Raw genomic sequence first — 57671 nt, forward strand, 5'->3', positions numbered from 1 at the left:
TACTGACGGCGGCACTGATGGTGGTAATAACGGCGTAACAATCACTGCGAGCGATATCATCGACTTCGAAGCGAACACGGTAACGTGGGAAGTGTTCGAAAACGATGACAACCCAGCGGTAGAACTTGTTGCTAACCCAGATACCTCTGGAGCAAATGTCTCGGCTACTGCAGCCAAGCTCATTGCACGCACCAATGGCGCACCATGGGCTGGTGCTATTACTCGCGACGTGGAACCGTTCACTCTTGATGCGACCACCAGCGTTGTTCGTATGATGGTGTACAAAGACAAAATCAGCACCGTACGCTTCAAATTGGAAACGGCGAGTGGTTATGCGCAAGAGCTTCTTGCCAACAACACGCTTGTTAACCAGTGGGAAGAGCTGACGTTTGACTTTTCGTCTGTTGCAGACCTGTATGACGGTCCTGTTACTGGCGTAGTCGTGTTCCCTGATTTCGTTGATGCAGATACTACACGTGATGCAGACGCAGTCATGCACTTCGACAACATCACCTTCAATGCTGCTGGCACTGACGGTGGTACAGATGGCGGCACTGACGGTGGTACCGACGGTGGCACTGACAGCGGTATCGACAGCATCGACTTCGAAACCAATGCAGTAACGTGGGAAGTGTTCGAGAACGATGACAATCCAGCGATTGAACTTGTTGCTAACCCAGACACCTCGGGTGTAAACAGTTCAAGCACCGCAGCTAAAATCATTGCGCGCGCCGCTGGTGCGCCATGGGCAGGTGCTATTACTCGCGACGTTGAGTCGTTCACCCTTGATGCGACCAACAGCGTTGTACGTATGATGGTGTACAAAGACAAAGCTAGCACCGTACGTTTCAAGCTGGAGACGGCCACGGGTTACGCGCAAGAGCTTCTTGCTAACAACACGCTTGTTAACCAGTGGGAAGAGCTGACGTTTGACTTCTCGTCTGTCGCAGACCTTTATGATGGTCCTGTTACTGGCGTAGTTGTGTTCCCTGATTTCGTTGATGCAGATACTTCACGTAATGCAGACACAGTGATGCACTTCGACAACATCTCCTTCAATGCAGTTGGCTCGAATGGTGGCACTGACGGAGGTACCGATGGTGGCACTGACGGCGGCACTGACGGCGGCACCGATGGTGGCACCGATGGTGGCACCGATGGTGGCACTGACGGCGGCACCGATGGTGGCACTGACGGCGGCACCGATGGTGGCACCGATGGTGGTACTGACGGCGGCACCGATGGTGGTACTGACGGCGGCACCACAGGTAACACTCCAATCGTTATCTTTAACGATGCAGCGAACCCTCAGTGGGTAGCGTGGGATTGTTGTGGTGGAACCACGCCACCTGTAATCACTGATAGTGATGCTGAATACGGCGAAGTTACTTCCTTCCAAGTGGTCAGCGCGACAGTAAATGGCTTCAGTTCCCGTGAAGGTGTTGCAACGAACCCACAGCCAATCGATGTGAATGCATGGATGGTAGAAGGTACAATCTCGTTTGATATCAAGCTAGTTGCGGCAGGTGATGCGCCAGCAGATGACTGGAAATTCAAAGTTGAATCAAATGGCGGTCCTGATAATGGTGGTGAGTTCGTAGAGTTGAGCTTAGGTACGCTTCCTGAGTTGAATACTTGGAAGCACTATACGTTTAACCTGAGTGACCTATCCAACAACGGGCTAGACCTCACAGCGATCGATCTTGTCATGGTATTCCCAGCATGGGCTACCGGAGTAGGCTCCGAGTATCTCGTCGACAATGTGATTATTTCTCCTACTGGTGCTGATGGTGGTACTGATGGCGGTGGAACCGGAAGCGGTGAAGCCGGTGATGCAAACACTTTCGTCACATTTAATGGTGAGCAAGATACAATTGGTCTTCAGTTCGTTGGTGATCAATGGGGTAGCGGTGTCGTACTTACTGCAAACAGCGGTGATGCACCTTACTCAGATACCATTACCAGTTCGCCAGCGAGCAACTGGACGGGTGAAGGTCAATCGGCGACCGTTCAATGGGCGACAGCAGTGATGGAGACCACTAACACTGCGGGTGTCAACATTGCTTCATATACTCACTTCTCTTATAAAGTGCAGCAAAGCGACTTTTATGAGACGAAGATTGAGTTCCAAAGCGGTAGCAGTGGAACGATGACGTATTTGGTGAGCAGCCAGAATCCAGCTGGCGACATCAATGGTGATCAAGTTGTGACAGAAGATTTGGGTAACGGTTGGTTGAAAGTCACTGTACCAACGCCTAGTCATTCTGATATGAAAGTGATTGGTATCATCCTTAAAGGTGATGTTGCAGACACTGGTGATATTAAATTCGCAGAGTTTGAGTTTACCACTCAGTAACAATCGTTTTTCATTCTCTATTAAAAGGAGCCCACTTTGGGCTCCTTTTTTATTTCCCATCGAAAGAAATAGTTGGAGCGACCTGAGACTTCTGTATGAAAAAACAAAGGTAAAACAAAGGGGACAGACACCCTAAGAAAATCATAGTGTTGTCAGCTTCAGCTTCAGCTTCAGCTTCAGCGTCTTGCGTTTCTTGGCTCATAAACGCGCTTTGAAGATGAATGGCAAGTGGTTGAGCGATATGCTCACTGCATTGTTCAATTGTTAGCCATTTAAATTTCCAATGACAAAAGCCCGCTCATCTCTTATCAGTATTGACGCCACGCCTTACTATCACTGCGTTTCGCGCTGTGTGCGACGCTCGTTTCTTTGTGGTTACGATGACAAATCCCAGCAAAGCTATGAGCACCGCAGAGAATGGATTGAAAAGCGTCTGTTAGCGCTGTCAAAGGCATTTTGTATCGATATTTGTGCTTACGCGATTATGAGCAATCACTACCACGTCGTGTTACATATCAATACGGAAAAGGTCAAAAGACTGTCACCGCACCAAATCGTTGAGCGGTGGCTGGCGTTTCATCAAGGCCCTGCACTTGTTCAGCGCTTCATGCAAGGAGATAAACTCTCCGATACAGAAACAGAGCGATGCAGCGAAATCATAGAAGTTTGGCGAGAGCGTCTTATCTCAATCAGTTGGTTAATGCGGTTACTCAACCAGCACATTGCCTCAGAGGCCAACCGCGAAGACAAATGTACAGGCCATTTCTGGGAAGGGCGATTTAAAAGCCAAGCGTTGTTGGATGAAAAAGCCTTAGCCGCTGCCATGGCGTACGTGGATTTGAATCCAGTGAGAGCCGCCATGGCGGAAACACCCGAAACCTCAGAGCACACGTCCGTTAAAGCACGCATTGAATCGCTAAAGAAAGCAGAAATTACCGCAGCCCACTTATTCCCATTCGCAGGAAACCCGCGACAAGACATGCCTGATGGCATCCCCTTTCGGTTGATGGATTACCTCGCGCTTTTTGATTGGACAGGCAGACAAATCCGAGATGATAAAAGAGGGAATATAGACAACACGCAACCATCATTACTTGAACGGCTGGGCTTTGACAGTGAAAACTGGTTGAGCACCTGCACATGTATAGAGAGAGGCAGCATGATTAGCACAGAATCGTCTCTTAAAGCGGCATTACCTGACTTGCATCGTAAGCGGCTTTCTGGTCTTCGTCTGCCTGACCGTTAATTTTTCTTCCATTCGTAAACACATCCACTTATCAGGTAACGGCCTGAGACTTCTGTATGACGAAAAACGCCATATTCAATCAGCTGTCGACGGCAATACCAACAATCGTTAAATAATGCTCACTTCTGAGATTCCAACCACCGAATTAGCCAGTGCTTGGGCTCGTATTTTTAACTATTCTTAAGGTGTGTGTCCCTGTATTTTCCTGTATTTCCGTTATTTGTTCTATACCTCGGTGACCACATTCCCATCAGGTTTTATCATTCCAATGGTGTAGGCTTGATCCAACATACTCTTATCTATGATCGCTCCACGAAGGTCAGCACCAGATAGGTAGGTATTTTTGTCCATCAGTACACCTGTTAGATTTGCGCCTTTCAAATTTGCACCAGATAGATTGGCCCCTTTCATGTTGCAGAAAAGAAACGAGCCCTTTTCCAAATTGGATGATGAAAGGTTAGCCTTGGCCAAGGTGACAAATGACATGTCTACTTTTGGCGCATAGACACTAACCAATAACGCTTTGTCTAATCGCGCTTTTGTAAAGTTCGCGCCAGCCAGTGATGATTCCGTAAGGTCTGCCTCACTCAGATTCGATTCACTCAGGTCAGCACCGTCCAATGACATACTCATCAAGCCTACTTCTGCCAAGTCCAGTCTGTTCATTGCGCATTTCTTTTCATTCAGCCGCTCCATCGCAATCTGTCTCGCCCGCGATGTTTTCACGCCGTGCGAGCTGTCAATCGTTTTCCAACATTCAAGAATCCCGGCTTTTTCTGCATCGTTATTTCCGCGAAGCATAGTCAGGATTAACAGCACCAAAGAGCAGGCACTGAGTAACCTCGTCCAGCTCGGAACCCCATAAATGGCGGCAATCTCCAATACAACCACCGACAGTGCCAACCACAAAACCAATAGTTTTGGAACTGGCAGAGAATAAAGCCACGCCAAAGCGCTCGTTTTTACAGGTTTCTTGGTTGTCTTGGTTGTGCTTTGATTTTGCGCTTTCGCTTTTGCCGCACCCTCTTGCATTATCTTAGCGGCGTTGCTGTAGACCTCTGACCAAGCAGCAGCATAGTCATCCGTCCATTCCTCGCCTAGCTCTTCCTCAAACGTCTGAAGTAGGGTTTGACCGACTATCGAATAATGTGACTCCAGCACACCGTAAGACAAGTGTCGCTGCCCCAGTGCCCCTAGCATATTCTGCAGCTTCTCCGGATCATGCAAAGCAGCAACCATTGCCGTCAAAGCAGCAAGTAGTTTGTCGGCCATTTTTGTCATCGAGGTGTTCGCAAAAAGTGGCATCAGGTGTGGCGAATGCTCTGAAATTTTCTGATAGAAAAGCTCTGCGAACCTCTTCCCGTCGGGCAGTTTCGCAAAGCTTTCTTCAACCAATTCAACCGTATCCATATTTAAAATTAACCTTTAAAAAACGACTAAATAATATGCAAGTATAAGCAAGAAAAACACCCTATTCATCCTGAGTACGGCAATACTGCATCGGCCGCCAATAGGTATACATTTCTATACTACTTGCATGCGTTTAATGCCTAACACCGCCTACAAAAGCAGCTGGATTGGGGGCAGGCATCCTAAAAATCATAGTGTTGTCAGTTTCATAGCCTTGTGGTTCTTGGCTCATAAACGCGCTATGAAGATGAAGGGTGAATGGTTGGACGTTATGCTTATTGTATTATTTTTGAGAGCTGGGCTCGTATGTGTGGCATATGACTGGTTGGAGGGTAAAGATCTGATTTAACTTCTGTTAGCCTTTTTGGCATTCGCACTCACAGCGAATGTGGATTGGCGCGTAAAGCATAAAAGCGTCTTATGAGTCGAACCTCTGATTTGAACTAACAAGGGAGTGAACCTGTGAAAACAAGCAAACTTTGTATCATCGTATTGGCCAGCATCGCGTCTTTTGGTGTGGTGGCAAAAAGCGGCGATGGGAACGTGTCTGATGAAGCGATTGCAGAACAGCGTAGTGAGCTGGCAGAAAATACGGCTGGTGAAGGATTCGGTCCTCAGTCTCCAAGAGACATCGATTCGCATGAGGGTCGCAACACGTTGTCGTTTAACCCAGCGCCGGAATACACACAGATGAATCTGTGTAATATCCACTTCCATAAAAATGCGGAGCACAAAGGGGGAGAATTCACGAAGTATGCAGGCAATGGTGACGGTCATGGTTACCAAAGCGGCTTCCAATATGCCGGTAAGCTGAGTGCAGCTGAGCTTGCGCCTGTGAAAGGTGAAATCTGTTCAAGCAAGCATGGCGACGTGAAAGCGGGTGATACGATCGAAGTGCATTATGTTCATACCACTGCACAAGTTGAACCAGGGGCAACCTTGGGTTCATGTTTTAATGACGCAAACAAAAATCCACAACTCCGCGTAGAAACGCAAGTTTACGTGGTGGTAAATGACAATACTGCGTTGGATTTTGAAAAACTGAATGAGCATGAGAAGAAAGACGGCGTGCATCAGGCGATCAACATGCCAAACAACACAGGTAAACCTATTCAATACGCGGGCTCAACGACGGGCCCTGGATATAATGAAGAAGGCTCACCATTCCAAGTGACGTGGAGTGTTCGCCCTAAGGTTGCCAAAGTAAATATTGCGACCGTTGGTGAATGGTGTGAGGGCAACGATTTTGATGAAGATCATGCTCACGGCGTCAGAAACCTTGTGGTGAATAAAGATCTGCTTTCTGAAATCCAGCAATAGCAATAGCAATAGCAATAGCAATGACGAAAGGGCGCATATTTGCGCCCTTTTTGCCTGCCTATCTGCGTACACACTGCTTTATCACTTTATCCCATTCGGGTCGTAGTACGAGTTTGAAATACTGAAGGTACTGGAAAGACACCCTAGTTCAACACATAACAAATCATGATGTGTTAAATAAAGATTCATGGATGTTTCCTGATGGGTTGATGTTTTACATTGTGTTCATAGCAAAAACATACAAGAGAGAGACAGTCTATGAATACACGTTTTGCACCTTCTACCCTTGCGCTCGCATTAATGGTTTCCTTCAGCGCATCAGCGGATTACGCCAGTTTAGAAACGTACAAAGGAAAACCGGCTACCGAACAAACAAAGCAAGCCAATGCAGAACTGGCAAAGCAACTGCCTTGGCAAGATACCTCAGCGTTTGAGCGCACTCAGCGTGGTTTGATTGCAGAATTCGGCAGCCACCAAGCCGGCGAGTTGAAGCAACGATTTGACTACATGGACACCATGAATGTGGATGAATTGCCTGACACAGTGAATCCGTCAATCTGGCGTCAAGGTATGCTCAATTACACCGCAGGTGGTCTGTATGAAGTGACCGATGGCGTGTATCAAATTCGCGGTGCCGACTTGTCCAACATGACTATTTACCGCACCGACAATGGTTATGTGATTCACGATCCATTGTTATCACGAGAAGCGGCGGCCGCTTCATGGGAATTTGCCAAGCTGCATCTGCCGAAAATTAAAGGTGAACACAAAATCACCGGCATGATCTATTCGCACATGCATGCGGATCACTTTGGGGGTTCACGCGGCATTCTCGAATCTGGTGACATGGTAAAAGACGCGCAGATTTACGCGCCGAAAGATTTCATTAAAGAACTTGCGGATGAAAACGTGATTGCAGGCACCGCCATGGGGCGTCGTGCAAACTACCAATACGGCACAACGTTAGACAACAACCCGCAAGGTATTGTCGATAACGCACTGGGCTTGGGGACATCGCGTGGAGAAGTGACCTTGGTTGCGCCGACGCAAGAGATCCAACCGCGTGAAAAAGAAATCACCATTGATGGGCTAACATTCCACGCGATTAACATGCCAGGGGCAGAAGCACCCGCAGAAATCGTGCTTTATGTACCGGAATATCGATCATTGAATACTGCTGAGCTGACTTATGACGGTATGCACAATATCTATACGTTCCGTGGCGCGAAAGTGCGTGATGCACTGGTGTGGACCAAATATCTCACCGAACTCAAGCTACGTTTTGTGGATAGCGGGCTGGTAGACAACATTCATGCTGCGCACTCTGCACCTGTGTGGAACGATACTGACACAAAAGTGAATGAAATCTCAGAATACATGGCACTGCAAAGAGACAACTATGGCTTCATTCACAATCAATCCATGCGTTTAGCTAACCACGGTGTCACTGTTCACGATGTGGGTCGTGAGATTGAAAAAATTGTGCCGCAAACACAAAAAGACACGTGGCATACCAACGGGTATCACGGCTCTTACAGCCATAACGCAAGAGCCGTGGTCAACCTGTATCTTGGTTACCATGACATGAACCCAGTGAATACCAACCCACTGCAGACAACAGAAAAATCGTGTGTTTATGTAGAAGCAGCAGGTGCGGATACGCTGTATAAAGCAGGCAAAGTCCACTTTACCAACGGTCAATACCAAGAAGCATCGCAACTGTTCAATGATTTGGTTCAATGCGACCCAAGCAACATTGATTATCGCTTTGCATTGGCAGACAGCTTTGAACAGCAAGGCTACCAGTCGGAAACCATGGCATGGCGTAACTCGTATTTGCAGGGCGCGGTAGAACTGCGTACTGGTGAGATTCAGCCGTCAGTGAAAATTGCTTCAGCAGACGTGATTGCAAATACACCAACAGGTATGTTCCTTGATTTTGTTGCGGTGAAGCTTAACGCTGAAAAAGCCGAACTCGCTAATTTGGACTTCCGTTTCGCGGTCTCGCACCCTGAGCTAGAAGAACATTACTATGGTGAAGTCTCTAACGCGAACATGGCGAATATCCAAGTAGAGCAGCTACCGCAAACCGATGTTGCACTGTCAGTGAGTAAGAACGACTTCACGCAAGTTGTATTGGGTAAAACAACGCTAAACGCATTGGTGAAAGAAGGTAAGGCGACACTGAAAGGAGACGCTAGCCTAATACAATCATTGGCAGGGACTTTAGACGAGTTTGACGGTATGTTTGAAATTCTACCCATGCCAAACAAATAAACCCCTAACATAGCGTCATAAAAATCCCTCAGCCTCGGCTGGGGGATTTTTCGTTGGCGACGGGATCAGGCTTTTGACTTGTCTTTACGTTGTTGCTGACGGCCAAAAATCTGCAATATCGACCACACACTATTCTGTAACAATGCAATAAATCTCATTAGTGATATTACCGATAATTCCCTGTTGGCTTATCTGTGATCAATGTTACAAAAAGGTAAATGGCAGCTTGTCGCTTCTCCGCATTTTTCTAATATCATGTGAAAAGAAAGCGCTTTCTTTTGGCAATGTTTAAACCTATGGCTGTTTACGGGTTGGCTACACTTTACAAATGAAAGACATGGTTAGGTTTTTGCTGAGTGCGTGGCAAGGCGTTAGCTCGGCAGATCAATAATTTATAAAAACAAAGGACGGAATGATGCAAAACAAGAAACTCCTCGCTTCTATCGTGTGTGGTGCGTTGCTAAGTGCTGGCATTTCTGCGTCTGATATCAAGCAGGGTGGCACGCTTAATGTGCCCATCATCACCACCGGCTTTGTTGAAAACTTTAACCCTTATACGTCTAAAGATGTGTTCCACGGCATCATGTTTGAACCTTTAATGGTGTTCAACAACATGACGGGAGAGACGAACTTCCGTTTGGCAGAATCTGCCACTTATTCTGACGATTTGAAAACCATCACCGTAAAACTTCGTGATGGTTTGAAGTGGTCTGATGGCGAGCCACTTGACGCAAGCGATGTGGTGTTCAGTTTTGTGCTGACAAAAAATTCCCCGGCGTTCGATCTCAAAGGTATTTGGTCGGGTGGCAATTTGCAGTCGGTAGAAGCGAAAGACGGCAACACGGTTGTGTTTACCTTGGCAGAGCCAGATTCCACCTTCATTTGGAACCTGGAAAAATACCACATTGTTCCCCAGCACAAATGGTCTGGGGTTGAAAACCTCACCACCTTTACTAATCCAGATCCTGTGGGCAGCGGCCCAATGACCACAGTAAAGTTCCTTAAATCGCAACAAATGGAGCTTTGCCGCAACCCGAATTACTACCTTGAAGGGCGTCCTTACCTTGATTGTGTGAGCTTTCGTTCATACAACGATAACTCCCAAATTCAGCCTGCGCTGATGAAAGGCGAAATCGATTGGGGTTCAAACTTTATCGCGGATATTGAATCTACCTTTGTCGCGCGTGATAAAGCCAACAACCATTTTTGGTACCCCGCAAACGACGCGATCCATTTGTATTTGAATACAAAAGAAGCGCCTTTTAGCGACCTGCGCGTGCGTCAGGCGTTATCCATGGCGCTTGATCGCGACCTGATTGTCGATATCGCTGCTTACGGTTACCCCACTGCCAACTTTAATGCTGGCGGTATCGGCGAGCTTTATGAAACCAACATCAACAAAGACATCTCAAAAAAATACAGCCATTTGACTGAGTTTAACCAAAAGAAAGCCAAAGCACTGCTTGATGAAGCGGGCTTGAAAGATGTCGATGGCGATGGATACCGAGAAAAAGCGGATGGCTCGCCACTGGCGTTTGATATTGAAGTGGTCAACGGTTGGACTGACTGGATTCAAGTGGTCCAAATGGTGACTGAGTTTTACGATGAAGTCGGGATCAAATCTGCCATCAAAACTGTTGATTGGGCGGTATACGACAAGAACCTCAAAGAGAGCAATTACGACGTCGCGATTAACTGGTCGATGGTTGCCACCAATCCAATTATTGCTTATCAAGAATATTTCTCGTCGTCGCGTGTTGGCAAAGGCTGGCATGCTGGCCACGGTGTGAATGACCCTAACATTGATGCATTGATTGATAGCTTTGGTAAGACGGGTTCTGCCGAAGAACAAAAAGAAATCTTGGACAAGCTGCAAGCCTTTACGGCAGAAAACATGCCGTTTATTCCACTGTTCTCAAACCCTACGTGGTTCCAGTACAGCACCAAGAAAGTGGACGGTTGGCCAACCAAAGAAAACCCATACGTTCAGCCAGTTTGGTATGACGGTGGTAAGCGAGTGATCATTTTGAACAACTTGCATCTTAAATAACCAAACCGCGAGCCCTCGCTAGCATCGGGGGGCTTAGAAAGGAGCAATGCGATGCCATTTTTGCTGCGGCGGTTTATGTTTTATTTTTCCGCCTTTTTGATTGCGATTACGTTCAACTTTATGTTGCCACGTATGATGCCGGGTGATCCGGTAGAAGCCTTGTTTGCTGCGTCGCAAGGGCGGATGGATCCCGCGCAAATGGATGCCGTTCGCGAAATGTATGGCTTCCTTGATGGCAATATCTTTGAGCAATATTTGGCGTATATCAAAAGTGTCTTCACGCTGGATCTTGGTCCATCTGTGTTGATGTTCCCAGTGAGTGTGTCTGACGTGATCGCCAATGCCTTGCCGTGGACTTTGTTCTTGGCTCTTGGTTCGCTGATTGTGTCTTTGATCATAGGTGTGAGCATTGGCACGTATGCCTCTTATCGTCGCACTGGCTTTTTTGGTCAGGTTGTTCCGCCGGTATTGGCGTTTGTCAGTAATTTTCCGTATGTCGTGACCGCGCTGTTTCTGTTCTACATTTTCGGTCTCAAATTGGATTTGCTGCCACTGGCGTATACCTATGACCCGTCGCTGGATCCGGGCTTAAACCTCGCATTTATTAGCAGTGTGCTCGAGCACGCCATTTTACCCGTAGGCTCCATGGTGTTGGTGGGCATTGCCTCATGGGTGTTTAACATGCGTAACGCCATGATCAACGTGCTGGGTGAAGACTACGTGACCATGGCGGAAGCCAAAGGCTTAAGTAGCTATCGCGTGATGAGCCGATACGCAGGCCGAAACGCCATTCTTCCGGTCGCGACCGCCATTGCGATGGCCATTGGTTTCTCGTTTGCCGGTTCGATCATGACGGAAGTGGTGTTTAACTATCAGGGGCTTGGCAACATTTTGCTGAAAGGTATTGTCGCGCGTGATTACCCTCTGATTCAGGCCATTTTGCTTATTCTTGTGTCAGCAGTTTTGACCGCTAACTTTGTCGCCGACTTATTGTATGTCTGGCTTGATCCACGCATTGCGAGTGAGGGTTAAGAGATGGACAAAACGGTCAATACAAGCGTCCAAGGCCAAGGCAGCAACATGAAATCGCCAAACGGTGGAATGAAACGCATCAAACGTGCATTTGGCGCAATCTACGCCTTTTTCTACGGCAACCCGCCTGCGATTTTGGGCACGTTACTACTGACCATCGTGCTGGTGGGCGCAATTTTTGCCAACGTTCTGGCGCCGTATTCACCTGAAAAACGGGTGGCGCGTCCGCATCAGGAACCGAGTGCGCAGTATCTTATGGGCACCACGCGCAGTGGTCGTGATGTATACAGCCAAGTGCTCCACGGCGCACGTAAAACACTCACCGTGTCTTTGTTTGCCGGTTTGATTGCCATGACATTGGCTGTCGCCGTGGGTGTCTCTGCGGGCTACTTTGGCGGCAAGATTGATGAGCGCCTGAATTTTATAACAAACGTTTTCTTGGTGTTTCCACAGCTTCCCTTGCTCATTGTGCTCGCGGCATTTTTGGGGCAAGTGGGATCCGTGGTGATAACACTTTTACTGGGGTTGACCTCCTGGCCATGGGGGGCACGTGTTATTCGTGCGCAGACCATGGCAATTCGCCACAAAGAATTCATCTTATCTGCGGAGGTAATGGGTGAATCTAAGTGGCGGATAATTATGGTCGAGATTTTGCCTAACCTTGTTTCCATTGTGTTTGGCGGCTTCTTGGGTGCTGTTATTTATGCAATGGGCTCCGAGGCAGGGTTAGGTATTTTAGGCCTGGGCGACGCGACCGAAGTGAGCTGGGGTTCCATGCTCTACTGGGCGCAGACGTCCTCAGCGTTATACACCGGCGCGTGGTGGGAAATGATGGTGCCAGCGTTGGCACTGGCCATCACCGGCGGTGGACTCGCGCTAATCAACATGTCGATAGACCAAGTGAGCAATCCAAAGCTCAAAACGGGTCCGCACATGAAGTTGTGGCATAAGCTGAAGAAAATCGCCGATAAGCGGAGAGGGTTGTAATGTCAAAATTATTAGAAATCAATAACCTCTGCGTCGATTATGTGTCACCGAATGGCGTGGCGCGTGCCGTGAACAACGTCAGTATTTCTATTGCAGAAGGTGAAACGCTCGGCATTGCGGGTGAATCCGGTTGCGGTAAAAGTACCTTGGCGTTCGCGATATCGCGTCTTCACAAAGCACCGGCACTGATTTCTGAAGGGGAAATCCTCTACAAGGGTCAGGATGTGCTGAAAATGAACGACAAAGCACTGCGCGCATTTCGTTGGAACGAAGTGTCCGTGGTGTTTCAAAGTGCCATGAATTCACTGAACCCAGTGATCACGATTGGCGAACAGTTAACAGACGTCATGCTGGCGCACAAGAAAGTCACGCCAAAGCAAGCGTATGAAAAAGCCGCCGAGCTTCTGCAAACCGTGGGTATTCATCCAGATCGTTTGACCGCGTTTCCGCATCAACTAAGCGGCGGCATGCGTCAGCGTGTGGTGATTGCGATTGCGTTAGCGCTTGAACCAAAACTGATCATTATGGATGAGCCAACCACGGCTTTAGATGTGGTGGTTGAGCGTGAAATATTGAATGAGCTTTACGATCTGAAATCGAAGTTTGGCTTTTCGATATTGTTTATCAGCCACGATCTTAGCTTGATGGGTGAAATTGCCGATCGCATTGGCGTGATGTACGCGGGCAATATGATTGAGCTAGGTGACGCGCAAACTGTGTTTGGTGCACCGCAGCACCCGTATACACAAGGATTGATCTCCTCGTTTCCGACCATTCATGGACCGAAAGAACGGTTATACGGCATTCCAGGTAATCCCGTTAACCTGCTGCAAATTCCGCAGGGGTGTAATTTTCAGGCACGTTGTAGCAAATGCTTTTCGCCGTGTACCGAACATGAACCGATGCTGAAAACGGTCGCACCTGCGCACCAAGTATCGTGTCATTTGGTTTAGAGAGGCAGAGAAGAATGATGGATAACAACGAAACGATTCTCTCAATCAAAAACCTGATGATGGATTTTCGCATTGGGCATTCAAAGACCCATTTGATGCGCGCCGTTAACGATGTGTCGTTTGATCTTAGAAAAGGCGAAGCTCTCGCCATTGTGGGCGAGTCGGGCTCTGGAAAAAGCACAGGTGCGCGCATTCTTACTCGCATCTACAAAGAAACGGGCGGAAGCATTACGTTCAAAGGCAAGCCGTTGGCAGACTATGTGTCTGAATATGGTGAACTGGAGTATGCCCGTCAGGTACAAATGATTTTCCAAGACCCGTTTAGCTCGCTAAATCCGGTGCACAATATTCACCATCACATTGCGCGTCCGTTGTTAATACACCAGCGTGCAACCAAGCAGAACGTCACCGAGAAAGTGATTGCCTTGCTAGAACTGGTGGGGTTGTCGCCAGCCGTCGAAACGGCACAAAAATTCCCGCATGAGCTTAGCGGAGGTCAACGCCAGCGAGTCGCCATTGCGCGGGCGATTGCGGTTGACCCAGAAGTGATTTTGGCGGATGAACCGATTTCAATGCTTGACGTCTCAGTGCGTCTTGGCATTTTGAATTTGATGGCGGATCTTAAGGACAAACATGGGATCGCCTTCATGTATATCACACACGATATTGCAACAGCGCGCTATTTTGCCGAGAAGACCGCAGTTATGTATGTGGGTCATATGGTGGAATGGGGCGAAAGTGACAGCGTGACTCAGAACCCGCAACATCCGTATTCTAAATTGCTGTTATCAGCAGTGCCAGAAGTCGGAAAAGCAGGACGTCGCGATTTGTCTGTTAAGAAAGGTGATATTCCGCTCTGGAAACCAAGCAGTGTCGGATGTCCGTTTGCGTCGCGTTGCCCAATAGCAACCGATACATGTACGCAATCAATGCCCGAGGCGACACGGGTTCGTCCCGGTCATTATGCAAGGTGTCACCACCTATAAATCGCTTTTACCTAGAGATTTCCCGATGAAGGATAGAAATCCGAGTCGGGATTTTATTTGACTAGAAAAGAAAGCGCTTTCTTTTTTTTAGGAACCAAGAAGTATGGACAAGTGTTTTAAGTTGACAAGTGCCCCAGTTAAAGGGCAATTCGTTGATAATAAAGGCGAACGTTTTTATCGCATTGAGAATGTCGATCACATGCCAGCGTTTTTCATGAGCGTGGTATCGGCTAACGATCACTGGTTATTTGCGTCGTCAACAGGCTGCTTGTCAGCCGGTCGCGGTAATCCAGAAAATGCGATTTTTCCTTACCGTTCAGTCGATTTAATTCATGAAAGTGCGGACAACACCGGCCCTAAGACCTTTATACGTCTAGAAGATGATGGCGGCGATGTGGTCACGTGGGAACCGTTCAACCAACAACATGACGGCAAATTCTCCGTTAGCCGTAACTTATACAAAAACATCACTGGCGATAAAGTGGTGTTTGAAGAAATTAACCAGACATTGCGCCTGACCTTCCAGTACAGCTGGGAAAGTGGCAACAATGTTGGTTTTGTTCGCCGCAGTGAACTCACGGATTTCTCCGGTCAAAACCGCGCGATTGAAATTCTTGATGGCGTGCAAAACCTATTGCCACACAGTGCCCCGATGGCGGCATTGCAAACGCGCAGTGCATTAGTCGATGCCTACAAGTGGAACGAAAAAGAACAAGGTTCCACGCTGGCGCTTTACAGCATGTACGCCAAACTGAGTGACCGTGCGGATCCCGCGGAAGCTCTGCTGACCAACACGGTATTCAGTATTGATAGTGATGAATCAGACATCTTACTGAGTAGCCAACAGTTGCCAGCGTTTAAGCGCGGTGATGTGATTGAAAGTGAAAACCTGACACGTGGTGTGCGCGGCGCTTACTTTATCCATAAGTTGGTGAGCCTAAAAGCAGGCGAATCAAATCAATGGATGATGGTGCTTGATACTGGGAAAGATCACGCAGACATCGTGGCATTGCGTGCGCAACTCGAAGATACATCCGCGTTGAAAGCACGGATTGACAAAGATTGCCTAGAGAATCGCCAAGAGCTAGTGGCATTGATCAGTGCCGTTGACGGGTGGCAGTTCTCTGCGGATGAAGCAACCAGCAACCATCACTACGCCAACGTATTGTTTAATGCCATGCGCGGGGGTGTGTTTGAGCAGGGCTATACGCTACGTAAAGAAGATGTATTGCATACAGCTCATCTTACCAACCAATATGTGTTCCAACGCAACCAGGCGTTCTACAACGCGCTGCCTGAGCGCTTCACACAGAGTGAGCTGATCAAACTTGCCGAGCAAGCAGATGATATTCAGTTAGTGCGCCTTTGCTACGAATACCTGCCGTTGACCTTTGGCCGTCGCCATGGCGACCCGAGTCGCCCTTGGAATCACTACGATATCAAGGTCAAAGATAAGGAAGGCAACCCGCTGTTGGCTTATCAAGGTAACTGGCGTGACATTTTCCAAAACTGGGAAGCGTTGGCGTTGAGCTATCCGGGCTATCTGCGTTCGTTCATTGCCAAGTTCGTCAATGCATCCACCATTGATGGGTATAACCCGTATCGCATCACCAAAGACGGGATCGATTGGGAAGTATTGGAACCTGATGATCCATGGAGCAATATCGGTTATTGGGGCGATCACCAGATCATCTATTTGCTGAAATTCCTTGAGTGGTCAGAGCGCTTTGAGCCGTCACAGCTTTCAGCCAATTTGACGCGGGAAATCTACAGCTACGCGAACGTGCCGTATTTGATAGGCGACACGAAAACCTTGTTTGATACCCCGAAAGACACGGTGACGTTTGATACTGACCTGCAGGCGAAGACAGAGAAGCTCGCTTCAATGGTAGGCAGTGACGGTAAGCTGTTACTGGACTCGGATCGCGAAGTGTATCTGGTCAACCTGTCAGAAAAACTGCTGGTGCCTTTGCTTGCGAAGCTGAGCAACTGGGTGGTCGACGGTGGCGTGTGGTTGAACACTCAGCGCCCTGAGTGGAACGATGCGAACAATGCGATTGTGGGCAATGGCCTGTCGATGGTGACGCTGTATTACATGCGCCGCTATGTTGAGTTCCTACAAGGTGTGTTTGTGAATGCACCAGAGAAAATCCGTTTTTCTTCGGAAGTCGCGACTTGGCTAAAAGAAACCACGGATATTCTGAACACTGCGTTGCGTGATGTGAAGAAGAAAGCCGTGACACGTCAGACTAAACACAAATTGCTGACAGAATTAGTGGAATCCGCGAGCCGTTATCGCGCGCAGGTTTATCATCAAAATGGTTTTTCTGGCAAAGAACATGTAGATAGCGCTGATATCGCGGCCTTGCTGTCAACCAGCTTAGATCTGTTGCACAGCAGCACATTGGCTAATGCCCGCGAAGATGGCCTGTTTAATGCTTATAATGTGGTGCAATACAGCAACGAGTCTGTGGAATCATTGCCGCTATATCCAATGTTGGAAGGGCAGGTAGCTGCACTGAGTTCGGGCGCGCTAACAAGCTCGCAAGCGGTTTCATTGCTGGATAGTTTGTTCAACAGCGACATGTATCGTACGGACCAGAAATCGTTCATGCTTTACCCTGATCGTGATTTACCGAACTTTATGAACCGAAACTGCATTTCGTTGGACGCCGTGAAAGAGAATGATCTGTTGTCTGAAATGCACAAGAGCGGTGACAAGCGCATTGTGAAGGCTGATAAGAATGGTGTATTCCATTTTCATGCAGACTTTGAAAACGCAGGTGCGTTGAAAGAAGCGTTGAGCGCAGTACGGGCTGATTACTCTCACGTTGTTGATGCGCAGTTTGACGACGTCAAAGCGCTTTACGAAACCGTGTTCAACCACAAAGAGTTCACGGGACGTTCAGGCACCATGTTTGGTTATGAAGGTTTGGGTTGTATTTACTGGCATATGGTGTCTAAGTTGCTACTTGCTGTACAAGAAGTGTACTTTGCAAGCCTTAAGGAAAACCCAGACAGCGCAGACACCAAGGCGTTGTCGGCATACTATTATCGCGTGCGGGATGGCATTAGTTTTAATAAAACGCCCACTGAATATGGCGCCTTCCCCGCTGACCCTTATTCGCATACGCCAAAACATGCCGGTGCGCAGCAGCCTGGTATGACCGGCCAAGTGAAAGAAGAAGTGATCACGCGCTTTGGCGAATTGGGTGTGTTAGTGGAAAGCGGTACGATTCGTATTGCGCCAACACTGCTGATGAAGAGCGAATTTAGCCCGAAACAGGCAAGTTTTGAGTTCGTGAGCGCTGATGGTGTCGCGCAGAACATGACATTGAATGCAGGGGAGCTGGCGTTTACCTATTGTCAGGTGCCGTTCCTATATCGTCTGACAGATAGCGAGAAAGCGACCATTGTTGTCAAAATGACATCGGGTGAGATGATTTCAGTGGTGGGTAATAGCTTGCCGGAATCGATCTGCAAACTTATCTTCAGCCGCTCTGGTGATGTGGAAAGTGTGATTGTAGATGTGCCTGAAAGCGTGCTTTATCAAGCCGCAAGCTGATCTAAGATAACCATCGCATAGCGTTGATAACAAAAACAGCCGCATTAGCGGCTGTTTTTTTGTCTGGCACACGCCGTTTTTCGTCTCAGCGAATGTCTTTTACTGAGCCGCGCTCCATAAGCGCGGGGAAAAGACGTTTTGTTACGTTGTTTAGCGGTTTGCCATTCAGGATGTTCAATACGCCTTTTGCCGCTTCGCATGCCATCTCTTCCAGTGGGAAGTTAATAGTTGAAAGGCTCGGGGTCATGAATGGGCTGTATGCGTGGTTATCAAACCCGACGATGGAAATATCCTCACCGACTTTTAGGCCGCGATCATGGCAAACGCCATATGCAGACAATGCGATGCTGTCGTTTAGGCAGAAAATGGCGGTAATCTCGTCATCCCTGTCCATCAGACGGCGGATTGCAGTGTCATTGCCATCGTGGTCGAAACGACCTTCAATCACTAAGTTTTGGTCGTATTCGATTTCGTATTTTGCTAGTGCGTTGCGATAACCTTGAAGGCGTTCACGGCTATCAATTTTACTTAGCTGGCCAGTAATACAACCAATTCGGCGATGGCCATTTTTAATCAGATATTCTGTCGCAATATAGCCCCCCCATTCGTTATCCATGCAAATACATTGGTCCGAAATCTCAGGGATATAACGGTTCATCAGCATGGTAGCAGGGGTTTTCTCTACAATTTGCAGAATCTCAGCATCGCTGAGCATGTCAGATGTGAGCACTAAACCATCAATCTTTTTCGCATTTAAAAAGCGGATAGACTCTTGCTCTTCTTCATGCTGCTCATGACCACTCGTGATGATCAAATGGTAGTTTTTCTGTCGAACTATGCGTTCGACATGGTGCATCAAGGGGCCAAAATAAGGGCCATCAAATGTACCAACTAACATACCAATACTGTGCGAGCGGTTAGAGGCAAGTGCTTGTGCGAACGCATTGGGTTGATACCCTAAGGTTTCGATAGCCTCGAATACCTTAATACGGTTTTTCTCCTTCACTGACTCGTGGCCGTTTAGCGCACGCGATACAGTCGACTGAGAAACGTTCGCGAGTTCAGCCACCTCTTTTATGGTAATCAAATGATCTTCCTTAACGTACCCGTACATGCCCTCGTTTTATATTCGATACGAGACATGCCATAAAACACATTCACAAAGGCTTTTTGGAAAGCGATGAAGGTGAAAAGCGCAACATTCTAAACAGTTATCTACCTCACAGCCTTATAAACAACGGCTTTGACGCGAGGCTCATACCAAATTACTTCCGAATGCAATCGGTAGTTGTGCCACGAATAACGCGTCATTTCTAGTTTGAAAGCGGTTGCATTATGTACAAATGCCCATTGTTAACACTTTTGATACCAACGTCTTTATAAAGTGGCGCTTTAAGGGGGCATTCTGGGAGTAAAAAAAAATATTTTGCATTCTACGTTGAGAAAATGTGAATTACGTCAAATAATTTAATACTCAGGAGGAGTGACTGACTATGTCTGAAATGCTGCAACAGTATCCAATTATCAATGGGCGAGAGCTTCATGTTAGAACGTGGAACCCCGAAGGTGGGGAGACCGTGATTTGCTGGCACGGTTTAGCACGTAATAGCATCGACTTCGTCGCGCTTGGCGATGAACTGGCAGCGAAAGGCTATCGTGTTATCGCGCCTGATACGTTAGGCCGAGGCCTTTCGCAGTGGGCGGAATCCCCTAAAAATGAGTATAGCTACGCCAACTATATTGATATGGCAGTCAAGTTGATGGACTTCTATCATTGCGACCGCGTGCACTGGGTAGGTACCAGTATGGGCGGGCTAATTGGTATGTTGCTGGCCTCGAGCGATGACCAACGCCATCGCATTGGGTCACTAGTATTAAATGATATTGGGCCCGAAGTGCCTGCCGACGCTTTGAAGCGCATTATTCATTACGTGCAGAAACCGATTTCTTTTCGTCGTTACAGCGAGATTAACCAATACCTTCAAACCCTTTATCAACCTTTCGGACCGCATACCTCACAGCAGTGGCAAACCATGATTTCAGCCTCGATCAGACGGTTGGATAACGGTCACTACACGACGCATTATGACCCCAATATTCTTGCTGGATATGATGAGAATGCACCTGTATTGAATCTTTGGCGTCAATTTACCAAGCTAGGACAGCCAACGATGTTGATGCATGGTTTGCATTCCGACGTGCTCACTAAAGACATCGTTAAACGCATGCGCACAGTGCAGCCTGCGATGGCAGTGAATTACTATCTTGGCTGCGGTCATGCGCCCAATATGTTTTTTAAATCTTACCGGCAGGATGTGATGCACTTTATCGAAAATCATTCTTTGCCACTTCAGCCGAATGAACGCGATATACAGCCAGCAGCCGATGAACAAAAACGAAACGCGGGTTAACAATGAGGGGTGGAAACGCGCGTTCGTCGCAGCTGTTAACGGATATTTCTTACTACTTCGATGCCCAAAGGTGAAGCAACTCTGTGGCGATGGTTGCTCCCGCCAATGCGGTGATCTCTGAATGGTCAAAAGGTGGGCTCACTTCAACCACGTCCATTCCCACCAAATTGATACCACGCAATCCGCGTAGAATTCGTAGCGCTTTATCAGAGGTCATGCCGCCGATCACTGGTGTGCCTGTGCCCGGGGCAAAGGCGGGATCTAAGCAGTCAATATCGAAAGTCAAATAGACAGGCTGGTTGCCCACCAATGCTTTGACGTGGTTGGCAATATCCTCGGCGGACATATCAATGGCGGCTTCCGCGCAAATCACATTGAACGCGTGATTGTCTTTGTCATAATCGGTACGGATCCCGATTTGTATCGAAGACGATGGGTCAATCAACCCTTCTCTCGGGGCGTGATAAAACATGGTGCCGTGATCGTAACGACTACCTTGGCTGTAGGTATCTGTGTGTGCGTCGAAATGGATCAATGCCATTTGACCATATTTGGCATAGTGGGCGCGAAGCAGGGGGAGTGTCACAAAGTGGTCACCGCCAAGCGTTAGTAAGGCTTTGTCAGAGGCTAGAATTTGACTTGCCGCGTCCGTTGCCATAGCAACGAAGTTTTCACTGTCACCACAGGTAAAGACCAGATCTCCGGCGTCAACAATATTGCATCGATCTCTAAGATCAAACGGCCAAGGATAACGAAAACCCTCCCATGCAAGATTCACCGATGCGCGTCTTACCGCATCTGGGCCCAAGCGTGCACCCGATCGCCCCGTTGTCGCCATGTCATAAGGCATCCCTAAAATGACGATATCCGCTTCCGTCTCGGTGGGATCGTTGACCATGGGGAGACGGAGAAACGAGTAGGGATTGGAATAAAGGGAGTCATCTTTTCTCGAAAATACGTTTTCCATTGTCGCCTCTTTTTCACGTTCGTGCGCTTTTGTTAAAGCGCAATTGGGTCAGGCGCGATAACCATTACTTATCAAGTAAACGCGTGCCTTTCTTCAAGGTAGCAGCAAGGAGAAAATGCTTTGTCTATTTTCTGCGGCAGTCAGCCATTGTTTGTAATAAAGCGATGGGACTGCAACAAACTGTGATTCCATTCGGTTTGTTGTCCGGTGAATAGAAACCTTCACCATGATGTCTTGAATAGTGGTCTATACAGAGTGCAGAACTTTCACATTGAGGGAATATCATGGCGACAACACGTAGAAAGAAAAAACCGACAGTTTGCTTAGTGCTTCAAGGCGGTGGCGCACTCGGTGCTTACCATATTGGTGCGTATCAGGCGCTTGAAGAAGCAGGGTTTACACCTGATTGGTTTGCGGGGATTTCTATTGGCGCGCTAAACGCTGCGATTCTTGCGGGGAATGCGCCAGAGCAACGACTGACTAAACTTGAGCAATTTTGGGAGCGCATATCACGCCCCGGCACAGACATTGATATACCGCCTGTGATGGCGCAAACATTCAATAATGCGAGCGCACAGCAGGCATTATTGTTTGGTCAGCCTGATTTTTTCACACCGCGCCCGATTAGCCCTTTACTTGCTCCTCCAGGTGAAGGCGCAACCAGCTTTTATGACACAACACCGTTGTTTTCCACGTTGAGCGATCTAGCTGATTTTGATCTGATCAATAAAGGTGAAGCGCGTTTGACCGTTGGTGCAACCAGTGTGACTAATGGCGACTTGGTTTACTTTGATAGCCGTACTGACACGATTGAACCTGCGCACGCAGTCGCCAGTGGCTCATTGCCTCCCGGTTTTCCCGCCACCAAAGTGGGAGATGATTATTACTGGGATGGCGGTGTGGTTTCCAATACACCATTGAACGGCATTCTTGACTTGGCAGGCGATGACGAATTGCTGATCTTTATGGTGGATTTGTGGAATCCGAAAGGTGAGTTGCCTCAAACCATGAACGAAGTCTTATGGCGAGAGAAAGAAATTCAATACGCGAGCAGAACCAGTGAACATATTGAGGCACTGGTGGCCAAGCGCAATCTCGATCATTTGCTGACTAAAGCCCCAGAACTCTTAACCAGCAAGGACGTACCAGCGGCGACCAGCCTTAAGGCGGATAATAAAATTGATATCGTGCATATTACATTTGATCCGATACAAGGCCATATCGCACTGAGTGATACCGAGTTTTCCCGCCGTTCCATTCGTCTGCGCCGTGAAAGTGGTTACACAGATATGAAGCAAGCGTTGGAAGCGTCTCCTTGGACGCAGCCAAACGAAGGTTTACCTGCTCATGTTCACCGTCGTCAATGTCATGGCGGATGGCTGGAAAAAAAGAAGCTAGATAAAGTGTCGTAGAAAAAAAACTGCGGTAGTTCAACGTGCAGTTTCTAGTATAAAAACAGTATAAAACGCAAAAAGCCCCGGTCTCGGGGCTTTTCACTTTCTCACACAGGCAGTGGAGGAACGAAGTGTGAAAAATTCGGTTAAGCGGGCGCAGACACTTTAAAGCGTCCCACAGAACGCCTAAATTGACTCACAAGGCCGTTTACCTCGCGTGCCGAACCTTGTACATCAAACGCGGATTGGTGGTTGTTTGTTGCCATGTCAGCGATGTCTTGAATCCGTCTTGCCAGTTCTTGGTTCGCGCTGGATTGCTCATGTAGCGATCGCGACACTTCTTCAATGATATTGATGAGATCTTGCGATTTCTGGTGCATTTCACGCACAGATTGCTCGGCGGAGTGGGTTTGCGACATATTGTCATTGACCACAAGCACACTGTCTTCAATATGGCTGACCGTGGCTTCAATACCTGAGCGCAATTCCTGAATCGTGGACGCTATTTGTTTGGTCGAATCTGACGTGCGTACCGCGAGGTTTCGTACTTCATCGGCAACAACAGCAAAACCACGTCCTTGATCGCCAGCGCGCGCCGCCTCTATTGCCGCATTCAACGCGAGAAGGTTGGTTTGCTCAGCCACATCGTTAATGACGCTGATAATGCCTTCAATCTCTTTCGAGTGTTGATCAAGTTCCGAAACGGCACTGCTAGAGCGCTGAGATTTCTCCGACATTTGGTCCATGTTTGCAATGGTTTGGCGCATGTTGGTGGCACCTTGCTGCGCTTGAATACCACTTTCGTCAGAGAGCGACTTCATTTTGTCCGCATCATGGGAAATGGTATTAATGCTGGCAGAGAACTCTTCCACCAAGGCCGCGATACTGCCTGTGTCTTCAGATTGACGGGTGGATGCCCCAACAATGTGGTCTGAAAGATCTTCCAGTTTCGCGACTTCATTATTCAGCTGATTTGCACCAGACGCGATACTCGTTAGCGTTTCTTCAAAGGCATTCATCAAGTTGTTAAATGCGCGGCCAAGATCGGTGATTTCATTTTTGCCTCTTGGGCGAAAGCGAACAGTGAGATCAAGATTTTTTTCCGCGCTTTGCAGCAGGTTTTTCAAGTTATTGATCGGCGTTGTGATGCTATTAGCAATCGTAAAAGAGATAGCCATCAATACTGCGGCGATAGCGGCGACTAACAACAATAAGCGGCGAACATCTTGATAAAATACTGTATCGACGTCATCCACATACAAGCCTGTATTTAATACCCATCCCCAAGGTGTAAAGGGAAGGGAATAGGCCACTTTGGGATAAGGCGTATCGTCTCGTCCTGCTTTTTTCCAATGGTACTGCACGAAGCCACCCCCGTTTTTTGCCACTTCCACTTGATCTCTGATGATATGAACGCCGTTTACATCTTTCAAATCAGCCAGATTCTTACCAATCAGATTGGTCGCGATAGGGTGGTGAACCATGTCCGAGTTCATGCTGTAAATCATGAAGTAGCCATTTTCGCCGTAGCGCATGGCATCAAGCGCGTTGACTGACTGTTGCTTGGCTTCCTCCATGCTGATATCACCGGATTGCGCTTGTTGATAAAGCCGTGTGACCAAGGTCTCCGCTGTTTCGACAAGTACTTGGATCTGATTCTTACGTTCTTCCAGCATGTTGTCTCGTTTCACGACAAGGGTAATCGTCGTGACTGAAACCAAAGACAGCACCGCAATGGCAATGATTAATGACAATCGTTGCCGAATGGACAAGGCATTCATGATTTCCTTCCTTAAATGATATTTAACTCATTAAATAAAATGAAAATTATCTGCCATGAGTCTAGCAATTCGCGTCAATGCTGCTCGGTTTTCATACAGGTGTTTAAACGGTAAAAGCACGTGATAGAGAAAGTGTTTTTCGTCTATTAAAATAGGCATCAAGAAAAACAAAGGGCTGGCGAGTCATGGTTAACGAAATTATTCACCACATGAATTTTTTGTTGCGAATTATCTCATCTCAAATATGTGAACTGGTACGGTTTGGCATGTAGAGAAAGAGGCGAAATTTGGGAGGGGAAAGGCAATTTCGTAACAAGACATGGGGCAATAAGTAAGCGATAAGTAAGAGATAAGTGAATGGGAAGAGTGAGATAGGAATAGGCGCTAAGGGAACTAAGCATTAACCCTATAAAAAAAGCGTGCTTATCACGTTTGGCTATATCCGTGCTGCAATGATTGGTTTAGACTACCGCCCTCTTTACCCATGTGAACCGAGGTAATCATCAATGTCTCTACCAAATTGCCCACAGTGCAACTCTGAATACACCTACGAAGATGGCGCACTATATGTCTGCCCTGAGTGTGGTAACGAGTGGTCACAAGATGCATCTGCTGATGCTGACGACGTTAAAATCATCAAAGATTCTAACGGTAACGTCCTGCAAGATGGTGACACAGTCACAGTCATCAAAGACCTGAAGGTGAAGGGTTCTTCACTGGTGGTTAAAGTGGGTACGAAAGTTAAAAACATCCGCCTGGTAGACGGTGACCACGACATCGATTGTAAAATCGACGGTGTTGGCGCGATGAAGCTGAAATCTGAGTTCGTGAAAAAAGTGTAATCCACACAACATTAACTGAAAAAGCCGCGCCTTGACGTAAATTCAAAGCGCGGCTTTTTTGTCTCTGCTGTTTTATCCCGGTTGAGTTTACCCACTGATTCGTACCGGCGACTTGCCTTTATTGGCGTTGGTTAATATCGTCAAGAGTGAACGATTCTTATCGAGACTCGTATTGGAAGGTAAATCAAACACGCTGGAGGCATTGTGGCTGGGTACGATAACGGAAAAGACGGTAAGAAAATTCCTAGTAATAGACTCAGCCGCGTCGGCATGTTCGGTTCTGTGGTCACCAAAGTCGCCACCAACATGGCCGCTGAAGGTGCCAAGCAATTCTTATCGGGTAAACGCCCTTCAGCGAAAGATTTGCTGCTGACCCCCAAAAATATTTCCAGCATTACCAACCAACTCGCGCAACTTCGCGGCGCGGCCATGAAGGTTGGGCAATTGCTGAGTATGGATGCGGGAGATGCGCTACCCAAAGAGCTTACTGACATTCTTGCCAAACTGCGTTCCGATGCAGCCCCAATGCCTGCAAAACAATTGGCGTCGGTGTTGGAAACTGAATGGGGGAAAACCTGGCAACAGCACTTCATTTCATTCACGTTCAAACCCGTTGCGGCCGCTTCTATTGGGCAAGTCCACTTTGCGTATGGTGATGATGCCTCAGAACTGGCCATTAAAGTGCAGTACCCCGGCATCAAAAAAAGCATCAGCAGCGATGTAGACAATGTTGTTACTCTGCTGCGTTTGACCGGTTTAGTGCCGAAAGAAGTGGATTACAAAAGCCTGTTAGATGAAGCGAAAAAGCAGCTTCATGATGAAGCTAACTACGAACTCGAAGCGGAAATGGGCGACACCTTTTATCAACTACTCAAAGATGACAACCGTTTCATCGTGCCCAAAGTCTATAAAGAACTCACTACGCCTTCCATTCTGACCATGAGCTTTGAACAAGGCGAGGCGATCGAGAACTTGCAAGATTTACCTCAAGTGGCGCGGGATAATTTGGTGACTAACTTGTTTGAGCTTCTGTTTAAAGAAGCGTTCCAATTCAAACTGGTACAGACTGACCCTAACTTCGCCAATTATCTTTATCAAAAAGAAAGTGGGAAAATCGTGCTACTCGATTTCGGCGCGACGCGACGTTACGGTGATGCGATCAGCGAGGGTTATCAAAAACTGCTGACATGCGCTGTGAACAACGACAAAGATGGTGTGTCAGATGCCATGGCACACATCGGATTTTTCAGTAACCATATCTTCCCCGAGCAAAAAGCCGCGGTGGTGAACATGGTGATGATCGCTTGCGAGCCGATCCAATATGACGGCGACTACGACTTCGGCAACACTGACCTCGGCAGTCGTATTCACGAAGCAGGCATGGCACTGAGCATGGAGCAAGGCTATTGGCACACCCCGCCAGCCGATGCATTGTTTCTGCACCGAAAAATCGGCGGCCTGTTTCTACTTGCCGCACGGCTAAACGCCAAAGTGAATTTGCGAGAAGTCTTTAAACCGTTTCAATGGGAAACCCCGCCAACGTGCAAGCGAGCAGGTTAGGTGCGAAAGCAACCAAGCATTTAAAATTACAGGCTTAGGGTCATACTTTTGATCACCCTCTTTTGAAAATTAGGGTGGGTAGGAGTAAAAGCGAAGTAACGTTTACCCAAGTTCATACAAAGGACAGCCTGTATGCCAAGCCGCATTTATAAACATCTCGAAACCCTTTGGGATTATCACCAACTTGGCCATGCTCCTCAGCCTTCAGATTGCATCTTCATTCTTGGCAGCAACGACGTACGCGTCGCGGAATATGCCGCTGCACTTTATCGCCAAGGCTTCGCACCTTACGTGATGGTATCCGGCGGATTTGGGCGATTCACTAAAGATGAATTCGACAAAACCGAAGCGGAAACCTTTGCCGACGTCCTCATGGACGAAGGCGTACCAGAATCCGCAATTATTCTAGAAACCAAGGCCACGAACACTGGCGAAAATGTCTCTTTCGGGTATCAAGTCATGCTCGAAAAAGGGCATGATTTCAAACGTTTTTTATTGGTTCAAAAGCCCTTCATGGAACGTCGCGCTTACGCCACTTTCGTTAAACAGTGGCCGGGTCAATACAACAGGGCGTTAGTCACTTCACCGCCGCTCTCGCTGGTGGAATACCCAACAGACAACATTCCCTTTGATAGGGTGGTAGAAGCCACGCTGGCAGACTTCGAACGCGTAAGAGATTACCCCGCCCAAGGCTATCAAATTGAACAAACTATTCCTGCGCATGTTACTGCTGCTTATGATGAGATTAAAAAACAGGGGTTGTGGTGAGAGCAGTGGGTAATTCGCTGGCATAACAACCTTAAAAATACCGGTTCGATCAGTGTGGTGAGCCATAGCGTTGATCGAACACTTCTCCACGCTTGAAAAGCCGGTGACATGCTTACCATTTAACCTATTTCCTAACAATCTAATAAATATAGAGTAAAAGCTTGAAGGTGATTCAAAGTGCAACGAGAGCCCGTCGTGTTTCTTGAACATTGTGATATGTTTAGTTTCATAAATAGGGCGAAGATGGCTGATTTCTCGTCGTTTTGATTTTTCCGGAGACATTCATGCGTTGTGGTAAATATATTTTTGAATCAAAGGGAAGTAGTCTTTTAAAGGCAATAGCTTGTTGTTAGTGGGTGCAATGGTGCGTTTTAATACACCGTTTTAATGTCTAGTAAATGTGATGGTGCGAGAGCGTATTAATAGAGGTTTAACGATATAGTGTAATATTAAAATGGAGTTTTGTTTATTACAGGAGGTTTGACATTTTAAAGGGTCCACGAGGGTTTACATTAATAGAATTGATAATGGTTATAATTCTATTAGGGGTTGTATCCGTGACAGCACTGCCGAAATTTTTTGATATGAAAAGTAACGCAAGAACGGCATCTCTTAAGGCTGTAAAAGGGACGATGAGAACTGCAGTCGATTTTACTTATAGTAAATCTGCAATTAAAGGCAATCACAATTTAACTGCTGGATCAGATGTTTATGTTGAAATAAACGGGAACCCTGTCTCAATAAAATTTGGAACTCCGCTTGCCAATTATGACGGTGATAAAGGTAGTTGGGATGATTTGATTCACTTAGATTACGAGGTGTTTTCAACTAAAATAGTGTCGGGGCATTTTGTTGTTTTTCTTAAGGGAAGCGCGGTTCCAATTAGCCTAAATGACGAATGCATTGTTCTCTATAAGCAAGCGAATAAAATTGAAAACCCTCCAAAAATTAAAGTAAATGGTTGTTAATTACAAGAGGGTATTGATATGCACATGAATAGTATTTTAAAGAGATGAAAATTCGTCCGCGTTTCGACCCGTTATATAATGTTACCCAGCAATGTTTCCTGTTTGATCTTGGCATATACATCAAAAGGATGGTTAGGTCGAAAAGTCAATTCTAATAGCTTTCTTGTTAATGCCCAGATGCCACAATATACAGTTGAGACAAAGATGGAATCCTCGGGTGTTTCTGTTGACACCTCGCATGTCTATCCTCTTTAAGGGGAGACCATGCGATTGGTTCTGAGTTGGGAGTGAAAATGGAATTTAGGTTTGAAAAAGCGAACCCAGAAGATCTAGATGCGATCCTCAAGTTAGGTGAATCAAGCAATGAAGAACACGTTGTTCCTCTACTCAGTGCTGATGGGAAGAAAGCGTTTCGAATAGCGTTTACGGCCGATATTAACAACGTAAAAGATGCCCAAATTTACTCTGTGATCAAAGCGACTGTTGACGACGAAATTATCGGTTATGTCGCTTGGCGGGATGAAAGTTATATTGGTCATCTTTATGTTAAAACCGAATATCACGGTTTTGGTGTGGCTAGGCGTTTAGTTGAAGAAATGAAAGCAGCAAGTGGCGCAGCGTTAGTTCGCGTGAAGGCATCGATTTATGCGCTTGGCTTCTACAAGAAGGTGGGATTCGCACCAATATCTGACGAGTTAAGCATAAACGGTATTCGTTATGTTCCAATGGTACTTGATGTTGAGCAGAACAAAGAGCAGCGTATTTAAGCGGGTTGCTTTACGCGTAGTTCGCTTTGCCCTTGAGAAAATTGAGCGACGGGTATTTGAAAGCGACGACCAAGTATAGAAATCCAAGTTGTGCGTTATAACGAGAGGTCAAAGATCAAGAAGTCGATTGTTCCCGAGGAATTTAAGCACTATTTCGATGATTGGCACTTTTCCCCGTGGTCGAATCAGATGGAACGGTGTACTTAGCTGGCCTACTGCCGCAAGAAAAGATAAGCCAATTAGCCGCGATTCATCATCGCGGCTTCGTTGACTTTTTAATGCGCCTCAACAAGGTTAACTAGGGGCAGTCTTACAAACCTTGTTGGTATTGATCGTTGGTGTTGATTGGCACCATCGTAAACAACTCTTCTCGAACACTGACATCGCCATTCACGAGCTTTTCGAAGTGCTTAACGAGTTCAACTTTGTCCGCTTTTTCTTTCGAGCCGCCACCGATGTTGGTCAAATCAATAAAGAACTCATCAAACAAGTCAGAGAAATCTGTCACGATGTCCATGTTTAGGAATTGTTCGTGGTTATAGATGCTTGGGTAGCCACCTTTTTGCTTATCAACCGCAAACGAAATGCCTTTTACATTGGTAATCGTCGTTGCTTTCTCACATCGCAACATACAGCCCGCTTCAATCGCCGGTTTGTTACAGCCCACCGTTTGTTGGAAGAAACACTGACGGCTTGTCATCATCAGAATCGGGTGATAAATGCTGTAAGCCAACTTGAAGTTTTCAGGACGACGAATGTGTTTAATCTGACCTTTGTTGATCTCGTTTGAAATAAACGCACCCGCACAGTTTAACGATTCTTTCATCGTGACTAACGCGTGTGAGTTTGTTGTGTTCAGGAACGGACCCGCAACCCATTCAATGCCCATTTCATAGGCCTTATACGCAATACCCGTGTTATTGGTGACGATGCGTGCTGGTTTGACTTCTTCTAGCACTTTTACGGCTTCATCGTAGTCTTTACCAATCAACACTGCAGGGAACCATGGGATCAAGCGTGGGTTTTCTAAGAAGATGTTGATGTACTTGCGATCGCGTTTTTTGAAGCTTTCAGGGAGCTTGAAGTAGATATCAGCATCCGTGACATCGCATACATTTAGGTCTGCGGTATCTGCAATCAGCATAGAGAGTTTTGGCTTCTCTTCTACTTTTGGCTGTTGTGGGAATGCAGGGACGTCCACGTGCTTAATAACGTCTTTAGATCCGTTCATTAAGAATGCAACGCGATCTTTCATTTCCGTCAGTTCTCGGAATGGGATCGCTAAGTTTTCGCCTAAGTTAGAGAAATCATAACCGAGTAATTCGTAGTTAGGATTGATCACACCTTTAAAGCGTTTTTCTAGCTCTTTTGAGGTGATGGCTTTTTCGCCCGCTTCTCTGAGCAGTGACGTTGATGTCACTTCAAACACTTGTTGGTCTTGTTCACTTGGCGTGACAACCACAGTGAGTGGCTCACCCAGCGTTGCCTTGAACGCAATGGTTACGGCAATTTTGTCGATACTGAGCGTTTTCACTTTTTCTTCGAGTGTCGCGCCAATAGCATTCTTGTCGTTATAAAGGTCGGTTCTGACTTCTTGAATTTGAACCACGTCAATCGCATTGCTCTTTTCAACCGCATAGTTAACGCTGTTGTCACGAGGGTTATCGATAAACATGTCTTTGGTTAAATTGCCTTTTAAAAATTTGTTGGTTAAACCACGGTTGAATACTTTATGCAGATTGGAATCATCTTCATACAACTCACCCGTTTCAACAAATTTATTAATATTTTTACGCCAGTTTTCAACAACCGTATAAACGTAGTGAGCTCCTTTAATACGGCCTTCAATTTTCAATGAGTCAACTTGCGCATCCACCAGTTCAGGCAGGTCAAAATACGCGGAGTTATCTTTTAGGTTTAGTGGGTACTTAGTACCGACGTTGGTCACTTCGTATTCGTCACGACACGCTTGGCTGCAACGACCACGGTTACCTGAGTTACCGACGCTCACAGAGCTTGAGTAACACTGACCAGAGAAAGCAATACATAGTGAACCGTGAACAAAGACTTCCGTTAGCATGTCATGTTCATGCGCCACAGCTGTCATCTCTTTGATTTCGTCGATATTCAATTCACGAGATAAGTTTACGCGTGAAGCACCGACTTTTGATAAAAAGTGAAGCTGGCCTTCATTGTGGGTCGTTAACTGAGTCGAGGCGTGAACATCTAACGTTGGGAAATGCTTTTTAACGAGGTTAAACACACCTAAATCTTGAACAATGATGCCATCGAGTGTCGTGTTCACTAATTGATTGAGTAACTTCACGAGTGATTTTATTTCATGTTCTAGGATAACAACGTTTAAAGTCAGAAATACTTCACAACCGTATTCATGAGCTAATCGTAATACGCCATTTAACTCATCAAATGAAAGATTGGATGCACGGTTACGGGCATTGAAAATGTCTAAGCCACAATAAACGGCATTTGCCCCTGCTACGATGGCTGCTTTGATCGCTTCTACATCGCCACCAGGTGCCAATAATTCAATTTTTCTACTCATTGTGAGATTGCTCGCTTCGTTTTTTGTCATCGAATTTTTTGAGGAGGCATTCTACTCGCCTCACGCTTTCATTGCCACTCATTAGGCTTTTGTTGATCTAGGTCATGTCTGCACAGGCGTGAATCCCATTACCAATTCAGTTACCATTGAGCTATTGCGTTCTTTTTTAAGTCTTTCATCATGACAATGCCGATCCTATATTCATTGAGACAGTGCCCTTACGCAATGCGAAGCCGTCTTGCCATTTTACATGCTGGCCAAATCGTCATTTTGCGCGACATTGATATGAAAAATAAGCCTGAAGACATGCTGTCTGTATCACCTAAAGCCACGGTGCCGGTATTGGTGCTGGGTGATGGCAATGTGATTGATGAAAGTATTGAAGTGATGGTTTGGGCGCTAACGCAATCTGACCCGAGAAACCTACTTTATTCGCACGATAAAAATCAGTTACCCGCCATGCTTGAGTTGGTAAGAAGCAATGACGTGACGTTTGTCGGCGCATTGCAAAAATACCGAGCGGCTTCTCGTTATCACGATGACAATAAAACAGAGCACCGCGATACATGCTGTGAGTGGTTGATGCCTATTGAACAGAGGTTGTCTCAGCACGCCTACATAATGGGAGAGCAACCGAGTTTGGTTGATTACGCCATCTTGCCATTTATTCGCCAATTTTCCCGTGTAGATAAGAAATGGTACGCCCAAGCGCCATTACCGAATCTACGCGCGTGGCTAACCAAGCATTACAACGATCCGACGTTTTCTAAAGTGATGGTGAGCTATCCCAAGTGGAAAAAGGATGATAAGCCAGTTGTATTTGGTGATGTATAGAACCCTATGCCGCCAAAACTCTAACTTCCCCGATTAAACGGTTGCAACGCCTCATTCAATACTTGAATTCCCTCGTAAATGACACTGTCACTTGTTGCGTCTCCCATAAATGACTCTGTTATCACATGGAGGCAGTGATTTAATACGCACCGTATTAAATCATCATAACAACAACACACCATCGTCAGATTAAATGGCTGTACAAGGACGTAACCATGACCGCAAACGAACACATTGCAAACTTTCAAACCAACACCAAGGAACCCAAACTTTGGCAAGTATCTCTCTCCTTATGCCTTATCTCTGTGCTAATGGGGATCACCATTTTGGCCGTCGAGGTCATCTTTGGCTTAGAAATGCCAAATTCCGGCGTGCTTTCTACCGTTATTCCTACCATGATGACGGGCTTTTACTTTGGTCATAAAAACGAAGCCTTGATGGTTTCCAGAACGCGTTGGCTTGCCGTGATGGTTTGGACTGGCATGAGCTTGCTCTATGTTGCCGGCCTTATGCGGTTTTACGATTTTACGTTAGCCGACCTGACCGCTGAGTTTGGTAGTTTGTTTGTGTGGATCGGTTTTGCTTTCATTTTGATCATGACAGTAGTGAGTTACTTCATGATCAAATCTGGTGAGAAGATAGGCATTAAGAACAGGGTTAAGGTGAGGGAGAAACAACTAGCTAAAGAGAAACAAAGCGAATAAATAGTTCGCTCTGAAACTCTGATAGCTGGCATCACAGACATTATTTTTGGTGCGAGGGCGGTTGATAGTGCATTGAAGTATCTTGTTTCAAGAAGATATTACTCGCCACTAAGCTTCCTAAGCACACAAACACCAGCGCGAGACTTGTCATTGCATCAGGTTGTTCGTTGAAAATTGGAATGGCGAGCAGGGTAGCAATAACAGGTGTCGCACTACCAAATGCCGCACTTCGTTCCGCCCCGAGTTGTTTAACGGCATATAAGTAAGTGCAAGACGCGAGAATGCCCGCCCCCACGCCCTGCAATAACGTATGACTGAGCACGTCTTTCCAAGGCCATGCTGAAGCGGGAGTGCTGCTCAAAGTGCTTGGCAGCCACCCCGCACTAATGGCAACGCCTAAAGTAAGGCACGAAATGACCGCCAATATGCCCGAACATGCAAGGGCTTCAAGGTTGGCGACACGCGCACAAATCGTGAACGTCGCCCACATCAGGCTGCCAACCAAAAACAAGAGATGTCCCTTTGATTGCGCCCAGTCATAATCGCCCCCGAAGCTGCTTCCTAGGTTGGTGGCGAGAAAAAGTGCTGTTCCGATGGCAATAGCGATTAGCCCAATAATGCGGTGTGAGCTTAAAGGCTGCTTAAAAAACAATACGGCAATGGCGGTCACAAATAGCGGCAGCGTGCCCGGTACGAGTGCGCTGCCATGTGAGACAGGCACTGTTTGCATGGCGGTACTGGCGACCAGTAGATAGGGCAGTCCACTGCCGATGAACATGCCAATCAGGTATTTATTTGGAATGGCTCTAATCTGGAGTCGAGCTTTATAGACGAACGGTGCAAGCAACAACGCGGGAACTAGAAAGCGCATCAACGCGAGATCGGCAGGTTGAAGTTCTGAATTCGCACCGCCTTTTAACGAAATAAAAAAGCCAGCCCAAAGCAGCAATGTCGCCAACATGGCGAGATAGCCGGCTGTTTTGCTTTTTGAAGATGATCTTTCTGGTGTTTTTGACGCTAGCTGACTTGTCGTCATGAGTGATTCCATTTCTGCACATGATCCTAAAACGCTATTATCGTGCACCACGATTGGCGATAGGTGGCAACTTTGAGCTTCATATCGTTATACGTTGATGGTTTCCGCTATTATTTTTGTATATTTTGATGATTAGCGGCGTGTGGTTGATGGATCGTATTGATAAGCAACTTTTGGAATTGATGCAAAAAGACGCGAGACTGACAACTGCAGAGCTTGCGGATTTAGTCGGGCTTTCACCGTCGCCCTGTGCAAGGCGAATCAAGCGGCTTGAAAAGGACAAGATAGTCGGGGGTTATCACGCTTCACTTTCTCGCGATAAAATTGGTATTGCGATGACCATGTTTGTTGAAGTGAGTTTGAACAATCACCAAGTGACGTCAGTGGATGATGTTGAACAAGCCATTAGCGATATGCCGGAGGTGGTGAGTTGCCACGTGGTGTCAGGCGCTTACGATTATTTGCTGGAAGTGGTTGCGAAAGATCTGGCTGGCTATGAGCAATTTACCCGCAAGCTACAATGCCTGCAAAACGTGAAAGACATTCACACGCAATTGGCGATACGAAAGGTGAAAGATCGCGGAATTTTACCCATCTATATCTAATACTAGCGTTTAGATCCGAGTGTTTTGGACTTGCGGTGTAATGCCAGTAGTTTGATGTTAGCGCTATGTTCAAGTGACAAAAAACGGAAGCTGACGCTTCCGTTTTTTGTTCTACAAAGCGAGTTACAGCGCAGTAAGGATAGCTTCAGCTGAACTCACTTCAAACGTTTTTGGTGCTTCAACGTTGAGTTGTGTCACGACACCATTTTCAACAACCATTGCGTATCGTTGTGAGCGAATACCGCCAAAAGTTGCGGTGTCCATTTCTAATCCTAATGCTTTCGTGAAGCTGGCGTCGCCATCCCCAAGCATCATGATTTCGTCCGCATTTTGTGTTTCTCCCCACGCTTGCATCACAAACGCATCGTTAACAGACACACAGATAATGCTGTCGACGCCTTTTGCCTTAATTTGGTCGGCCAGTACGATGAAACCAGGCAAATGAGATTCTGAACAAGTGGGTGTAAACGCGCCAGGAACAGCAAATAAAACGACTTTTTTGTTGGCAAATAATTCGTTGGTATCGTGATTCATCATGCCATCTTTGGTGAGCTCGCTCAAAGTGGCAGACGGGAGGGTTTGGCCTTGCTGAATCATGTTAGCTGTCCTTATTGTTGTGATTGCAACCAGACTAGCCCGATTCGCCGTTGAATACCACGGATAGAAACTAGGTGTATAAATTGATCTGTCAGTATCCTCTCTAAGTCATCAAATGTACTCGCAGAATAACGACCACCATCAACTAACCTACTGGCTCTGAGTGACATTCTGTTAGCAAACCGTTGAAGAAATCTTTAGGTTCAGTCGACGCTTTAACCTTGAAAATTCTCGGCAACGTATTTATTCAAGTTTTCAAACAACACCCGATAACAGAGCGGTGATTCAAATTAGTTGAAGTTCGGTGACAATCAGGTTTCACGTTGCACTTATCAATATGCATCATCGATAAAGATGCGATGTATCATATTGGGGAGTAGGGGCGGAACATACTAGTTAAATCGTTTAAATGACGATTATGTCTTTTATTTGAAATCTGAGTGATGTGTTTTTTTACCATCAATCTCTAATTTAGCTATAGTTTATATCTAATGTTTAGACGGCTGTTTATAATTAGTGCGTCAGTAATTATCATGAGGTTTGGCTTATATTTTAAGTTGGAACATAAATGGCTAACAATTTGGGAAAATGTGCTCTCAACCTGTGAGGGTTTCTGATAACCTCACGGAAAATAACCCCTGAAAGCAGTACGCGCAGCGTTTTATTGGGTAAAGGAAACAGAAGGCGAACAGTGTTGCGCAGGATTTAAAATGGCGCTAGAGCAGTGCATAAGTCTCTAAGATAATTGACGATGATAAAAGCCATTGTTAGTATTTTAATGAAAAATATAAAACACAGAAAATACGTTGCTAGTGTGGCCATTTATAGAATCGGGTGGTAATATAATGAGCTTTATTATAAAAGAAACGCAATATTTAACAGACTCAATAATATTGGAAATCATGAGTCGATTAGAGTCCGAATCAGAAAGTGCCATTGCAGCTAAAGACATTCTACCCTCAATGTCACTACGTGGTGATCTTGGAATGGACTCCATGCAGGCTGTGTCATTGACACTCGACTTAGAAGATTCTCTTTCAATCTCTATCGATGATGAAGACTTAATTAAGCTTGACACTGTTGGCGACCTTTTAAACATCATTGAATCCAAGTTAAGTGAAAAAAATGGATAATCGTAGACGTGTTGTGGTGACCGGTGTGGGTGTCGTTTCATCAATAGGCAATGATTTTGACACGTTAACGGAATCTTTGAAGCTTGGTCGTAGTGGGATTCGCGCAATGGAATCTTGGTCTGAGTATGGATTAACGAGTCGCGTTGCTGGTTTGGTGCATTTAGATGAGTGCAAAATACAGTCTGCGAACATCCCTTTGAAACTCCGAAGAGCAATGCCCACCTCTACGCTGTATTGCAGCGTTGCTGCCAGTGATGCTATTTCTGCCTCTCGTTTAACGCCAGAAGAACTCGCAGACCCGCGAACAGCTTGTCTTGTTGGGAGCGGTGTGGCTGATGTGAGTGTGATACACAGAGAAGGGGCAAGGTACTACGATGGTCAGGTTCGTAGAACTGAACCCTACACTGTCCTCAAATCCATGAGCAGCACGGCGAGTGCAATCCTCACTAAACTCTTTGGTATTACTGGGAGAAGCTATTCAATATCGTCTGCTTGCGCTACCGGAGCACACAATATTGGGCATTCGTACGAACTCATACGTGATGGGGTTATAGATAGAGCAATAACAGGCGGTTGTGAGGAAGTGAACGAGCTGATTGTTGCTTCTTTTCAAGCCTTGAGAATGGCGCTGTCTACTGGCTTTAATGACACGCCAGAAGGCGCATCTCGCCCTTATGATCGTGATAGAGATGGCTTTGTGATCAGTGGTGGGGCTGGGGCGCTTGTATTGGAGTCGCTCGATTCCGCCTTAGAGCGTAACGCGCCCATTTATGCTGAAATCGTGGGCTATGCAGCGAATTCAGACCCGTATGATTTAGTGCTACCTCAAGCCGATGGCGGGACATTTGTTGAGTGTATTGCCCGTTCATTAGAAGACGCGGGAATGTCCTCTGCCGATATTGACGCTATTAATACGCATGGGACAGGAACAGTGGCTGGTGACGTGGCCGAGGTTAATGGTTTACGTAGAGCATTTGGAGGCAATGTTCCGAGGTTCTCGTCTACGAAATCTATGACGGGGCATGCGATTGGCGCAGTAGGGGCCATTGAGTTAATTGCCTGCATTGCGATGCTGAAAGAAGGCTTTATCGCGCCCTCCATCAATATTGATAATATCGACCCTTTGTTTGCTGATATGCCCATCGTGCGCGAAGCCACACAGGCTGATCTGAAAACAGTCCTATCTTTAAATTTTGGCTTTGGTGGTACGAATGCGGCCACTATCCTGCGAAAAATGGACTGATATTGCTGTCTCAGTGAGTAGGGTATATGAATAGAAACGTCATTGATGGGCTGAGGGATACGCAAGGCGTGCTGGGTAAAGCGGCAATTCGCTCGATTTTACCCTATGGCGATGCATTCTTATTTGTGGATTCAGTCAGTGATTTGACCGAGTCTAACGTCGTCGCGCAATACAACATACCTGAGTCCTCTGAGTTGATTAACGCGCATTTCAAACACGTTAGCATGATGCCGGGCGTTTTGATGGGGGAAGCATTAGCGCAAGCCGGTATTGTTTTACTTCATTACCGAAGTGAGTTTGAAGAAGAGACGGATGTCATTGCGAGTACCGTGAATCAAATGCGGTTTAAGTCGCCAGTGCTACCTGGGGATACCCTAGAAGCGCATGTCAGCATAAAAGCAATCAACCGTTTAGGTGCAAGGTTAACCGGCAAGTCCTATGTAAATGGGCGCGAAGTGCTGTCTGCCACGTTTGATCTTACGTTTATAAAACGGAAAAATCTTATTGAACATATTTCTCAACATGTCACGCGTTGAGAGTATGTTGCATCAAATGTCTCCTATCTGATCGCTAATTTATTTAAGAAAACGTGAATATATAAACGTTTAAATTATACGATTAAATGATCCGAAAATATGAGTGGTGATTTTAGTGTTGTTAAGATTAGCAACGGTAGATGATTTTTCAAATATAGAATCATCGAATTTCAAGTGTTCGACGTATAAAAATCTTGCTTTTCCTCTTGGTTGTTCAATGTCAGAGCTTGATGCTGCGTTGGGTGATGGTGATTTTGTTGTTTTTAATGAAAAAAAGACTAAGGTTGGCTTCGTTAGAATAAAAGCCATGTTCGAAGGCATTGCCTATCTTGATATCCACTTGTTACATGATTTTGCTGATGAACATATCCAGGCCGTGATGAGTTGGCTAGCTGAGCAATACCATCTCGGTAAGTATTACGTTCAGTTACTCCCCAATGAGCAGCGAGAAATAGATTGCTTAACACGTCTAGGTTTCACTGAAGAAGCGCGACTAAGAAACCAGATTTTTGTTGAGGGTGCGTATTACGATTTATTAATGATGGGGAGTGAGGATCAACGTGTTTGATAGTGTTCGTGGAATCTATTGCGCTTTGCGCCGTCCAAATATCGAAGATATAGAGACAATAGCTCGCTGGTTGGATGATCCTTACCTTAATTCGACGGTCTTTGATAGCTCTACCTATGTCAATGGTGCTAAGGAGCAAGCCATGGCGTGGCTTGAACAGAACGCAACTGTCTATGGTGCAGAAAGCCTTTTAGGATTGGTGTGCTCTGTCAAAAGCGGTAAACCAATAGGGATGGTCTGGTTCAATAACATTGACTGGAAAAGCCGTACTGCCGATCTTCGCTACTTAGTCGGCGAAGAGGCGTACCGTACCAGCGTCTTTGGGCCTGAGATAGCACTGTTAAGTCTTCAAATGGCATTTCAAGTCATGAATTTACATAAAATCTATGGCTATGTTTTATCCGGCAATGAGGATTCAATTCGTCTTGCGGAGTTTGGTGGAATAAAAGAAGGGGTACTTAAAAATTACGTTCCTGTCGGTGATGGATGGAACGACTACCATCTTTATGCCATGTTTTCAGATAACTTCCTAGATTTCTTACAAAAACACAAAGAGGGTGTTTTACGCCGTCACTTTAAAAAAGGAATTTTCCAAGAGTGAGTTTGCTCGCTCTACTGTTTATTGCAGTTATCGTTTTGTCTTTTCTTTATCCGCGAGTCATTGGAGATCGTCTTGCTTTCTTATTAATGCTGCCCGTGATCGCTTATACGCTCTATTTCTATATAGATTGGCAGGTTATATCTCTATTTGAAATGAGCGTGTTTGTTGTAGGTGGCATATGTGCTGGTGTCGCCTTGCTGTTCGCCGGATTGCCAATAAGTTCACCTGAGCCAAGAACATTTGTTATTAACTGTTTTCATGGGTTTAAGCTTCTTAAGAAGAATCGAGACTATCTCTTATTTCAAGTTGGGATCACGTGTTACGAAGAGCTCATATGGCGAGTGTTTTTAATTAGTACATTATTATTGGTGCTTCCACCATGGGTTGCAATCTGTCTCTCTTCGTTACTATTTTGGGTCGTTCACGAGGAAAACAGACCGTTAGGATGGCATTCGCTAGAGTTCTTTCTCTTCGCGATATTGCTTGGCATTGCTTACGCTGTGACTGATTCAGTGCTATTTGTTTGGATTATCCATTTAACCAGAAATGTCCTTGTCCTGTCAGCGACATATTATGAAAAGCAGCAAGCGAAAGCCATGCCTTCATGAATCCCTGAGCGCATCCACGGGCTTCATTTGTGCCGCTCTTCGAGCGGGTAAATACCCGGCCACCAAGCCAACCAATATTGACACGCAAAGCGCAATGCTTACGCCTAGCACGCCGGGAAACAATGGAAAACCAGTAAAAAAATTCAATACAACACCGATGAGCATACCAATGGCTAAACCCGCTAACCCCCCAATCAGACAAATGAGTACCGATTCGACGATAAACTGAATCATTATGTGGCTTCGATGTGCGCCAATTGCCGCTCGAATACCAATTTCTCGTGTTCGCTCCGCGACAGCAGTACTCATGATGCCGGCAACACCGATGGCTCCTACAATTAAAGCACTAGAGGCGGCAATAATGCCGACAATCGTTACGCCGCCAAGAATATTGTCAGTGGTTCTGATGTAAGACGCGAGGGTTCCGCTTTCATATTCAAACACGCCTTGATAACGTCTCGATAGAACACCTTTTAGCTGGGAAGCCGCCGCTTCAGCTGACTCAACCGTTGAGGCTTCAGCTTGAATGTAATTCACGTCGTTGCTGCCATTAAGTGCCTGTACCAAAGGGTAACTGACCAAAATTCGATTGTTCACATCGCCTCCAGCAGAACCAATGCTAGCGAGTAAGTCCCGACTTTTAGCGCGCAGAACACCAATAACTTGATATTCACGGCCTGATATTCGAAGTGCACGACCTAAGGGGTTAGCGATGCCCGGGAACAGGTCAGAAGCAACGGTTTCGCCAATCATTGCAACAGGCCGACGATTTCGGATTTCTATTTCTCTAAGGCCTCTTCCTATACGTAACTGGTCATTGTTGATGGTTAAATAATCCCGATTAACACCACTCACTTGTGCGTTGCTGTATCGATTACCAGCTTGAACGATAGGTGCTTGTCCCCGAGGGGTAACGATAGGGCTGATGAGGCTGACAGATGGGCAGCAATCTCCTTGAACGGCAATCAAATCATTGTTATTGATGCCCGTACCTGTTCGTGTTCGTTTGTGTGGATCTTTGTTGCTTTGCGCGCGATATACCCAAACAGACTTGAGACCAAATGTTTCAAGTTCCTGCATGACGAATGCTTTCCCGCCCGTACTGACGGTATCCACTGTCATCACTGCGGCTATACCCACAGCAATGCCAATCATACTGAGCATTGACCTGCCCCAGTTTGCCAGCATCGCAAGTCGTGCTTCAATAAACAGATCAGGCAGAATTCGCCAGCCTTTCATATCACTATCCTGCCGTCTCGCATGTGTACGACTCTGTCAGCCGTTTTGGCTAAATGTGCATCGTGAGTGACCATGACAATGGTATGGCCCTCAGCATGAAGCGCCTTAAACAAATCCATAACCTGCTGCCCGGTATGGCTGTCTAAAGCACCTGTTGGCTCATCCGCAATAAGCAACTTAGGCTTGTTAACTAACGCTCGCGCAATAGCAACACGTTGTTGCTGGCCGCCTGAAAGTTGGTTGGGTAAATGCGTTGCGCGATCTGCTAGGCCTACGCGTTCAAGCGCGGCAAAAGCAAGCGCTTGACGCTGTGAGGGCGGGGTACCTTGATACACCAACGGAAGCATGACATTCGCTAACGCATCGCGGCGTGATAGCAAATTGAATGATTGAAAGATGGTTCCAATCAATGAAGAACGAAGCGTAGCAAGTCCATCAGAATCAGCGGCATGAACAGCCGTACCGTCTAAATGGTAGGTGCCTGTATCAGCGTTGTCTAAGCAGCCAATAATGTTGAGTAGGGTGCTCTTTCCTGATCCAGAGGCACCCATTATCGTTACAAACTCCCCGCGTTCTATCTTCAGATCAACACCCCGAATGATGGGTAAGGGGGTGTCTCCGCGGAAATAGGATTTATGCAAGGATTCAATGTTGATCATGGTTTTCTATAAACCTTGCTGTGCGCCCATTCTCGAGGTATCCGCTATCAAATAACGCAACCCTTTGCCCTTCTTGAACTCCACTGAGTATTTCGACGTGTGTGTCGGTTTCTAATCCTGATTCAACAGATTGTAGGTGGATGGTACCTTGTTCAATCAGTGCAACCTCAAAAACGCCAGGTTCGCGTTCGCGCAGCGCGCTGTAAGGCAGGCTGAGGGTGTTTCCACGTTCTTCTATTACGATTTCAATATCGAGCTGTTGTCCTAATAGCAGTTTTGGGGCATCTGTGCCCAACCCCATGCGCACGGGAAACGTATTTAAGTATCGTTCTGTTGTGCGTTCGATAGCGGGACCAATCCAATGAATCTGTGTTTGCCAACCTTGGTTGGGAAAGGCATCAGATTTCACATTAACGACTTGGCCAACGTGAATCCTGCCACTGTCAACGGCATCTAAATTCGCCTCAATTTCCCATCCTTTAATGGCGACGAGTTGGAAAAGTTGTGTTCCGGCTTCAACCCATTGCCCTGATTCAGTCCATTTATCAATGATAATTGCATCAAATGGCGCATTCAGCTTTTGCCAGTCTTGCTCAATAGCACTCATTTGGGCATCTGCTTGGGCAATAGCAACGGCTGCTTGCGCCGTTTCCATTTCAAATCTGACCTGATCTAGCGCTTCGACAGAGACGAGATTTCTATCAGATAGCTCTGATACTCGATTGTAGCGTTGCTGCTGCTCCTTCAAACGAACAATTTCTTGCTGAACAACAGCGTTGGCGCGTTTGAGTCGAGTCATAGATGCACGGTTATCCATGGAGGCCAGAGTGTCATCTTTTTTTACCCGATCACCACGAGCAACATAGACCTGCTCGACGCGGCCATTTACTAACGCAGTCAAAGAAACGGTACGGTCATTAATAACCTCACCAGTCACTCGAATGATGTAGGCCATATCATTACGTTGCACTTGCACCCCCGACAGGTTCAGCGTTGGCTTGTCATAGAAAAAGTAGCCCGCAGTAGCAGCGAAAACCAGAACAACGATAGCGAATATGCGCTTAAAATAGCCTTTCATTGATCGTTTACCAGGCTGCTTAAGTTTCATATGAGATGCATTCAATTATCTATCCCTAATAATTAACAAATCATGACGAGGTGGCTTATTCGATGTTTCCATATCAAAGAGATGGATGTGAAATGGTGCAATTGTTCGAGTATTTAATATAGGGTTTAGGTCCGCTGTAACATTCAGTATGCATCGGAGAGAGCAGTTATTTATTTTTCGTAGATAAGTCAAACTTTCATCCAATTAAGCTTCTTTGGTGGCAGTTTCTGTGACTCGAGTAGAGTTACGTAAACTATCATTTTCAAGGTAAACGACGCGATCGACCGCATCAAATAGGCGATCATCATGGCTTACAATTACAACAATTTTTGACTGTTTTTGTGACCTAATAATGTCGATGAGCAACTTTACAGCTTCGCTGTCTAAGTTGTTCGTAGGCTCGTCCATTAGTAGAATAGGTGTATCCCGCAGTATGGCTCGTGCCAGGCCTAATTTTTGAATTTGGCCTCCCGATAATTCTGAATGCGCATCTTTAATGACATGATCAATACCTTTATCTAGTCGATCAATCCACTTATCTAGACCGACTAGAGACAGAGCTGTCAGAATTTTGTCTTGATCAATATCCTGGCCGAAAGTAACGTTATTTCGAATGGAGTCAGAAATAATGTGGATTCGTTGTGGGACCATAGCAATACACTGAGACCGATTTGATAAGCCGTTTAGGTCAATGGTATCTAGTTTTATTTGCCCAGATTGAGGTTTCAGCTCTCCACTCAGGATGGTGAGTAGCGTCGACTTGCCAGCACCGTTACCACCATTAACCAAATGCGCTCGACCTCTATCGAAAACCAAGTCTAGGCGAGTGAATAAGGGGTAGTCATGATGATAGGAAAAACTCATGTCTTCTAAAATCATTGATTCAAATACGGTGAAATGTTCTATTTTTGGCTCGGAATTATCAGCTAAACCTTGTTTAGACGGTACCTGAGATAAATCGCATAATTCTTTTACGCGCATTAACGCTGTCAATTCATTGGGGAGGCTTGATACAAACTCAATAATTCTAATAAGAGAGGGCACCATCAAGTTTAGCGTTGCTGTGTAGGTGATTATTAAGCCTATAGTGAGTTGCTCTTCAATGACCATGGCACCGCCAAGATACCAAATGATGACCATGGCTAGCATGGGGATTCCCATAATAATCATGCTAACTTTTGTGTCATAGAGTTGCCGGATATAACGTTTACTTTCCAATCGCTCAACGGCTTTTCGACAATGAGTAAGGAAAAAATTTTCAGCATCGTATATCTTTATTTCTGCATCAGCTTCAATGGTTTCTTGTATGACAGTGAGCTTTTTTGCGGAGGCATCAGTTTCATCTTTAGAAGATGACCACAATGCACTGTCGAACCTCATGTAAACAATGACAGCAGCAGGCAATAGGACAAGAAGTATTGAACTTAATTGCCAGTTCAAGAAAAAAACGATCACTAGCAATACGATAGATAAGGCTATGTGATGAATTGCTCCTGATAATCCATAGGGCATAATGACTTCAAACTGGTCTATATCTCTTGTAACTCGAGACAACAAATCACCGTTATTAATTTTGAGTCGATGATTATAATTCATACCCAGTATACTTTTAATGACATCCTGGTTAAAGTCAATCATGATCTCTTTCCGCACCTTTAGGCGAAACCATGCATTAACATAATTTAGTATTAGGAAGCAGCTATAGAGAATAGCAAGTAGAAAAACGGCCTTTAGAAGTAAATTAGAATCTTCACCAGGTAGAACCTGATCGATGATATAACCAGATAGGTAGGGGAGTGGGGCTTGAAAAGCTGTTAACAATAAAGCCATTAGTAAAAAAGAAAACGATTGATGTTTTCTTTTTGCATAGATGAGATTATATAAATAAGAAATTCGGGTCACAGTCTGATCCGGACGTTGAGGAAAACCCGCTTTTATTGTAAAAATTATATAGACTTAACTTTCAAATATCAGAGCATAACGATAAAGAGGGGATGTTAAGTCATCCCCAAACTTCATGGTTAAAACACCAAAATTGAAATATTCTATAAGGTATTTTAAATATAAGCCTATAAATAAATCAACAAATATAATCTATTGGCGTGATTTATGGTGTCCCACAGCAAGGGCCTGGCTTATTAGGCTCCTTTTTCTTCGTGGCAAGTACAGGTCCTTTTTTCGCAACAAAGTTTATTTTTTTCATTATCTTTTCCTTCTATGAATAAAGCCAATGATTGACGTGGTTAATGTGCACTGCTTATTGAATAAGCAAATGCCATTCTATTGTTGTGGTAGTGTTTTTAAAAGTCAACCATTTGCGAATGTCAGAGAGGGGTATGAAAATATAATTTTTAAAATGATTAAGATGTCTTTTGTTTAAGACCTGAAGATATTATTATTTTTCATTAGTTTCTAATTGGTTATTTATTGATTTCTAATTGACATCTGGTTGGTTTCTAATTATTTTCTCATTTATTTTATGATGTTCGGCTTATTTTTTAAGTTTGAATATTGGTTGTTCAATATGTCAGTTCTCACCCTGCCCTTGGAAGGTAAGTCCCCTTTGTTCTTGCGTTTTAGGACAAAGTTATTAAGTCTAACTTTTCTATGAGTGGATGATGTTGTCAGCGCGATCAGGATAAAGCGCACGATTAATAGCTTTGGAGGGGGGCGTAGTCGGGTGACGGATGAGTGTCTATTTTTTCGCTTTGAATTGACTGTTTTATCTGAGGATTGCGCTTCACGTGGTAAAATTGATTCTTATCTGCCGAACCAGTGAGATGTCGCGCAGACTTTTTTTCTGGGATTCAGTGCCTTTAAGGGGTCAGCATGAATGTAGACAAAGCGAAAAAACGAATCGCTAAACAGGTCAAGAAAGGCTTCAAGGGTTACCCCCAAATTTCGATACAGTACTTTGGGGAACGTGCAGATTGCGCTTCTGAAGTGGCCGTGCAGTTCACGCTCGATGAGGGCTCAGAGGTTCAAGAAGAGCGTTTTGCGAGTAAAACCGATGCCAGAGAAAATGAAGTGATTCAATCGGCACTGGTGAAGATTATTGAGCGCGCCAACGCCAGCACTGTTGTAGAAGTAGAGGGTGTTTCACCTATTTCTTCACCCATTTAATCTAGCGTAAGTGACAGAGAAACATAGGCGTTAGCAAAGCGCTCAAGCATGATTTTGAACCTCCTGAAATGCAGTGAAAATGACACTGCGTATGAAGGAGGTTTTTTTGGAAGGGGTGTTTGTGCTTTTCAATGACTATAGCCATGATGCTAACAATACAAAATGGGAAGGGTAGGCAATGAAGCAGTCAATTGTGCATATAGCGTTAGTTGTCAATGACTACGATGAGGCTATTGATTTCTACGTCAACAAACTGAAGTTTGAGTTGGTTGAGGACACGTACCAACCAGAGCAAGATAAACGTTGGGTCGTCGTTTCGCCACCGGGTTCAAGCGGCGTAACATTGCTATTAGCTAGGGCTTCGAAGCCTGAGCAGCATGATTTTATTGGTAATCAATCTGGTGGACGCGTTTTTCTGTTTCTCAACACCGATGATTTTTGGCGAGACTATCACCGAATGGTCGATGAGGGGATTAAGTTTGTCAGACCACCGGCTGAACAAGACTATGGCGTAGTAGCGGTGTTTGAAGATCTCTATGGAAACCTATGGGATTTACTGCAACTGAACCCTGATCACCCCATGTCGATAAGAACGATTTAGTTCACCACTCGGTGGCGGTTTATTCTCTTATATGAACAATGTATATGGACTTCTTTGCGGTTCGTATCTGATGTTATGTCAATGCATTTTAGACAGTAAACCTCAGGTGAGCCGTCTCACTGTATCAATGCGGATAAGCGTGTTTTGACGCTCTATTTTCTGTACCCTAGTGACCATTCTGACTGCCTCGGCGCACACGTGAAAAATAGACAGGGAATTGAAATGGAAAAAATTCAAATAAACGGCAGAAACATGTCGTATTTAGATGTGGGTGAAGGCCCAGTGGTGGTGTTCGGGCATAGCTATTTGTGGGACAGCGCCATGTGGCAGCCTCAAATTGAAGCGTTAAGTAAACAGTATCGCTGTATTGTGCCGGAGCTATGGGCGCACGGGCAATCTGATGCTGCACCGGACTCAACCACGTCACTGTTGGATTACGCTGATGATGTGCTTTGTCTAATGGATCAGTTAGGCATTGAGCAGTTTGCGTTGGTGGGCCTGTCTGTTGGCGGTATGTGGGGAACCGAGTTGGTATTGAAAGCCCCAACTCGCGTTAATGCCCTGGTGCTGATGGATACTTTTGTCGGCTACGAGCCAGAAGTCGCTAAGGCTAAATACGTGGCTATGTTTGACACCATTGAACAATTGGAAATGGTTCCGCCGCCAATGGTCGATGCTATCACGCCGTTATTTTTTGCTAGCAATGCCGAACAAGACACCCCTGAGCTTGTTGCTGAATTCAAAAAGAGGTTGTCAGCGCTTTCCGGTGAAAAAGCGAAAGCGATTGTTCACGTTGGTCGCATGGTGTTTGATCGCCGTGATACCTTTGATGATATTGAAAAGCTCACGCTGCCAACACTGGTGATGGTGGGTGCGGAAGACAAGCCTCGTCCGCCACTTGAATCGATGCTGTTGCATGATGCGATAGACGGTAGCGAGTTCATCTCAATTCCCAAAGCAGGGCACATCAGTTGCCTTGAACAGCCTGAAATTGTGAATGAAGCGTTGACACGTTTCCTTGCGAAGAATTTCGCTTAAGTTGTTAATTCGAGCTGACTGGCTTTCGCGTCTTTCAAGCGGCGATAAATGAATGCCCTTGGATTCAAAAAAAGCACTGTGTGATGATTAATCAAACAGTGCTTTTTTGTGTATTTACGAATAACGCAGATTAATACTTAAACCGTCGAATCATGGCATTCAGGTTTTCCGCTTGCCCGCTTACGCCGTCCATATTGTCGTTAATTCGGGTTAAGATACGTGCGCTTTGCTGAATGCTATCGCCCACACCTTCTACGCCGTCAGATGCATCTCTGACCCTGTCAAATTGTGCTTTGATGGATATATTCACACGATCGAAATTTGCGCATACTTCGCTGCTGGACTCGGTAATTTTTTTGAGTAAATCACCGGACAGGTTCACTTGCTCTGCGCCCAGTACGATGCGTTCATCAGATTCGATAATTAGCGCTGAGATCTCTTTTGCTGCTTCTGCGCTGCGTTGTGCAAGATTACGGACTTCACCCGCGACGACGGAGAACCCTCGGCCTTGTTCGCCCGCTCTTGCGGCTTCCACGCTGGCATTGAGTGCCAATAAGTTGGTTTGGAAAGCGATGCCTTCAATGGTACTGATGATCTGCTGCATTTTGCGACTGGAATCGATAATCGACACCATTGCGCTTTCGATTTGCTTTACCAACACTTCACTTTCTTGGGCATGCTCCAGCGCTTTTTGTGAAACCGAGACCGACACATTGGCGTGATCTAAAGCTTCATCAATGTTGCTGCGCATGGCGCGCATCAAAGTGGAAACGTCTTTCAGGCTTTTTACTTGAGTAACAATTTGTTGGTTTAACCCAGAGACTTCTGCGGACGTTTCTTCTGATGTATTAGACACTGTTGAAGCGGTGCTCTGAATCTCTTTAAGCATGACAGCCAAGCTAGCCATTGTTTGATTGATACCCTGTTTCAGGGTTTTGTAATCGCCATGAGCGTCGAGAGTGAAATTGTCGGTCAGGTTACCTTGTGCCAACTGCTCCAGTACTTGTCGTGTATGCGTCAATATGTGCTCGATATTCTCCGCAGACTGGTTCACTGAGGTTGCTAATTGGCGCAAATCACCAGACACATTCATGGTGTCACATCGAGCGGAAAAATCACCGTTCGACACCTGGTTCATCACTGACACAATATTGGCAATCACGGTGCCTGTTGATGTCGAGGCCCCGTTTACCGCCATTTTCATTTCATTCATCTTGCCCTGTGCGTTCAACGACACCGTTTGCCCGAAGCGTCCTTCGCTCATTGATGCCATCACATCACAGATATTGATGATGATCCCTTCAGTGTTGGCTATCGATTGGTTGATAGATTCTTTCAACGACGCCAGATCGCCCGCAGCAGGGGCAGTAATACGCGGGTTATAGTCACCCACTTCAAGTGCCGCCATCACGGTTTTAGTGTCAGCGATAAAGGCCGCGGTGGTCGCCGCAGAGCTGTTGACCTGATTTTTCAGCGTCGCTAATTGCCCTTGGGCGTCTTTCACCACGCGATTACTGAAGTCACCTTGCTCAATTTGGGACATAACGTTGCCAATGTCTTCGACGGTCGCTTCTAGTTCCCCTGCGAACTCATTGATGCTGCGCTTTAACACCAACAAATCACCCGTCATTTCGGTGTTCACTCGTTGGGTAAAGTCGCCTTGAGAAAGGCCATTCATGGTGGTGGAAATCGTTCCAACTGCGTCGTTGAGCGATGCCAGCATAGTATTAAGTGCTTCGGCAGCTTGTCCCGCTTCATCTTTGCTGTGCACTTTGGCTCGGTTTGAAAAATTCCAATTTTGTCGCAATGCGAGAATGAAAGCGGACAATTCCTGAATCGGACGTGAAATGCGAAGACCAAACGTTTTCGCGGTGAACAACACCAGTGACACCATAATCACCACAACCAACAAGTAGATAATCTGCAGGGTGAAAACGGCTGCCAAGGCTTCGCTGGACTCTTGCTCCACCACCACAAGCCACTCAACATCAGGGCTAACGTTCACCTTTTGATATACCGTCAGAGTGGATTCACCGTTGTAGTTGTCACCGTGTAAAGCCGCAGGTGGTTCGGAGGTGGTGCTTGCCATTGCGGCGTCAATCGCTTCGGTATTAACGACAATGTTATCTTTAAACGAAGAGAGAACGGTAAGTTCTTCGTTATGAAATGTGTCTGATCGTAATCGTTTGTCTGAACCAATTACGAAGGATTCGCCCGTTTCTCCTAAGCCATAATCTTTGCCCATGACGGCAGATATTTGATCAATGGGCAATTGAACAATCAGTGCGGAAACGGCCTCTCCGTTTGTATAAATAGGCGTGGCAATAAAACTGGTTGGAGCGTCATAAGACGGACGGTATTGCTGGTAGTCGACAAAGTGGGTTTTCACCGATTGCCCCGCTGCGAGCCGCTCACGCAAGCCAGAAAAGGCATGACCTAATCCGGACTCTGCGAACGGGCCGTCAATCAGGTTCGTGGCAAAGTCGACTTCTTTGTGAGCGGAATACACAACGTTGCCAGATTCTAAATCGACTAAGAAGATGTCGTAGAAACCAAAATTTTCAACGTAATTTTGGAAATCTGCATGGAAGCGACGATGAGTAAAGTCATACTCTTGGTTGCCTGCTTGTGTCAGGGCTTGTTTCTGTCCAAGAGGGTTAGGGTTGTTAGTGATGTAAGCATGTTGAAGTGCGTATGCTTGTGGGCCAATGGCTTCAAATAGCGCGTCAGCATCCAAGGGAATACCGTTAATTTCTTGGAACTTGGTGTTGAATTGTTCCTGGTAATAGCGCTGAATATCAGGCAGTTGGCTCTGCTTGAACTGCGGGTAATTGTTAAACGCGTTATTAAACGCCGGGGCTGCGGAAGCCGTCATTGGGTTATTGGCGATGCTTAGAAGAACACTATTGCTGTTTTTGAAATAGCTTTCTAACGCATCTCCCTTTAAGTGGGCGATGGCTTGGAGTGAATCACTTTTTTGCGTCTCCATGGATGACCATGAGCTATACAGACCAATGCCCGCCGTGAAAATGGTAGGAACTAGACCAATGAGGCAAAGAATCACCGTTAGTTTCTTTACCAGAGCAAAATCCTCAAACTTTCGCATCCACGTTTCAAACACAGTGCCATCCCGTTAATGAAGTGAGTGTTTCGATGTTAAGAGTGTAGAAAGGAATCACGTGACTGTGTAGTCAGTTGGTCAGGGTAGGTGGATGAATTTTAAGTAACATATAGATATGGGGATTAGGTGTGACAAGGTTCACTCGCGGTGTGTTACTTTTATAAACACTAAACACGTATCTTTATATTGCTTGGGGATAGGAAGCTTTGCGAAAAATACGCGGTTATAAACGGGCAATACTGGTACGTCGAAAGTCAATTTGTCCTCATAGTGAGTGACACATAACAGATGATAAAGCGATAAGGAGTGGAGGTTGGCGTTGGACGAAAATATCTCACAGAACGAAGAAAATGATGCGTTGCTGAATAAGCCTCTCTCGTTTGTGGTTGTGATGGTCGGTATTGCATTTGCAGTGCTAAACCTTCAATTGGTGTTCGGTGATGAACAAAACAGCCGTTGGCTAATTGTGGTTTACAGCTTATTGGCATTTATCGCCATTTTTGTTGTGATGTTCTGGGTGTTTGATTCTAAGAATACGGTTGTTAATGACCAGTATGTCGCTAAAGGTAAAACAAAAATATATTGGCACGAGGTCACGAACTTTAAAGCTAACGATTTCTCTGTTGTTATTCAGGCGGGCGACAAAAAAGCGGTGATCAATTACTACGCGTATTCCAATCCTGAGGGTTTGATGGCGCGCATCAATCATCTGTTGAACAAGCGAGGATGACGTTGCTCGGGTGCAAAACGCGACAGGAATAAAAAGACCACGCAGGAAATTCTAGCGTGGTCTTTTTATTGGCATGAAGCGCTTCAGGCTGAGCTAGCCCAACCAATAAATCCCGAGCAATACCCACGCCGCAATCGATAATGTTTCGATCACCACCATTAAGATGGGCTCGTAGCCGATGGTAAAGAGCTTCTTCACGGAGGTTTTAATGCCAAGTGCCGCAACGGCTGCGACAAGACACCACGATGATAGCCCAGACAACGCGCTGGTTACTTGCACTGGCAGAATGTGTGCGCTGTTGATGGCGACACAAACACAAAAACCAACCACAAAAAGTGGCAGCAGAGGAATGTCCGCTTTTTCACCGTCTTTATCGCGTTGATTTCGAAAATAGAGAGAAATCACCAGAATCACAGGGACAAGCAAAGCAACCCTCAGTAGTTTGGTGATGGTGGCAAATTCACCCGCTTGAGGGGAAATGGAGTATCCCGCGCCGACGACCTGCGCGACATCATGAATAGTGCCGCCAATAAAGATCCCGGCAAGCCTGTCATCAAAACCGAGTATGTTGACAAAAATGGGGTAGATCACCATGGCAATCGTGCTGAATGCCGTCACGGCTATCACGGTAAATAACGTATTTCGCTCACTGTATTGATGCTTAGGTAAAACGGCTGAAATAGCGAGTGCCGCTGACGCGCCACAGATGGCGACCGAGCCTCCAGTTAGTACACCAAATTGAACACGGCGTCCGAGCAATTTGGCAACAAGCATCCCGATGGTGATGGTCAGTGCGATACCGCATGCGACCCACGCCAGCATTTCCCAACCTAACATCATCATCTCATCGATCGTAATGCGAAGCCCAAGTAATGCCACGCCAAATCGCAGCACTTTCTTAGCCGCAAACTCAACGCCGGGCTGGCATTTCGAATCGTTGGCCAAAAAGTGGAAAGCGATGCCCAATAAGAGGGCGAAGAGCATTTGCGGTGCACCATAGTGAGCAGAGAGAAAAGTGGCTGCAGCAGCAACGGTGACAGAAAGTAATAAGCCGGGTGCGAGTGTTCGAGAATGTTGGCTAAGCGTCGGCCAATCGGGGATCATTTTTTTTGTTTTCGGCAGCATGAAAAACATCCATATTATTGATTTAACGTTTTTATTTTTTGGCTTTTTGACTCATGCCTTCGCTCGATGTGGGCAGCTTAGGTTAAACACAAATCGTCACGGAGAAACCGCCAACGCGGGAATTTTTGTGTGTCGGCAGGAGCAAATCTTTTGTTCGCAGGCCGTTATAAATTCGAGTTAGTACGTTTGAGCAAATACCGTACCGCTTATTGATGGTTATCTGTGCGTTCAGTTCTTTAAGGGAAAGGTATACGGGTATTCTCATATCCTGAGCAGAGAAAAAAGACGCTGAGTTTCCTCAGCGTCTTTTTATCGTGCGTGATTACGCACTGCGGTACAGTTTGGTCAGTACGAATTCGCGGTGACCGAGAGATTCCGCTGCGGTGTAACGGCCATTTGCAGTGCGAAGTGTCATGTCGATCAGCGCATCACCCGCTGAGTCCATATTCAATTCGCGAGCAAGAATACCCGATACATCAACATCGATGTGCTCGCCCATGGTACGCACGGTACGTGGGTTTGCAGTGATCTTAATAACCGGAATAATAGGGTTACCAATTACGTTACCTTGACCTGTTGGGAACAAGTGAACAGCAAAACCCGCTGCCGCTTGCAAGGTCACACACTCTGCGGCTGCAGAAGACGTGTCCATGAAGTACAAACCTGGACCCGCTGCTGGGCGTTCAGCGGGCGTCAATACATCAACAAATTGCGTGTGTTTACCGATTTTCTGGTAGTTACCAAACGCTTTCTCTTCGATGGTAGTCAACCCGCCCAAAATGTTACCTTTGGTTGGTTGGCTGTCAGACAAATCAGAGGTTTTGTTTGGTTCGATAACCTCGTCCATGTATGCCTGCCACGTGTTGAGGAACTTCTCACCAATTTCTGGTGAAACAGCACGCGTTGCACAAATTTGCTCTGCACCGGTTAGCTCGGAGGTTTCACCGAAACACAGGGTTGCGCCTTGCGCAGACAGCTTGTCACACAGGTTGCCCACGGTTGGGTTAGCCGCGAGACCTGATGTCGTATCAGACTCACCACACTTCATTGAGATCCAAAGCTCACTAACATCGCACTCTTCGCGTGTGATTTCACTGGCTGCTTGAACGTAGTCTTTCGCAACACGAGAAGCCGATGCAATGGTGTTGATGTCGCCGTTTTGCTCGATAGCAAAGCCTTGAACTGGCTTACCAGAAGCTGCAATACCTTCAACAACACGTGCTGTCCATTCAGGCTCGATACCGATAACAACCACAGCAGCCACGTTCGGGTTACAACCGGTACCAATCAACGTACGGAAGTGAAGTTCTAAATCTTCACCAAATTGAAGGCGACCGTACGGGTGAGGAATCGCCATCGTACCTTTAATGTTGTTGGCAACGGCTTCACATGCGGCATTCGACAAATCGTCCAATGGCAAAATGATGACATGGTTACGTACACCGACACGGCCATTTTCGCGGCGATAGCCCATAAATTTATAGTTGCTCATGGCTTACCACCTCTTCGTTTTAACGTTTTGAACGTGAACATGTCCGCCTTTCGCGATGTTCGCAATTGCTTTGCCGATGTCGTTGTCATATTTCAAGATAGTGTCGCCATCTTGAATATCGTTGAGCGCAACTTTGTGGCCAAGCGGGATAGCATCTAGTGCCAGTATTTCGATGGTTGCATCCGTGTCCATTACCCATCCAACAAGCGTTTGGCCAGCTTCTAAGCCCTCAACCACAATCACGCCAACGGAGTCGGTCGAATCGTGGACGAGAAAATCTGGTTTTTGCATTTTCATCTCCTTTTGAATAAACGTTTTTCTTTTCTTGGGTTACTTTTCGGGCCGCAGCACAACTTTGGCAGCGGCTATACGTCCGTTAAGTAAGTCGTCAAAAGCGTCCGCACCTTCGCTGAGCGGGCGTTCTTGAATCCAGTTCAGCGCGCCTAACGCGCCGTTATGCATGGCCTCCACTGTCGCGTGGAAATCTTGCATGGTGTAGGTGTAGCTTCCGGTGAAGATCACTTCTTGTAGCGTGAATTTGCGTACATCAAGACCTTCAATGCTGTCTTGTAACCCCACATGAACAATCACGCCGCCAGGTTTTACGGCGTCAGATGAGCCCATGCGGGTGTGCTTGTTACCCACACAATCCACCACTAAATCAATGGCGTTACTGGCAACAAGTGGGTTAGTCAGTGGGTCAAATACGGTGCATATACCCGCGCTTTTTACAGTTTCACGTCGTAATTCGTTGGTTTCCGCAAGGAAGATTTGACGACAACCTTGCGCATGCAGTGATAAGGCTGCGGCTAAACCGACAGCACCGCCGCCATAAACCAGCGCCTTGCTTTCAACCAATGGGCGAGTGATTAAATTGGCGCCTTTGGTCACGGCATGCCAGCCTGTTGCGATGGGCTCTGCCAGTGACGCCGTTGTCATGGACATGCCTTCTGGGACAGGCACAAGATTGCGTTTTGGAATCGCGACGTATTCAGCGAATGCGCCTTGTCGTGGCGCCATGGAAATAATTTCACGAGCGCCACATTGGTTTTCAAATCCGGTGCGGCACGCGCTGCAATGTCCGCAACTCACTAAGGGATTGATGACCACGGCTTGGCCGTCGAGATCTCGATTTCCCGCGTTGTCAGCACCACATACAATGCCTGCGCCTTCGTGACCCAAAATCAATGGGGCAGGGCGGCGTGAATCATGACCGAGGTAAGCATGAAGATCTGAACCACAGATGCCGACGGCGTCGATGCGCACCATGACTTCACCATCTCGAAGCACGGGCATTTCTGCATCTTCGATATAGGTGAGTTCTTTCTCTCCGGTGTAAACCAGTGCTTTCATCGTTGAGTCCTTTTGGTCAAGCCAATGCTGTTTATGACTGTGTTGCTAGGATTTTGCTTACTTGGCGGTATACCCGCCATCAAGCGAAATCATTTGCCCCGTGATGTAATCAGACGCGCGAGACGCCAAAAATACCGTTAATCCATCGAAATCTTGCAGCTCACCGTTTCGTCCGACTGCAGTCATGGCCGCATGATGCGAGGCGAGTGAATCATCGCTAAACACCCTTTGAGTTAAGGGCGTTTCGAAAAAGCCCGGTGCAATGGCGTTGGTGGTGATCCCTTCTTGAGACCAAGCTTCTGCCATCGCGCGAGTGAGCTGTGCGACACCGCCTTTTGATGCGCCATACGGGATCGAATTGGCAAAGGCGCGGTACGATTGCAACGATCCGATGTTGATGACTTTCCCGTGTCCTTTTTTTCGCATGCCTGACAAGCAGGCTTTGGCGAGAAAAAAGGGCACTGACAGATTGAGATTGAGTGTCGTGTCCCAAGTGTCGATTGAAATGTCATCCGCAGGCTGGCGCAGATTCACGCCTGCCGCGTTCACCAAAATGTCTGGCGAACCAAAGTGTGCCGATGCGCGTTGTACAAATTCATCGAGCAATTCGCGCTTGGTTAGGTCCACGGTTTCAATGGCAGAATCACCGCCTTCTCCGGCAATCAAGGCGGCGGTTTGCGCCAAGGTTTCTGGGTGACGGCCAGCCAGCACCACTTTGGCGCCAGCGCGTGATAAGGCGTATGCCATGCGTTGCCCTATTCCAGAGCCTGCGCCTGTGACCAAAGCTACCTGACCACTTAGGTCGAATAAGTGCTGCATGGCGTTATTTGTCATCATCCCGTCCCGTCCGTTAAGGCTTCAGATCAAACTGTTCATCTGGGAAGTACTTCGCCAGACGCGCATCACCGGTTTTCGCGTGGGCTTCCATGCCTTCAAGGCGAGAAATACGCGCGGTTACCTGTGCGACATCTTTGCAAGCTTCAATCGATGAACGTTGATAGGTGACGACCTTGATAAACTTGCCCACACTCAGGCCGCCTGTGTACTTGGCTGCGCCTTTGGTTGGCAGAATGTGGTTAGGGCCAGACGTTTTGTCACCAAACGCGACATTGGTTTCTTCACCAAGGAAGAGTGAACCGTAGTTGCGAAGATTTTGAAGCCACCAATCCAAATCGGCGGCATGAACTTCCAAGTGCTCAGAGGCATATTCATCACTGACTTTGACGGCTTCTTCGCGGGTGTCATAAATAATCACTTCGCCATAATCGCGCCATGCGACTTCAGCGGCCTTGCTGTTCAGTTCAGGCAGTTCTGCAATAAGCTCTGGCATACGTTTCATGACAGTTTCTGCGAGCGCTTCTGAATCAGTGAGAAGCCATGCAGGCGTATTCGGCCCATGCTCTGCTTGACCCAG

At 46.4% G+C, this 57671-nt stretch carries 47 protein-coding genes and 1 pseudogene (1 of these 48 running past the window's edge); 30 read left to right on the forward strand and 18 right to left on the reverse strand.

Annotation, left to right across the window (positions count from 1 at the left end):
- Both A1OO_RS23605 and A1OO_RS13580 read left to right on the forward strand, forming a co-directional pair.
- Nucleotides 1-2356, forward strand: a pseudogene (locus A1OO_RS23605) (hypothetical protein); the annotation flags it as partial.
- A 283-nt stretch (nucleotides 2357-2639) separates the two neighbouring features.
- On the forward strand, nucleotides 2640-3602 hold the full coding sequence (locus tag A1OO_RS13580; protein WP_017003335.1) for a transposase: 963 nt from the start codon (nucleotides 2640-2642) through the stop codon (nucleotides 3600-3602).
- Between the two features lie 225 nt (nucleotides 3603-3827).
- On the opposite strand, the gene A1OO_RS13585 is transcribed toward A1OO_RS13580, so the two are convergent.
- Nucleotides 3828-5012 (reverse strand): pentapeptide repeat-containing protein, encoded by a 1185-nt coding sequence (locus A1OO_RS13585; protein ID WP_016961538.1) that lies wholly within the window; start codon nucleotides 5010-5012, stop codon nucleotides 3828-3830.
- A 483-nt stretch (nucleotides 5013-5495) separates the two neighbouring features.
- Between A1OO_RS13585 and A1OO_RS13595 the strand changes: the two genes are divergently transcribed.
- From A1OO_RS13595 to A1OO_RS13630, 8 genes are all read left to right on the forward strand, one after another.
- Complete coding sequence (locus tag A1OO_RS13595) at nucleotides 5496-6332, forward strand: delta-class carbonic anhydrase (RefSeq protein WP_241819235.1); 837 nt, start codon at nucleotides 5496-5498, stop codon at nucleotides 6330-6332.
- Between the two features lie 258 nt (nucleotides 6333-6590).
- The gene (locus tag A1OO_RS13600; RefSeq protein WP_016961541.1) at nucleotides 6591-8609 is read left to right on the forward strand and encodes an alkyl/aryl-sulfatase; all 2019 of its coding nucleotides are present in this window, start codon (nucleotides 6591-6593) and stop codon (nucleotides 8607-8609) included.
- Nucleotides 8610-9024: 415 nt separating this feature from the next.
- Nucleotides 9025-10659 carry an ABC transporter substrate-binding protein gene (locus A1OO_RS13605; RefSeq protein ID WP_016961542.1) on the forward strand — a complete coding sequence of 545 codons (1635 nt, stop codon included), beginning with the start codon at nucleotides 9025-9027 and terminating at the stop codon, nucleotides 10657-10659.
- 51 nt (nucleotides 10660-10710) lie between these two features.
- Nucleotides 10711-11691 (forward strand): ABC transporter permease, encoded by a 981-nt coding sequence (locus A1OO_RS13610; protein ID WP_016961543.1) that lies wholly within the window; start codon nucleotides 10711-10713, stop codon nucleotides 11689-11691.
- Between the two features lie 48 nt (nucleotides 11692-11739).
- Nucleotides 11740-12678, forward strand: coding sequence for an ABC transporter permease (locus A1OO_RS13615; protein ID WP_371732660.1), 939 nt, complete (start codon nucleotides 11740-11742; stop codon nucleotides 12676-12678).
- Entirely contained in the window at nucleotides 12678-13631 is a 954-nt protein-coding gene (locus A1OO_RS13620) for an ABC transporter ATP-binding protein (protein ID WP_016961545.1), read from the forward strand. The genes A1OO_RS13615 and A1OO_RS13620 overlap by 1 nt, the downstream gene beginning before the upstream one ends.
- 17 nt (nucleotides 13632-13648) lie before the next feature.
- On the forward strand, nucleotides 13649-14617 hold the full coding sequence (locus tag A1OO_RS13625; protein ID WP_016961546.1) for an ABC transporter ATP-binding protein: 969 nt from the start codon (nucleotides 13649-13651) through the stop codon (nucleotides 14615-14617).
- Nucleotides 14618-14720: 103 nt separating this feature from the next.
- A complete protein-coding gene (locus tag A1OO_RS13630; RefSeq protein ID WP_017003336.1) occupies nucleotides 14721-18182 on the forward strand; it encodes a hypothetical protein in 3462 nt (1153 codons plus the stop codon).
- 85 nt (nucleotides 18183-18267) lie between these two features.
- Here the strand turns inward: A1OO_RS13630 and A1OO_RS13635 are convergent, their stop codons facing one another.
- Entirely contained in the window at nucleotides 18268-19269 is a 1002-nt protein-coding gene (locus A1OO_RS13635) for a LacI family DNA-binding transcriptional regulator (RefSeq protein ID WP_017003339.1), read from the reverse strand.
- Between the two features lie 406 nt (nucleotides 19270-19675).
- On the opposite strand from A1OO_RS13635, the gene A1OO_RS13640 reads away from it, so the two are divergent.
- Entirely contained in the window at nucleotides 19676-20593 is a 918-nt protein-coding gene (locus tag A1OO_RS13640) for an alpha/beta fold hydrolase (RefSeq protein WP_017003340.1), read from the forward strand.
- A gap of 52 nt (nucleotides 20594-20645) precedes the next feature.
- Here A1OO_RS13640 and speB read toward each other — a convergent pair whose 3' ends face one another.
- Nucleotides 20646-21560, reverse strand: a complete 915-nt coding sequence (gene speB, locus A1OO_RS13645; protein ID WP_016961550.1) for an agmatinase — start codon at nucleotides 21558-21560, stop codon at nucleotides 20646-20648.
- Nucleotides 21561-21844: 284 nt separating this feature from the next.
- On the opposite strand from speB, the gene A1OO_RS13650 reads away from it, so the two are divergent.
- Entirely contained in the window at nucleotides 21845-22972 is a 1128-nt protein-coding gene (locus tag A1OO_RS13650) for a patatin-like phospholipase family protein (RefSeq protein WP_016961551.1), read from the forward strand.
- Between the two features lie 128 nt (nucleotides 22973-23100).
- On the opposite strand, the gene A1OO_RS13655 is transcribed toward A1OO_RS13650, so the two are convergent.
- Entirely contained in the window at nucleotides 23101-24735 is a 1635-nt protein-coding gene (locus tag A1OO_RS13655; RefSeq protein ID WP_016961552.1) for a methyl-accepting chemotaxis protein, read from the reverse strand.
- A gap of 506 nt (nucleotides 24736-25241) precedes the next feature.
- On the opposite strand from A1OO_RS13655, the gene A1OO_RS13660 reads away from it, so the two are divergent.
- The 5 genes from A1OO_RS13660 (at nucleotide 25242) to A1OO_RS13680 (ending at nucleotide 29640) form a co-directional block, all read left to right on the forward strand.
- On the forward strand, nucleotides 25242-25577 hold the full coding sequence (locus A1OO_RS13660; protein WP_016961553.1) for a zinc ribbon domain-containing protein YjdM: 336 nt from the start codon (nucleotides 25242-25244) through the stop codon (nucleotides 25575-25577).
- A 204-nt stretch (nucleotides 25578-25781) separates the two neighbouring features.
- Entirely contained in the window at nucleotides 25782-27137 is a 1356-nt protein-coding gene (locus A1OO_RS13665; protein ID WP_016961554.1) for an ABC1 kinase family protein, read from the forward strand.
- Nucleotides 27138-27269: 132 nt separating this feature from the next.
- On the forward strand, nucleotides 27270-27905 hold the full coding sequence (locus A1OO_RS13670) for a YdcF family protein (protein ID WP_016961555.1): 636 nt from the start codon (nucleotides 27270-27272) through the stop codon (nucleotides 27903-27905).
- 485 nt (nucleotides 27906-28390) lie between these two features.
- The gene (locus A1OO_RS13675; RefSeq protein WP_277814489.1) at nucleotides 28391-28873 is read left to right on the forward strand and encodes a type II secretion system protein; all 483 of its coding nucleotides are present in this window, start codon (nucleotides 28391-28393) and stop codon (nucleotides 28871-28873) included.
- 293 nt (nucleotides 28874-29166) lie between these two features.
- On the forward strand, nucleotides 29167-29640 hold the full coding sequence (locus A1OO_RS13680) for a GNAT family N-acetyltransferase (RefSeq protein ID WP_016961557.1): 474 nt from the start codon (nucleotides 29167-29169) through the stop codon (nucleotides 29638-29640).
- A gap of 310 nt (nucleotides 29641-29950) precedes the next feature.
- On the opposite strand, the gene A1OO_RS13685 is transcribed toward A1OO_RS13680, so the two are convergent.
- Nucleotides 29951-32203: a peptidase U32 family protein gene (locus tag A1OO_RS13685; protein ID WP_026023857.1), complete on the reverse strand. Its 2253-nt coding sequence runs from the start codon at nucleotides 32201-32203 to the stop codon at nucleotides 29951-29953.
- Nucleotides 32204-32383: 180 nt separating this feature from the next.
- Between A1OO_RS13685 and A1OO_RS13690 the strand changes: the two genes are divergently transcribed.
- Nucleotides 32384-33037 carry a glutathione S-transferase gene (locus A1OO_RS13690; RefSeq protein WP_026023858.1) on the forward strand — a complete coding sequence of 218 codons (654 nt, stop codon included), beginning with the start codon at nucleotides 32384-32386 and terminating at the stop codon, nucleotides 33035-33037.
- A 215-nt stretch (nucleotides 33038-33252) separates the two neighbouring features.
- Complete coding sequence (locus A1OO_RS13695; RefSeq protein ID WP_017003343.1) at nucleotides 33253-33741, forward strand: ABZJ_00895 family protein; 489 nt, start codon at nucleotides 33253-33255, stop codon at nucleotides 33739-33741.
- A gap of 40 nt (nucleotides 33742-33781) precedes the next feature.
- Here the strand turns inward: A1OO_RS13695 and A1OO_RS13700 are convergent, their stop codons facing one another.
- Nucleotides 33782-34777, reverse strand: coding sequence for a DMT family transporter (locus A1OO_RS13700; protein ID WP_017003344.1), 996 nt, complete (start codon nucleotides 34775-34777; stop codon nucleotides 33782-33784).
- Between the two features lie 149 nt (nucleotides 34778-34926).
- Here A1OO_RS13700 and A1OO_RS13705 point away from each other — a divergent pair, with 149 nt between their 5' ends.
- Nucleotides 34927-35382, forward strand: coding sequence for an Lrp/AsnC family transcriptional regulator (locus tag A1OO_RS13705; RefSeq protein ID WP_026023860.1), 456 nt, complete (start codon nucleotides 34927-34929; stop codon nucleotides 35380-35382).
- Nucleotides 35383-35505: 123 nt separating this feature from the next.
- Here the strand turns inward: A1OO_RS13705 and A1OO_RS13710 are convergent, their stop codons facing one another.
- On the reverse strand, nucleotides 35506-35979 hold the full coding sequence (locus A1OO_RS13710) for a peroxiredoxin (RefSeq protein WP_016961563.1): 474 nt from the start codon (nucleotides 35977-35979) through the stop codon (nucleotides 35506-35508).
- Nucleotides 35980-36824: 845 nt separating this feature from the next.
- Here A1OO_RS13710 and A1OO_RS13715 point away from each other — a divergent pair.
- The 6 genes from A1OO_RS13715 (at nucleotide 36825) to A1OO_RS13740 (ending at nucleotide 40668) form a co-directional block, all read left to right on the forward strand.
- Entirely contained in the window at nucleotides 36825-37112 is a 288-nt protein-coding gene (locus A1OO_RS13715; RefSeq protein ID WP_241819116.1) for an acyl carrier protein, read from the forward strand.
- On the forward strand, nucleotides 37105-38355 hold the full coding sequence (locus tag A1OO_RS13720; RefSeq protein ID WP_017003346.1) for a beta-ketoacyl-[acyl-carrier-protein] synthase family protein: 1251 nt from the start codon (nucleotides 37105-37107) through the stop codon (nucleotides 38353-38355). Before A1OO_RS13715 ends, A1OO_RS13720 begins: the two co-directional genes overlap by 8 nt.
- Nucleotides 38356-38381: 26 nt before the next feature.
- Nucleotides 38382-38891, forward strand: a complete 510-nt coding sequence (locus A1OO_RS13725) for a 3-hydroxyacyl-ACP dehydratase FabZ family protein (protein WP_017003347.1) — start codon at nucleotides 38382-38384, stop codon at nucleotides 38889-38891.
- Between the two features lie 115 nt (nucleotides 38892-39006).
- Entirely contained in the window at nucleotides 39007-39459 is a 453-nt protein-coding gene (locus A1OO_RS13730; RefSeq protein ID WP_241819117.1) for a GNAT family N-acetyltransferase, read from the forward strand.
- Nucleotides 39452-40060, forward strand: a complete 609-nt coding sequence (locus tag A1OO_RS13735; RefSeq protein WP_017003349.1) for a GNAT family N-acetyltransferase — start codon at nucleotides 39452-39454, stop codon at nucleotides 40058-40060. Before A1OO_RS13730 ends, A1OO_RS13735 begins: the two co-directional genes overlap by 8 nt.
- A complete protein-coding gene (locus A1OO_RS13740; RefSeq protein ID WP_017003350.1) occupies nucleotides 40057-40668 on the forward strand; it encodes a CPBP family intramembrane glutamic endopeptidase in 612 nt (203 codons plus the stop codon). Before A1OO_RS13735 ends, A1OO_RS13740 begins: the two co-directional genes overlap by 4 nt.
- On the opposite strand, the gene A1OO_RS13745 is transcribed toward A1OO_RS13740, so the two are convergent.
- From A1OO_RS13745 to A1OO_RS13760, 4 genes are all read right to left on the reverse strand, one after another.
- Nucleotides 40663-41907, reverse strand: coding sequence for an ABC transporter permease (locus A1OO_RS13745; RefSeq protein WP_017003351.1), 1245 nt, complete (start codon nucleotides 41905-41907; stop codon nucleotides 40663-40665). The two genes, A1OO_RS13740 and A1OO_RS13745, sit on opposite strands and share 6 nt — an antisense overlap.
- Nucleotides 41904-42566 (reverse strand): ABC transporter ATP-binding protein, encoded by a 663-nt coding sequence (locus tag A1OO_RS13750; RefSeq protein ID WP_016961571.1) that lies wholly within the window; start codon nucleotides 42564-42566, stop codon nucleotides 41904-41906. Before A1OO_RS13750 ends, A1OO_RS13745 begins: the two co-directional genes overlap by 4 nt.
- The gene (locus A1OO_RS13755; RefSeq protein WP_017003352.1) at nucleotides 42553-43674 is read right to left on the reverse strand and encodes an efflux RND transporter periplasmic adaptor subunit; all 1122 of its coding nucleotides are present in this window, start codon (nucleotides 43672-43674) and stop codon (nucleotides 42553-42555) included. Before A1OO_RS13755 ends, A1OO_RS13750 begins: the two co-directional genes overlap by 14 nt.
- 204 nt (nucleotides 43675-43878) lie before the next feature.
- Complete coding sequence (locus tag A1OO_RS13760; RefSeq protein ID WP_241819118.1) at nucleotides 43879-45576, reverse strand: ABC transporter ATP-binding protein; 1698 nt, start codon at nucleotides 45574-45576, stop codon at nucleotides 43879-43881.
- Between the two features lie 927 nt (nucleotides 45577-46503).
- Here A1OO_RS13760 and A1OO_RS13765 point away from each other — a divergent pair.
- The 3 genes from A1OO_RS13765 to A1OO_RS13775 all read left to right on the forward strand — a co-directional run bounded on the left by A1OO_RS13765 (nucleotide 46504) and on the right by A1OO_RS13775 (nucleotide 48436).
- Nucleotides 46504-46797 carry a hypothetical protein gene (locus A1OO_RS13765; protein ID WP_016961576.1) on the forward strand — a complete coding sequence of 98 codons (294 nt, stop codon included), beginning with the start codon at nucleotides 46504-46506 and terminating at the stop codon, nucleotides 46795-46797.
- Nucleotides 46798-46975: 178 nt separating this feature from the next.
- Nucleotides 46976-47398, forward strand: a complete 423-nt coding sequence (locus tag A1OO_RS13770; RefSeq protein WP_016961577.1) for a VOC family protein — start codon at nucleotides 46976-46978, stop codon at nucleotides 47396-47398.
- Between the two features lie 222 nt (nucleotides 47399-47620).
- Nucleotides 47621-48436: an alpha/beta fold hydrolase gene (locus A1OO_RS13775; RefSeq protein WP_017003354.1), complete on the forward strand. Its 816-nt coding sequence runs from the start codon at nucleotides 47621-47623 to the stop codon at nucleotides 48434-48436.
- A 130-nt stretch (nucleotides 48437-48566) separates the two neighbouring features.
- Here A1OO_RS13775 and A1OO_RS13780 read toward each other — a convergent pair whose 3' ends face one another.
- A complete protein-coding gene (locus A1OO_RS13780; RefSeq protein WP_241819120.1) occupies nucleotides 48567-51542 on the reverse strand; it encodes a methyl-accepting chemotaxis protein in 2976 nt (991 codons plus the stop codon).
- A 328-nt stretch (nucleotides 51543-51870) separates the two neighbouring features.
- Between A1OO_RS13780 and A1OO_RS13785 the strand changes: the two genes are divergently transcribed.
- Nucleotides 51871-52287 (forward strand): hypothetical protein, encoded by a 417-nt coding sequence (locus A1OO_RS13785; protein WP_017003356.1) that lies wholly within the window; start codon nucleotides 51871-51873, stop codon nucleotides 52285-52287.
- Between the two features lie 93 nt (nucleotides 52288-52380).
- On the opposite strand, the gene A1OO_RS13790 is transcribed toward A1OO_RS13785, so the two are convergent.
- The 6 genes from A1OO_RS13790 to hisD form a co-directional block, all read right to left on the reverse strand.
- The gene (locus A1OO_RS13790; RefSeq protein ID WP_017003357.1) at nucleotides 52381-53412 is read right to left on the reverse strand and encodes a YeiH family protein; all 1032 of its coding nucleotides are present in this window, start codon (nucleotides 53410-53412) and stop codon (nucleotides 52381-52383) included.
- Nucleotides 53413-53734: 322 nt separating this feature from the next.
- Nucleotides 53735-54904, reverse strand: a complete 1170-nt coding sequence (locus A1OO_RS13795) for a UxaA family hydrolase (RefSeq protein ID WP_017003358.1) — start codon at nucleotides 54902-54904, stop codon at nucleotides 53735-53737.
- 3 nt (nucleotides 54905-54907) lie between these two features.
- A complete protein-coding gene (locus A1OO_RS13800; RefSeq protein WP_016961583.1) occupies nucleotides 54908-55195 on the reverse strand; it encodes a UxaA family hydrolase in 288 nt (95 codons plus the stop codon).
- Nucleotides 55196-55234: 39 nt separating this feature from the next.
- Nucleotides 55235-56257 (reverse strand): alcohol dehydrogenase catalytic domain-containing protein, encoded by a 1023-nt coding sequence (locus A1OO_RS13805; protein WP_017003359.1) that lies wholly within the window; start codon nucleotides 56255-56257, stop codon nucleotides 55235-55237.
- Between the two features lie 57 nt (nucleotides 56258-56314).
- A complete protein-coding gene (locus A1OO_RS13810) occupies nucleotides 56315-57094 on the reverse strand; it encodes an SDR family NAD(P)-dependent oxidoreductase (RefSeq protein WP_016961585.1) in 780 nt (259 codons plus the stop codon).
- A 13-nt stretch (nucleotides 57095-57107) separates the two neighbouring features.
- Nucleotides 57108-57671, reverse strand: partial view of a histidinol dehydrogenase gene (gene hisD, locus A1OO_RS13815; protein WP_016961586.1) — the final stretch only. The gene runs 738 nt beyond the window's last position; 564 of the gene's 1302 nt are visible here — the last part of the coding sequence; its start codon lies off the right edge, out of view — the gene reads right to left on this strand; it ends in the stop codon at nucleotides 57108-57110.

The organism is Enterovibrio norvegicus FF-33, assembly GCF_000286835.2.
Classification (GTDB): domain Bacteria; phylum Pseudomonadota; class Gammaproteobacteria; order Enterobacterales; family Vibrionaceae; genus Enterovibrio; species Enterovibrio norvegicus_A.

Coding starts and splice junctions, on each gene's coding strand:
- A1OO_RS13805 (WP_017003359.1), bottom strand. CDS start 56,257: ATGAAAGCACTGGTTTACACCGGAGAGAAAGAACTCACCTATATCGAA.
- A1OO_RS13580 (WP_017003335.1), top strand. CDS start 2,640: ATGACAAAAGCCCGCTCATCTCTTATCAGTATTGACGCCACGCCTTAC.
- A1OO_RS13655 (WP_016961552.1), bottom strand. CDS start 24,735: ATGAATGCCTTGTCCATTCGGCAACGATTGTCATTAATCATTGCCATT.
- A1OO_RS13650 (WP_016961551.1), top strand. CDS start 21,845: ATGGCGACAACACGTAGAAAGAAAAAACCGACAGTTTGCTTAGTGCTT.
- A1OO_RS13585 (WP_016961538.1), bottom strand. CDS start 5,012: ATGGATACGGTTGAATTGGTTGAAGAAAGCTTTGCGAAACTGCCCGAC.
- A1OO_RS13615 (WP_371732660.1), top strand. CDS start 11,740: ATGAAATCGCCAAACGGTGGAATGAAACGCATCAAACGTGCATTTGGC.
- A1OO_RS13660 (WP_016961553.1), top strand. CDS start 25,242: ATGTCTCTACCAAATTGCCCACAGTGCAACTCTGAATACACCTACGAA.
- A1OO_RS13800 (WP_016961583.1), bottom strand. CDS start 55,195: ATGCAAAAACCAGATTTTCTCGTCCACGATTCGACCGACTCCGTTGGC.
- A1OO_RS13725 (WP_017003347.1), top strand. CDS start 38,382: ATGAATAGAAACGTCATTGATGGGCTGAGGGATACGCAAGGCGTGCTG.
- A1OO_RS13750 (WP_016961571.1), bottom strand. CDS start 42,566: ATGATCAACATTGAATCCTTGCATAAATCCTATTTCCGCGGAGACACC.
- A1OO_RS13640 (WP_017003340.1), top strand. CDS start 19,676: ATGTCTGAAATGCTGCAACAGTATCCAATTATCAATGGGCGAGAGCTT.
- A1OO_RS13680 (WP_016961557.1), top strand. CDS start 29,167: ATGGAATTTAGGTTTGAAAAAGCGAACCCAGAAGATCTAGATGCGATC.
- A1OO_RS13780 (WP_241819120.1), bottom strand. CDS start 51,542: ATGCGAAAGTTTGAGGATTTTGCTCTGGTAAAGAAACTAACGGTGATT.
- A1OO_RS13790 (WP_017003357.1), bottom strand. CDS start 53,412: ATGCTGCCGAAAACAAAAAAAATGATCCCCGATTGGCCGACGCTTAGC.
- A1OO_RS13705 (WP_026023860.1), top strand. CDS start 34,927: ATGGATCGTATTGATAAGCAACTTTTGGAATTGATGCAAAAAGACGCG.
- A1OO_RS13700 (WP_017003344.1), bottom strand. CDS start 34,777: ATGACGACAAGTCAGCTAGCGTCAAAAACACCAGAAAGATCATCTTCA.
- A1OO_RS13710 (WP_016961563.1), bottom strand. CDS start 35,979: ATGATTCAGCAAGGCCAAACCCTCCCGTCTGCCACTTTGAGCGAGCTC.
- A1OO_RS13720 (WP_017003346.1), top strand. CDS start 37,105: ATGGATAATCGTAGACGTGTTGTGGTGACCGGTGTGGGTGTCGTTTCA.
- A1OO_RS13745 (WP_017003351.1), bottom strand. CDS start 41,907: ATGAAAGGCTGGCGAATTCTGCCTGATCTGTTTATTGAAGCACGACTT.
- A1OO_RS13605 (WP_016961542.1), top strand. CDS start 9,025: ATGCAAAACAAGAAACTCCTCGCTTCTATCGTGTGTGGTGCGTTGCTA.
- A1OO_RS13690 (WP_026023858.1), top strand. CDS start 32,384: ATGACAATGCCGATCCTATATTCATTGAGACAGTGCCCTTACGCAATG.
- A1OO_RS13630 (WP_017003336.1), top strand. CDS start 14,721: ATGGACAAGTGTTTTAAGTTGACAAGTGCCCCAGTTAAAGGGCAATTC.
- A1OO_RS13620 (WP_016961545.1), top strand. CDS start 12,678: ATGTCAAAATTATTAGAAATCAATAACCTCTGCGTCGATTATGTGTCA.
- A1OO_RS13670 (WP_016961555.1), top strand. CDS start 27,270: ATGCCAAGCCGCATTTATAAACATCTCGAAACCCTTTGGGATTATCAC.
- A1OO_RS13610 (WP_016961543.1), top strand. CDS start 10,711: ATGCCATTTTTGCTGCGGCGGTTTATGTTTTATTTTTCCGCCTTTTTG.
- A1OO_RS13715 (WP_241819116.1), top strand. CDS start 36,825: ATGAGCTTTATTATAAAAGAAACGCAATATTTAACAGACTCAATAATA.
- A1OO_RS13755 (WP_017003352.1), bottom strand. CDS start 43,674: ATGAAACTTAAGCAGCCTGGTAAACGATCAATGAAAGGCTATTTTAAG.
- A1OO_RS13685 (WP_026023857.1), bottom strand. CDS start 32,203: ATGAGTAGAAAAATTGAATTATTGGCACCTGGTGGCGATGTAGAAGCG.
- A1OO_RS13600 (WP_016961541.1), top strand. CDS start 6,591: ATGAATACACGTTTTGCACCTTCTACCCTTGCGCTCGCATTAATGGTT.
- A1OO_RS13810 (WP_016961585.1), bottom strand. CDS start 57,094: ATGATGACAAATAACGCCATGCAGCACTTATTCGACCTAAGTGGTCAG.
- A1OO_RS13770 (WP_016961577.1), top strand. CDS start 46,976: ATGAAGCAGTCAATTGTGCATATAGCGTTAGTTGTCAATGACTACGAT.
- A1OO_RS13695 (WP_017003343.1), top strand. CDS start 33,253: ATGACCGCAAACGAACACATTGCAAACTTTCAAACCAACACCAAGGAA.
- A1OO_RS13625 (WP_016961546.1), top strand. CDS start 13,649: ATGGATAACAACGAAACGATTCTCTCAATCAAAAACCTGATGATGGAT.
- A1OO_RS13795 (WP_017003358.1), bottom strand. CDS start 54,904: ATGAGCAACTATAAATTTATGGGCTATCGCCGCGAAAATGGCCGTGTC.
- A1OO_RS13765 (WP_016961576.1), top strand. CDS start 46,504: ATGAATGTAGACAAAGCGAAAAAACGAATCGCTAAACAGGTCAAGAAA.
- A1OO_RS13775 (WP_017003354.1), top strand. CDS start 47,621: ATGGAAAAAATTCAAATAAACGGCAGAAACATGTCGTATTTAGATGTG.
- speB (WP_016961550.1), bottom strand. CDS start 21,560: ATGGAAAACGTATTTTCGAGAAAAGATGACTCCCTTTATTCCAATCCC.